The 55,171-nt window shown below is 36.3% G+C and carries 46 protein-coding genes and 1 pseudogene; 37 read left to right on the top strand and 10 right to left on the bottom strand.

The features are described 5' to 3' along the window. Positions 1–16: 16 nt before the first annotated feature. The 6 genes from JOD07_RS12610 to JOD07_RS12635 all read right to left on the bottom strand — a co-directional run bounded on the left by JOD07_RS12610 (position 17) and on the right by JOD07_RS12635 (position 4,997). Entirely contained in the window at positions 17–340 is a 324-nt protein-coding gene (locus JOD07_RS12610; RefSeq protein ID WP_334299667.1) for a recombinase family protein, read from the bottom strand. A gap of 76 nt (positions 341–416) precedes the next feature. Continuing rightward, positions 417–578, bottom strand: coding sequence for a transposon-encoded TnpW family protein (locus tag JOD07_RS12615; protein WP_204614219.1), 162 nt, complete (start codon positions 576–578; stop codon positions 417–419). A gap of 240 nt (positions 579–818) precedes the next feature. Next, entirely contained in the window at positions 819–1,766 is a 948-nt protein-coding gene (locus JOD07_RS12620; RefSeq protein ID WP_204614220.1) for a phage major capsid protein, read from the bottom strand. Between the two features lie 12 nt (positions 1,767–1,778). Next, positions 1,779–2,084: a hypothetical protein gene (locus JOD07_RS12625; RefSeq protein ID WP_204614221.1), complete on the bottom strand. Its 306-nt coding sequence runs from the start codon at positions 2,082–2,084 to the stop codon at positions 1,779–1,781. A 407-nt stretch (positions 2,085–2,491) separates the two neighbouring features. Further along, positions 2,492–4,771, bottom strand: a complete 2,280-nt coding sequence (locus JOD07_RS12630; RefSeq protein ID WP_204614222.1) for a DNA primase family protein — start codon at positions 4,769–4,771, stop codon at positions 2,492–2,494. A gap of 49 nt (positions 4,772–4,820) precedes the next feature. Further along, a complete protein-coding gene (locus tag JOD07_RS12635) occupies positions 4,821–4,997 on the bottom strand; it encodes an excisionase family DNA-binding protein (protein WP_204614223.1) in 177 nt (58 codons plus the stop codon). Positions 4,998–5,304: 307 nt separating this feature from the next. On the opposite strand from JOD07_RS12635, the gene JOD07_RS12640 reads away from it, so the two are divergent. The 5 genes from JOD07_RS12640 to JOD07_RS12660 all read left to right on the top strand — a co-directional run bounded on the left by JOD07_RS12640 (position 5,305) and on the right by JOD07_RS12660 (position 10,938). Continuing rightward, positions 5,305–6,255: a hypothetical protein gene (locus JOD07_RS12640; RefSeq protein ID WP_204614224.1), complete on the top strand. Its 951-nt coding sequence runs from the start codon at positions 5,305–5,307 to the stop codon at positions 6,253–6,255. Positions 6,256–6,387: 132 nt separating this feature from the next. Further along, positions 6,388–7,167 carry an ABC transporter ATP-binding protein gene (locus tag JOD07_RS12645; protein WP_204614226.1) on the top strand — a complete coding sequence of 260 codons (780 nt, stop codon included), beginning with the start codon at positions 6,388–6,390 and terminating at the stop codon, positions 7,165–7,167. Continuing rightward, entirely contained in the window at positions 7,157–9,238 is a 2,082-nt protein-coding gene (locus JOD07_RS12650; RefSeq protein ID WP_204614228.1) for an FtsX-like permease family protein, read from the top strand. The genes JOD07_RS12645 and JOD07_RS12650 overlap by 11 nt, the downstream gene beginning before the upstream one ends. 6 nt (positions 9,239–9,244) lie before the next feature. Then, complete coding sequence (locus JOD07_RS12655; protein WP_204614230.1) at positions 9,245–9,919, top strand: response regulator transcription factor; 675 nt, start codon at positions 9,245–9,247, stop codon at positions 9,917–9,919. 11 nt (positions 9,920–9,930) lie between these two features. Further along, entirely contained in the window at positions 9,931–10,938 is a 1,008-nt protein-coding gene (locus JOD07_RS12660) for a sensor histidine kinase (protein ID WP_207756966.1), read from the top strand. A gap of 166 nt (positions 10,939–11,104) precedes the next feature. Here JOD07_RS12660 and JOD07_RS12665 read toward each other — a convergent pair whose 3' ends face one another. From JOD07_RS12665 to JOD07_RS12675, 3 genes are read right to left on the bottom strand one after another with little or no spacing between them, the layout of a single operon-like run. Next, a complete protein-coding gene (locus JOD07_RS12665) occupies positions 11,105–11,716 on the bottom strand; it encodes an ABC-2 transporter permease (RefSeq protein ID WP_158740370.1) in 612 nt (203 codons plus the stop codon). After that, positions 11,713–12,561 carry an ABC transporter ATP-binding protein gene (locus JOD07_RS12670; RefSeq protein WP_158740371.1) on the bottom strand — a complete coding sequence of 283 codons (849 nt, stop codon included), beginning with the start codon at positions 12,559–12,561 and terminating at the stop codon, positions 11,713–11,715. The genes JOD07_RS12665 and JOD07_RS12670 overlap by 4 nt, the downstream gene beginning before the upstream one ends. Positions 12,562–12,564: 3 nt before the next feature. Next, positions 12,565–12,939, bottom strand: coding sequence for a GntR family transcriptional regulator (locus JOD07_RS12675; RefSeq protein ID WP_158740372.1), 375 nt, complete (start codon positions 12,937–12,939; stop codon positions 12,565–12,567). A gap of 95 nt (positions 12,940–13,034) precedes the next feature. On the opposite strand from JOD07_RS12675, the gene JOD07_RS12680 reads away from it, so the two are divergent. From JOD07_RS12680 to JOD07_RS12710, 7 genes are all read left to right on the top strand, one after another. Next, positions 13,035–13,403, top strand: a complete 369-nt coding sequence (locus JOD07_RS12680; RefSeq protein ID WP_204614232.1) for an NUDIX hydrolase — start codon at positions 13,035–13,037, stop codon at positions 13,401–13,403. Between the two features lie 225 nt (positions 13,404–13,628). After that, a complete protein-coding gene (locus JOD07_RS12685; RefSeq protein WP_465220797.1) occupies positions 13,629–14,321 on the top strand; it encodes a response regulator transcription factor in 693 nt (230 codons plus the stop codon). After that, positions 14,296–16,374 (top strand): HAMP domain-containing sensor histidine kinase, encoded by a 2,079-nt coding sequence (locus JOD07_RS12690; RefSeq protein ID WP_158740374.1) that lies wholly within the window; start codon positions 14,296–14,298, stop codon positions 16,372–16,374. The genes JOD07_RS12685 and JOD07_RS12690 overlap by 26 nt, the downstream gene beginning before the upstream one ends. Positions 16,375–16,845: 471 nt before the next feature. Then, positions 16,846–18,261 (top strand): ABC transporter substrate-binding protein, encoded by a 1,416-nt coding sequence (locus JOD07_RS12695; RefSeq protein ID WP_204614234.1) that lies wholly within the window; start codon positions 16,846–16,848, stop codon positions 18,259–18,261. A gap of 183 nt (positions 18,262–18,444) precedes the next feature. Continuing rightward, the gene (locus JOD07_RS12700) at positions 18,445–19,392 is read left to right on the top strand and encodes an SGNH/GDSL hydrolase family protein (RefSeq protein ID WP_158740376.1); all 948 of its coding nucleotides are present in this window, start codon (positions 18,445–18,447) and stop codon (positions 19,390–19,392) included. A gap of 43 nt (positions 19,393–19,435) precedes the next feature. Then, the gene (locus tag JOD07_RS12705) at positions 19,436–22,219 is read left to right on the top strand and encodes a glycosyl hydrolase (protein WP_204614235.1); all 2,784 of its coding nucleotides are present in this window, start codon (positions 19,436–19,438) and stop codon (positions 22,217–22,219) included. Positions 22,220–22,473: 254 nt separating this feature from the next. Continuing rightward, positions 22,474–23,502: a LacI family DNA-binding transcriptional regulator gene (locus tag JOD07_RS12710; RefSeq protein ID WP_204614236.1), complete on the top strand. Its 1,029-nt coding sequence runs from the start codon at positions 22,474–22,476 to the stop codon at positions 23,500–23,502. A gap of 47 nt (positions 23,503–23,549) precedes the next feature. On the opposite strand, the gene JOD07_RS12715 is transcribed toward JOD07_RS12710, so the two are convergent. Next, a complete protein-coding gene (locus JOD07_RS12715) occupies positions 23,550–24,476 on the bottom strand; it encodes an AraC family transcriptional regulator (protein WP_158740379.1) in 927 nt (308 codons plus the stop codon). A 370-nt stretch (positions 24,477–24,846) separates the two neighbouring features. Here JOD07_RS12715 and JOD07_RS12720 point away from each other — a divergent pair, with 370 nt between their 5' ends. The 25 genes and pseudogenes from JOD07_RS12720 to JOD07_RS12840 all read left to right on the top strand — a co-directional run bounded on the left by JOD07_RS12720 (position 24,847) and on the right by JOD07_RS12840 (position 54,988). Beyond that, positions 24,847–26,259 carry an ABC transporter substrate-binding protein gene (locus tag JOD07_RS12720; protein WP_158740380.1) on the top strand — a complete coding sequence of 471 codons (1,413 nt, stop codon included), beginning with the start codon at positions 24,847–24,849 and terminating at the stop codon, positions 26,257–26,259. A gap of 72 nt (positions 26,260–26,331) precedes the next feature. After that, positions 26,332–27,342, top strand: coding sequence for a carbohydrate ABC transporter permease (locus JOD07_RS12725; protein WP_158740381.1), 1,011 nt, complete (start codon positions 26,332–26,334; stop codon positions 27,340–27,342). Then, positions 27,339–28,184, top strand: coding sequence for a carbohydrate ABC transporter permease (locus JOD07_RS12730; RefSeq protein WP_158740382.1), 846 nt, complete (start codon positions 27,339–27,341; stop codon positions 28,182–28,184). The genes JOD07_RS12725 and JOD07_RS12730 overlap by 4 nt, the downstream gene beginning before the upstream one ends. Before the next feature lie 34 nt (positions 28,185–28,218). Then, positions 28,219–29,241, top strand: coding sequence for a glycoside hydrolase family 130 protein (locus JOD07_RS12735; RefSeq protein WP_158740383.1), 1,023 nt, complete (start codon positions 28,219–28,221; stop codon positions 29,239–29,241). A 101-nt stretch (positions 29,242–29,342) separates the two neighbouring features. Then, positions 29,343–31,532 carry an alpha-galactosidase gene (locus JOD07_RS12740; RefSeq protein ID WP_158740384.1) on the top strand — a complete coding sequence of 730 codons (2,190 nt, stop codon included), beginning with the start codon at positions 29,343–29,345 and terminating at the stop codon, positions 31,530–31,532. Between the two features lie 86 nt (positions 31,533–31,618). Beyond that, positions 31,619–33,742, top strand: a complete 2,124-nt coding sequence (locus tag JOD07_RS12745; protein WP_204614237.1) for a methyl-accepting chemotaxis protein — start codon at positions 31,619–31,621, stop codon at positions 33,740–33,742. 76 nt (positions 33,743–33,818) lie between these two features. Then, positions 33,819–34,751 carry a glycoside hydrolase family 113 gene (locus tag JOD07_RS12750; RefSeq protein ID WP_158740386.1) on the top strand — a complete coding sequence of 311 codons (933 nt, stop codon included), beginning with the start codon at positions 33,819–33,821 and terminating at the stop codon, positions 34,749–34,751. Positions 34,752–34,809: 58 nt separating this feature from the next. Then, positions 34,810–35,982, top strand: coding sequence for an AGE family epimerase/isomerase (locus tag JOD07_RS12755; RefSeq protein ID WP_201800588.1), 1,173 nt, complete (start codon positions 34,810–34,812; stop codon positions 35,980–35,982). Further along, positions 35,982–37,163, top strand: coding sequence for a glycoside hydrolase family 130 protein (locus JOD07_RS12760; protein WP_158740387.1), 1,182 nt, complete (start codon positions 35,982–35,984; stop codon positions 37,161–37,163). Before JOD07_RS12755 ends, JOD07_RS12760 begins: the two co-directional genes overlap by 1 nt. A gap of 193 nt (positions 37,164–37,356) precedes the next feature. Then, the gene (locus JOD07_RS12765) at positions 37,357–38,196 is read left to right on the top strand and encodes a VanW family protein (protein ID WP_204614239.1); all 840 of its coding nucleotides are present in this window, start codon (positions 37,357–37,359) and stop codon (positions 38,194–38,196) included. A gap of 127 nt (positions 38,197–38,323) precedes the next feature. Further along, positions 38,324–41,038, top strand: a complete 2,715-nt coding sequence (locus JOD07_RS12770; protein ID WP_204614240.1) for a GH36-type glycosyl hydrolase domain-containing protein — start codon at positions 38,324–38,326, stop codon at positions 41,036–41,038. After that, on the top strand, positions 41,029–41,430 hold the full coding sequence (locus JOD07_RS12775; protein WP_158740389.1) for a hypothetical protein: 402 nt from the start codon (positions 41,029–41,031) through the stop codon (positions 41,428–41,430). The genes JOD07_RS12770 and JOD07_RS12775 overlap by 10 nt, the downstream gene beginning before the upstream one ends. A gap of 69 nt (positions 41,431–41,499) precedes the next feature. Then, on the top strand, positions 41,500–43,287 hold the full coding sequence (locus tag JOD07_RS12780; RefSeq protein WP_204614241.1) for a sensor histidine kinase: 1,788 nt from the start codon (positions 41,500–41,502) through the stop codon (positions 43,285–43,287). Next, on the top strand, positions 43,277–44,866 hold the full coding sequence (locus tag JOD07_RS12785) for a response regulator transcription factor (protein WP_158740391.1): 1,590 nt from the start codon (positions 43,277–43,279) through the stop codon (positions 44,864–44,866). The genes JOD07_RS12780 and JOD07_RS12785 overlap by 11 nt, the downstream gene beginning before the upstream one ends. Positions 44,867–45,208: 342 nt before the next feature. Further along, complete coding sequence (locus tag JOD07_RS12790) at positions 45,209–46,555, top strand: ABC transporter substrate-binding protein (protein WP_243144583.1); 1,347 nt, start codon at positions 45,209–45,211, stop codon at positions 46,553–46,555. A 112-nt stretch (positions 46,556–46,667) separates the two neighbouring features. Beyond that, a complete protein-coding gene (locus JOD07_RS12795; protein ID WP_158740392.1) occupies positions 46,668–47,561 on the top strand; it encodes a carbohydrate ABC transporter permease in 894 nt (297 codons plus the stop codon). Positions 47,562–47,572: 11 nt separating this feature from the next. Continuing rightward, entirely contained in the window at positions 47,573–48,397 is an 825-nt protein-coding gene (locus JOD07_RS12800; RefSeq protein ID WP_158740393.1) for a carbohydrate ABC transporter permease, read from the top strand. A gap of 132 nt (positions 48,398–48,529) precedes the next feature. Next, on the top strand, positions 48,530–48,730 hold the full coding sequence (locus tag JOD07_RS12805) for a hypothetical protein (RefSeq protein ID WP_204614242.1): 201 nt from the start codon (positions 48,530–48,532) through the stop codon (positions 48,728–48,730). A gap of 68 nt (positions 48,731–48,798) precedes the next feature. Then, positions 48,799–49,131: a hypothetical protein gene (locus tag JOD07_RS12810; RefSeq protein ID WP_204614243.1), complete on the top strand. Its 333-nt coding sequence runs from the start codon at positions 48,799–48,801 to the stop codon at positions 49,129–49,131. A gap of 280 nt (positions 49,132–49,411) precedes the next feature. Then, the gene (locus tag JOD07_RS12815) at positions 49,412–51,097 is read left to right on the top strand and encodes a carbon starvation CstA family protein (RefSeq protein WP_243429330.1); all 1,686 of its coding nucleotides are present in this window, start codon (positions 49,412–49,414) and stop codon (positions 51,095–51,097) included. A gap of 213 nt (positions 51,098–51,310) precedes the next feature. Next, positions 51,311–52,057: a YdcF family protein gene (locus JOD07_RS12820; RefSeq protein WP_204614245.1), complete on the top strand. Its 747-nt coding sequence runs from the start codon at positions 51,311–51,313 to the stop codon at positions 52,055–52,057. Positions 52,058–52,068: 11 nt separating this feature from the next. Next, positions 52,069–52,446, top strand: a complete 378-nt coding sequence (locus JOD07_RS12825) for a RidA family protein (protein WP_158740398.1) — start codon at positions 52,069–52,071, stop codon at positions 52,444–52,446. Positions 52,447–52,578: 132 nt separating this feature from the next. After that, positions 52,579–53,429: pseudogene (locus JOD07_RS12830) on the top strand (IS3 family transposase). A 64-nt stretch (positions 53,430–53,493) separates the two neighbouring features. After that, positions 53,494–54,528 carry a ParA family protein gene (locus JOD07_RS12835; RefSeq protein ID WP_158740399.1) on the top strand — a complete coding sequence of 345 codons (1,035 nt, stop codon included), beginning with the start codon at positions 53,494–53,496 and terminating at the stop codon, positions 54,526–54,528. Then, a complete protein-coding gene (locus JOD07_RS12840; protein ID WP_158740400.1) occupies positions 54,515–54,988 on the top strand; it encodes a hypothetical protein in 474 nt (157 codons plus the stop codon). Before JOD07_RS12835 ends, JOD07_RS12840 begins: the two co-directional genes overlap by 14 nt. Positions 54,989–55,171: the final 183 nt, after the last annotated feature.

The following is a 55,171-nucleotide window of genomic DNA, read 5'->3' on the forward strand; positions in this document are numbered from 1 at the left end:
TCGGTTATATGACTCCTCAACAGCTTGAAGATGCTTTAAGAAAAACTGCATAAAAATTTGAGTTTTTGTGTCTACTATATTGACATAAATCCACTTCTTCCACTTGGGAGATAAGGCGCTGCCAATCCGGGCGGTCGAAGTTCGTACCACTATAGCCATCATCCACAAAGAACTCAGTGTTTGTAAAACCATTGTCATCAGCGTACTTCTGTAAAATGGTCTTCTGATTTTTAATGCTGTTAGAATCACCCTGTAGTTCGTCATCTCGTGAAAGACGGCAATACAGAGCGGTTATTTTATCGTTATTCTTCACAGCAGTATAAGACTGCCTGCTATTCATGTTTACCTCCTTTCCGACAGTCTTCAAGCGGTACTCTATGTTCCCGTACTGCCGCGAATAAGTCAAGTTATTTTGATTAAGAAGCCTTATTTAATTCAAGCTTTGCTGTGTCGTTAAGTATCATGCGTTTCAGCTTGTCATAGGCAGTTTCTTTGGCAGTGCTACTGACTGCTGATTCTATAATGTAGAGAGTATCACCGATTACCTTTTCGGTAACGCAGATGGTCTTCTCAGCCATAAGGCACTCCTCCTTTCTGACCTTGGGGGTAGGGGGTAATTAATCCTTACACCCTTTCGACCGTGCAACGGGCGTGGGGCTTCGTAGGAAAAAACGCAAATTCAAACGGGGTATTAAAGGAACAACCGGGATAAAATTCATATAATTAAAATAAATTTGGTGTGTATTTCATCTTGGGAAAGTTTATTCTTTAGAGAAAAGGCACAGCAGGATATTCCACTGTGCCTTTTCTCGTATGTTTTAACTGTTGGTCTCGGTATTCATCTGAATTACCTTCACTGCCTCCGGGCGAATAAGTTTTCCATCAACAAATTCAAAGGCAAGGTAACCCATCTGGTCGAGCAGGGCAAACTTCTCTGAGAGTGCCCTCACGCTGACAGGGCTTCTGCAGATGATCCAGTAGTAGCTAAAATCACCGAAGGCTATAGGCTTTGAATCAGACTCCATATCCGGCATAAACTCTGATATAAATACCTTTTTACTGAGGATGGTATCATCGCTGTCGCGCCAGAGGTAGTTTCCGGCTTCATCCTTCATTGTGCGAAGGGCAAGGGCTGTCTTATCGTTCATGAGCCATACAGCATTTTTGCGGTATTTCGGCTTCACAGAGAAGTACAGGCGGATTATATGATCATAGGTGATTTCATCGACGGAATAGGCAACCTCAGCACCGTTTGCATCGTTTAAGATACCTGTCGGCATATGCACACCGGTACCGTTAATAAAGGCGTTGTCCTCAGCTTTGGCAAAGTTCCTGGCAAGGCGCTTTACAAGGTAGCTTTCGATGTCGAATGCGGCATCGCGGACAAAGTCCGAATTCATTTTTACAAGAGCAGCGAGTTTATGGCTTTCAACAGTGTACTGAATGAAATCATTTAGTCCGTCAAAAACAGGGATAGTGCCGCCTTCCGGTACAAACTGCGCAAGGTCATCGTATTCTTTTGCAAGGATGTGATAGCTGCCTTCATATACGTTAAAGATTGTGCCGATTTTTCTGAACAGGCTCTCGTTTTTGATGGCTGCTTCATATTTGTTATTTGTGGCATTTGGCATGACATAAGTACCTGTATCGCTGCTGCGGCCTTCGGAAAGTCCAGAATAATCGTTTTCCTGGCCGCGCATGGCATTCCAGAAGTGCTTGCTGTATTCCGGCTGACCGGTATATACTCTGACTTCAGTATAACTCATGGCGTTCCCTCCTTAAATCTTATCGCAGAATGGACAGGCATAGAGACCGAGGTCATGGTAGCTGAGCGATCTTCCTACCTGTTTCAAGTGGTGGTGGCATTTCGGACACAGAATGTTATATTCCATAGCCCCTTCAATGGTATGAGGATGCTTTGCATGGAGGCGGTATCGCAATTTTAACTTTCCTTTATCGTCTTCGATGACAACATCGGAAAGATGCAGGTCGCACATGGCATGGGCATACTCATCGGAATAGTAAGTATGTTGCGGTCGCAATAGAGTGCCTTCCTTATTCATTTTCATAAGCGGATAATTCATGTTTTTCCCTCCTCAAAATTAAGATGTTTGAATGTGGTTGATGATATTTCCTGTAGATCTGACTGCTGAGCGCTGATCATGACGTATCACTATAGCTGTTCCTCCCTCCGGTGACAGAAGTGACAGTTCAGTGACAGTAGTTTTGATGAACTGTCACGCTGGAAAGCGGCTTGCGGCAAGGCTTTTAAAGCTTCAGTGACGAAAGTGACAGAACTTTTCATTTCATACTCGCACTGCTCATAATCTTTTCCTTGTTCTCTGTACTTTTCCAAACTTTATTTTTCCCGCCAAGAAGTTTGAAAGACTGTCACTTCTGTCACTTGTGGCTGGAAACCCTTGATATATGGGCGTTTTCGCGGTGACAGTTGCCTGTGAGAACTGTCACTCGACTGTCACTTCTGTCACTTTTAAGCAAGAAAATCCGTACTGTCATAACCATAAGCCTTCTTGTACTGCTCCTTTGCCTCAATAGTGAGGGTGAGGTTTTTATAATAGGTGCCTTTATTGGTATGAACGGTCATTTCCTTAAAGGTGCAGCCGAGATGGGATGCCAATGTCTCTCTGAACTCTTTGGCTGTCTTGGCAAAGCCGTTATTGTTGTCATGGCACCATGCCCTGTAAACATCGTAGATGCGGCTCGTTGTAGCGGAATCATTAAACTTGCCTTCTGACCGCTTGCACATACATTCCTCATAGAAGGAGATCACAGTATTGTTCTCCGACATATATTGCTCTCTTGCAAGGCTTACACTGTCCGGCTCGGAAAAGCTGTACCCGTTTGCAATGACCGTCTGCAGCGCCTTAACAGCCTTGTAGACGATGCCATCACGCTCGGCATACATTTTGTCAAGGAGTGATTTGTCCTGCTTGTCCTTTGGAATGACATTAGGGCAGCGCACCACCATAATACGGTCATAGACCCATTTGCCATCATCGCCGCCAAACTTGGGAAGTCTGTTCATGCAAAACCAGAGCAGCCCGTTGTAGGTGAACTCAAAGGCCTGCTGTCCTTTGAACTCGGCATATAGGCTGTCGCCGCCGGTAATTTTCTTAAATGTTTTCAACTCATCTACGGATAGAAAACTCATATCCGAGCTACCGGCAAGGCGTGTGCCATATATCGCGCCGGTGCCGAAACGCGCTTCAATCTCCTTAAGGTCGATTCCTATGAAGTTGCCCTTGCCGAGCAACCGTTCCACAAGGCTTTTAAGTTGCGATTTGCCGGTGTCGCCATCGCCGACAAGGAAAAGCGCTTTTTTCATTCGCCATCCCTTGATGTTGGAGATGCATACACCGATAAACTCAAGGAGCAGGTGTTCTATGGCCTTGTCTCCGTCCGTGAGGGTGTGCATATACCTGTCGAAGACCGGCGTAGGTGTTTCCCTTCCCGCCCAGTTGCACGGAATCTGAATGGTGGAGAGGATATCCGGGGAGTGTGGTACAAGAATGGCGTTATCTGCAGTGATACGGAGCAGGCCATTTCTGAAGTTGATTAAATCCTCATCGGCGTTCAATTCATCCTGGCTAACATAATTAAGGTCAGTGGTGATATGCTGTAAAGTTTCGCTGACGATGCCCATTCTCACAAGTTCCTCGTCATAATCTGCTATGTACTGCTTGATAATGCCCATCAGCATATTGTCGGCATAGAGCCGATAACAGCCGTTTTCGTAGACATATTTCAAAAGGCCCTGCTTTCCGTTATCCCTTACAAGCACATAGCGGAGATGCTCGCGTACGTACTTTGCAAGGAGCGGAACGCTGACATAAGGTTCACCAGTCTGTTCATGAAATTTGATGAAGTACGGATGCTCCATCCTGGATTTATGGAAAATGCCATGACAGGCATTGATACCGGCATTGATTGTGGCTTCTCTGTAATCGTCACGCTCCCATTTTTCGCGATAGAGGGCGGAACTGCGGAAGATTTCATCAATAGCAGCGGGATCTGGCCCGGTACGGAATGCAATCATGGCGCACAGCGCCGCGTCAGCCTCGGAGTGAGAGTTATATCCGGAGATATCTCCATCGTCATATAGTTTCTTGAACTTATCTCCGTTTTTCTGTTTGCGTAAGTTACAGACAATATCGAAATAGGTGCGGTCACCGTCACGTTTTTGGCTGTATTTTGCTTTCTTGGACTTCCTCATGTTCTTATCGAGAGTGAGCAAGATGGCTGCTGTGCTTTCTTTGAGCGGTTCATTCAGAATCATGTCACCAGTATAAGCTGCGAAGCGATTTGTAAGTCCGCCTATATAAAGCTCCAAATGATTGCTTGGATTTTTCATATAGTAAGCTTTATCTAGTCTGGGATTGCCGTTTTTGTCTGCATAAGTCGGTAGTTTCTCAAAATTACACTTACCGTAAATATGAATACCATTTCCGCTGACGGAACGCTCGGTATAGGAGTTAAAACGTTCAAGCAGTATCTGTACGAAGGGATCTGTGATAGGCCTGTGGTCGATGTCAAGGAAGAAGTAGCCTTTAGGTATTACAAAACCTAAGCCTGCAGCGCTTTGCTTAGTCAGTGAGCTAAGTGCTTCGTCGTAGGTAACCCATGTGTGCCGGTATTTTTCATTAGTGCCTGTCGCCCCACCGCCAGCAGCAAAGGGAATTTTGTTGATACGGTCGCCATCCATTTCTTTGCGCCAAAGAAACCATATCTTCATATCCATCAGTTCCTGCATTGCGTTTGCCGTTTTGTCCACCTCCTCTCTGCTGCATTTTGTGCTGCCATTATTCGTGCGCCGAGTTTATGACCAGCCACTCTTTAAAAGCTTCAACCGGAATCAGGATTCTTGTACCAACCCGTATGACTGGAAATCCCGGCTTTTTTACAAGTTCGTAGGCCTTCGGCAGACTAATGCCCATCTGCGCCGACAGTTCCTGCACACTCATGGTTGTCTTTTCCATATACTCTTTCCTCCTTATCTTGATAGTTGTTTCGGTTTCTACATCCACCGTTCGCTACCGTTCCTGAGGCAGCCACCTGCTCGTGGTCTCCCCGTATCCGATTGCAGCAGAAGCGCTCCGGCTTTCACCATCGTGGCGGTTACGCTGCAAAAGTATCTCTCGCGGGCGGACTATTCAGTTGTCAAGGAACCGGAAATTAAGTGGTTTTACAATTTGTTCTTGTTTTCAATGCCATTGTATAATACAATGTAAGTGATGTTAAATTTTCATCGCTTACAATAACGATTACATTCAAAGGATGATTGCCATGAAAAAACTGCCGGTAGAAAATCTCGGTTTCGTTGAAATTGGGGGCGTTGGCGAGATGATATATAGAGCTGTGCGATTTCCAGAGTATGTTCCGGACTATGACGATGACGGCGAAGTATTAAAGCCCGTTTTCACAGGCCTTCATGCTCCGGAAAGCGGCACTGATTATTCGCTTACCGGACAGGAGCTATTGGTTAGTCTGTGTAATCTTTACGGAAAATTAAATAACCCAGACAGCACTGAATCGATTTCAGATACCGTCTGGGATTGGTGTAGAAACAATATTCATCCATATGATATTGATAGTCTCTGCGAAATCCTCGAAAGCGAGAAGAACGCACACATCACTTACAGGGATATTATTGAGAAGGATGCTACTTTCAGCATAAAAAGGTTTATCAAGGATTTGTGCGATCTTGGTACTGTCTTCGAGTTGTATTACATCCTTGATAACTTGAAGTATGAAGGTAATGTTAATAATGCAAGAAATCTATATTACGAAGGTAGGCTTCGTGACAGCCTTTCCTTTTTAGAAAGATATAGTAAATATGAAGACGATAAGGAATACAAGGACCATGTTTTAGAAGATTACAATGATCTGATCTTCAAGGTCATTGATATATTCCCGGACTTTCGAATGCGGTTGAAGTTAGATAAGAAAACCGGCAAGGTGATGTTTGGCGCAGATGTTCAGTCTGTTTTTGATATTTGTTGGTATACCTTTTCAAGAATAGTGGCGGATGTTGCACCACCAGTTGATGAGGACCTTGACTATTTTGAATCGCAAGGCTCGATACTGTCCTGCCTTGCCTGCGGGAAGTATTTTGTAAGGTGTTCAAGTCGTCAGCTATATTGCGATACTTGGGATTGTCAAGCGGAGCGTAATCGTAGGAACAGACGTGCCAGCTATGCTCGGAAGAAGGCGGCTGAAGTAGAAAACAAAGAATAACAAATAGATATTGCTACTATTCCTGGCTATTTTTTTATTTTTAAGAAGGAGCAATACCTTACATCAACTGTAAGTGTTTATCCTTTGTGACATTTGTTATAATTAGGAGTAAGAAAGTCAGGAGGTTATAAAATGAATTCAAATAAAGTTTTACAAGTTGATAGTGTCACAAAAGTCTATGGTAAGGGCGATAATAAGACAGAAGCCCTCAGAGGAATCAGTTTTGACGTGCTTGAAGGCGAATTTCTTGGAATTATGGGGGCCAGTGGCTCTGGGAAAACAACACTGCTCAACTGCATTGCTACCATGATTAAACCCAGTTCGGGAAGGGTTTTACTTAAAAATAATGATGTTTCTTCTTTCAAAGGTGTACAGTTGGCTGACTATCGCGGTCAAGAAATCGGATACCTGTTTCAGGAATTTGAGCTTTTGGACAACTTAACGGCGAGAGAAAATATTATTCTTCCGTTATCTCTCCATGGTGTGACAGGTCATCAAGCCGAACAGGAGCTTAAGGAATTGGCAAATCGTCTTGATATTACGGATGTTCTTGACAAATTCCCATCCCAGATGTCCGGCGGACAGAAGCAGCGCGTGGCGGCTGCCAGGGCTCTTATCTCAAAACCGAGCATTGTGCTGGCAGATGAGCCGACAGGCGCACTTGATAGTAAAAATTCCAAGGTTCTCATGGATAAGCTTTCTGCTATCAACAAGGAGCAGAAGAAAACAATTGTCATGGTTACGCATAATGCAAATGCCGCCAGTTATTGCTCTCGTATCCTTTTTATCCAAGACGGCCGCCTGTTCCATGAGCTTAGAAAGAACATTGAAACGGAAAACTCCGACAGTTTTTACGAGCGTATTGTGACAGTCATGGCACAACTGGGAGGAGGAAGCGCAAATGTTCTTTAAACATGTTCGACGGAACGCCGCAAAATATCGAAAGAACAATGGCTTATTCTTCAGTTCCTTGGTGGTTGCAATTGTCGCATTTTATACATTGTTATCTTTGGGTGACCAGGATGTCATGCGTTTTTTGAAAACGATAGAGAGCGATGCTGTTAGCAAACTTATGCTATTGGTTCCAGTCGTCTATATGATTTCGCTTTTCTTTGTTTTTTTTCTGGTTTATTTCGCTTACCGTTATCAGTTAGACAATCGCAAAAAAGAATTCGGGTTGTATCTGATGCTTGGTATGAAACGAAGCACGCTTTTTGCTATGCTGATGAGTGAAACCATTTGGAACAGCTTAATATCCATTCTGATTGGCTTGCCGATTTCGTTACTCCTCACGGAGGGGATTAGTCTTGCAACGGCAAAGCTGGTCGGACTTGGTATAATCGGGCATAGAATTTCGTTTTCCATATCGGCTGTGCTTGGAACAGTTGTCGGGTTTATAGCAGTTCAAATGATAGCTATGTTGTTTTTGAGCGCTTCATTCAGTCGCAAAGAGCCAATGGAACTGCTACGCTCGGATTCCCCCGAAAAGCAAGTGCCACTATCAGCAAAAACGGGATGGCTCTGCTTTGGTGTTGGTCTGATGTTCCTGATTTTAGCATATGTGGTTGGAGTTACGATGCTAAGAAGCTTTGATTTTAACATTGTCATGCTGATTATTATCCTTGGTGGGGGTGGAACCTTTATTCTGTATCGGGGTATGGGCGTATTCATTGGTCATAACATCCAACAGAAAAGCCCAATGCGTTCAGGATTGTTTACCTTTACAGGCCGACAGATTCAGGAGAATGTAATTCATCAGTACAAAGCACTGGCAATTTCGTCCTTGCTTTTAGTAATGGCGTTAGCATGCGTATCCTTTGGTATAGGTGTTGCTTCAGGCCGAGGATCGACGGAAGTTAGAACAGTGGATTTTTCTATTGATGGAAGCGAACAGGAAGTGCGCAGGGTTTTAGATTCGGAAGCAAGTAAATCAATGATTGCTGTATATTATCCTATGTTTTTAAGTCGTATGAATACAAACCTGTATGATAATACCGGTGTAGTACTGAGAAGCGAGCCAAATGCCCGTGATTTTTCTTGGACCGGGCTCAATGCTGCCCTCGAAAAACTGCCCGAAACGAATCTGAGAAATAATATGATTGAAAACTTTTCTGACCGATCAGGCCCGTATTTAATTTCAGAAACCAGCTACAACGAACTCTTACAGGCGATCGGTAAAGAGCAGATTCAACTGAAGATGAATCAAGTTGCGCTGTACACTTCCATGAAGGACAGCGGTGACTTTATGAACATTCTGAATGGCGCACTGGAACTTGGAGCTTATATCGAAGTTGACGGTCAAAAATACGAACTATTATCCAGCGTTTACTATGATAATGTGGTTGCTGACCGCAAAATCACACTCAGCAGCGCCTTAATCGTTTCTGATGAAGACTACCGAAATTGGGTTTCTGATGCCAGCACCCCTTTCTGCTGGAATGTTGTGCTGAATCATAAGGTCGTAAATGAAAAGGGCTTAATGCAGGCAATTCAATTGATGGAACAAAACATCATGGGAACAGGCTTGGAATATGAAAGCTATATAAGCGGCATTGGCAGAAATCTCTTTTATACCGTAGCCGCAAGTTACCTGACCATCTATCTTGGTGTATTGTTCATGGTAATTGCAAACACAGTAATCGGATTGAAATATTTGATGCAACAACGGGCAAATAAGCACCGTTACATTACCCTGCTTATGCTTGGAGCCAATGTAAACGAGCTTCGCAAATCGGCAAGATCGCAAATCAGACTGTTTTTTGCTTTGACGCTTAGCGTAGCGGTATGCAGTTCCATCTTCGCAATCTGGTCGATGTTTACAAGCTTTCTAAAATTGCCAGTAGGAACATCGATGTCAAAAGTTGTTGTAATTGCAGGAATTTCCGCTATTCTGTTTGTTGTGATAGAATGCATTTATATTCACATTGTGGAACACGCCAGCAGTCGTGAAATACAAGCATTACGGGTAACAGATCGGGGGTGATGCGTTTTGAATAAGATCATAGTCATCGAAGATGATATTTACTTGCGAGAAGAACTTGTCAATACCTTCGTAAAGAAGGGGTACTCAGTATCGAGTATCTCTTCTTTTGACGCACCCGAAAAAGAAATACTGAACAATAACCCCGACTTGGCAGTATTAGACATAAACCTTCCGGGTAAATCTGGATTTGAGTTATGTAAGTGGCTTAAAGCGAGAGCTTCTTTCCCAATTCTTATTTTAACAGCGCGCGATACCCTATCAGATGAATTGTACGCATTGGGGCTTGGTGCAGATGATTTTCTTACAAAACCATGCCACCCTGACCGGCTCATAGCACGTGCTGAGCGATTGCTTCAAACATACGGGAAAGTGAGAAACCTGATACAAGCAGGAGACATTGTATTAGATATTGACACATATAAAGTGATTTGGAAAAATGCTCATGTTGTCTTATCAGATACGGAAGGAAGAATTCTAAAAGTTCTGCTTGAATGTTATCCATCCGTTGTTTCAAAACAGAAATTGCTTATAGAGCTTTGGGGTAGCGAAGAGTACGTTGACGAAAACATTCTTCAAGTAAATATGACCCGGCTGAGAAAGAGCTTGGATTCTATCGGCCTTAGAGATATGATACAAACTGTTCGCGGCCAAGGTTACCGACTGGAGGTGAGCAAGCCGTGAAGCGACAGAAAATGAGTTTGAAAGCGGAAAGGCATTGGTTTATCTTATTACTTTTAACGGACCTGTTTTTTATTTTTCTAACATGGCTGATAGGCCCAGACACCATCGGAAGTATTATTTTTATTATCTTGCTTTTTACCGCCATTATTTTTTCTACAGGTTACTGGATTGCCCGAATAAAACAAAAAAAACAGATAGGGATACTGCAACTTTTTCTGAACAGCCTGGATGAAGAAACGGAACAACGCTTATTGGCAACAGTGGATGAATCTTGGCATCCCGCAATATGGATAGCTTCAGGGCAGTTGAGAGAGCAATCCCAAACGATAAAAGACAAACAACTGGAACTGCAAAACTATCAGGAGTTTATCGAGGCATGGACGCACGAAATCAAAACACCTCTGTCTCTTGCAACATTGGTTTTAGCCAACCATAGGGAAGAAATGTCAGCATATGTTTATAATCGGATGGAGTATGTACGCTGTACTATTAACAACGATGTTGATCGAATATTATACTATGCTCGGCTTCAGGCTGACCATGTGGATTATAGATTTGTGAAATTGGATTTAAGCGACTGCGTACAGGAGTGCCTTGAAGATTTTCGCGCAATATCTGATGAAAAGAAAATTGATGTACAGCTAAATCTATCACATTTGCAGATTATAAGCGACAAAAAAGTCCTTACCTTCATGCTCTCGCAGCTTTTCAGCAATGCCTTTAAGTATACAGCGTCTGTCAACGGCACTATACACGTCGTAAGTTGGTCGGACACTCAGGATGATGGTAAAATACATCTTGCCGTCCGAGATAATGGCAAAGGTGTTCCACTGGAAGATCTCCCATTCTTATTTGACAAAGGGTTTACCGGAAGCCATCCGGATCGACAGAACGCAACAGGTATGGGCTTATACCTCGTAAAAAAGTATGCCGAAGCATTATCGGTTGAGGTAAATATTGAATCAATATCGACATCGGGACAAGGATTTGGCATCGAGCTGATGTTTCCTATTATTTAAAGATGAAAAGATACAGCAGATAAAAAAGTATAAAAGAAAGACTGCACTAAAGGTTTTATCCTTCGGTGCAGTCTTTGCTTTCGAGTCTCCGCTTGAAGAGAGTCGGTCAATAATTCACTTGTTTTCGTAAATCCCTAAGTTGAACTCCCTTTGGCCCGGCTTTTTATTAAAATTCTTTTTTATTGTATATGGAAATTGAAACGAATATGGATAGTATAAAAATAATGATAATGGCAACAGGTGAGAAATATAAAAGAGGTTTTAATGCTTCTTCATCTGGTAATTTTATTCCTAAATTTGAAAGAAATACTAGAAGCATGGTTGGAGCGAATAATATAATTATCATTAAAGTACGGCCTTTTTCAATTCCGAATTTAAAAAGTACTGGAAAAACAAAAGCTATTAATAGTAGTACAGAACTTAGAATGCTTATATCCGCTATAATACTTTCCATTAACAATTCTTTATTGAATAATAAACTGGATACGATGGAGATTATAAAAGCTATTAAGGCAAATATTAGACCGAGTATATATCTGCTGAGTACTAAATCTTTTCTGGATAATGGCATCGTCAGGGCATACCTGTCCCAATTATTTTTTTCATCATAAGCCATTGCAGTGATGGGAAGCATAACTGCTAGTATGGAGAGCATTGAACCGAACATAGTAGCATTGCCATTGGCTCTACTCAGGAAAAAGTAAAATATTAAAAGAATAACATATACCTTGGAATGCCTTTTTAAATTATAAATATCTTTTAATATAAGACCTGTCATACCATCTGCTCCTTTATATAAAATATCATAATATCTTCAATATCCGCCTTGTCTATAACATAGTTTCCCTTTAGCTCATTCTTTAAAACTAATGCTTCTATTCCAAATTTATTTTTCCTTACTCCTTTAATGACAGCAGGATTGACTTGCTCAAATTCTTCTTCTGTACATTTTAATATTCCATAGCGCTCTAATAATTCATCTTTAGGCTCTGAAAGTACAATCTTGCCTTTATGGATAAAGGTGATATAATCGCAGATTTTTTCTAAATCGCTGATAATATGAGAAGAAACAAAGATCGAATGGGATTCATCCTGAATAAATTCTAAAAATATATCTAGAATCTCTTCTCTTACAATGGGGTCCAGACCGCTGGTTGCTTCATCTAAAATGAGTATTTTAGAATCATGGGATAGGGCAACGGCTATGGCTAGTTTCATTTTCATGCCTCTTGAATATTCCTTGATTAATTTACTTTCAGCGATTGAGAATTTCTGAATAAAGCTGTGGAACTGATCCTCATCCCAGGTTTTATATACTTTTTTCATGATTTTATTAATTTCTCTTGCATTTAAGTTTTCAGGAAAACATAATTCGTTCATGACAACACCTATGTTTTCTTTGATGGAATTTAATTCGGTCTTGTTATCTTTTCCTAAAATCGTAATTTTTCCTTCATCCCGCTTCACTAGATCCATAATCAGTTTGATTGTAGTGCTTTTCCCAGCTCCGTTTTCTCCTATAAAGCCCATGATACAGCCTTTGGGCAAATAAACGTTGATATGATCCAATTTAAAATCTTTATACTCTTTAGTTACATTTTCTAAAGTCAATGCGTATTCCATACATTACTCTCCTTTATACATCAGTGTCAGCATTTCAATTAATTCTTCCAAGCTGATTCCGTAGAGATTAGCCAAATCAATAATTTCCTGCATATGATTTTCAATTTCTTTCAGTTGCTGTTCCTTAATCAACTCCAGATTTTTGGAAGCAACAAAGCTTCCTTTGCCTGTAATAGAAACAATAAAACCTTCTTTTTCTAATTCCTCATAAGCTCGTTTTGTTGTAATTACACTGATTCTGAGTTCTTTAGCCAGAAGCCTCATGGATGGAAGAGCATCACCTTCATTGAGTTCACCCGAAATAATCAGTGCTTTGATCTGAGATACAATTTGCTCATAAATAGGTTGATTGCTTGAGTTGCTTATAATTATGTTCATCGTTATCACCATCGTTATATTGTATATACTCATTATATACAATATAACAACTTTGTCAATAACATTTGGAAAAGTTATTCCTATCTTTTTTGTGTATGTTTTTGAGGTTCAAATATTCAATAAATGAAAACAGTATGAAGGTAGATGTCAATGAATCCATTAAATCTAATACGGAAAAAGAAGTGAAAGAAGAAGCAGGGTTGGATGTTATTGCCGATCGTGTTATTGCAATTCAGGATCGCAATAAGCATAATGTACCAATCTATGCTTATGGCATCTGTAAAGTCTTTGTATTGTGTAAACTTGTTGGAGGAAGTTTTGCTAAGAATTCCGAAACCTTGGAAAGTGGATATTTTTCTCTGGATGAATTGCCTAAGCTGGCGGAAGAAAAAAATACCAGAGAGCAAATTGCGATGTGTTTTCGGGCAGCCATGGATCCACAATGGAAAGTTTTATTCGATTAAAGGAGCAAACTGTAGAAAATATTTTTTAATTATTTATAAGATGAGCTCGTAACCCTTTTAGAGGTAAGGCAGATGATCCTTTATACTCTAAAAGGGTTTTTATTTAATCAATGTTAAGAAAATCTTAAGATTTGCATATGGGCGTTGTTAAGATTTAATTGATATTATTCTTTTAGCACAAATTGAAGGGGTGATATAATATGAGAAAATACATATGCAGGAGTGATTGTATTGAATATATTGATCTGTGATGATGACAAGGCTATTGTAGATGGAATAGCTATTTATTTAGAAAATGAAGGATATAAAATATTCAAAGCATATAACGGATTGGAAGCTATACAAATAGTCAGAGACAAGCCAATTCATCTTATTATTATGGACATTATGATGCCTAAGATGGATGGCATACGGGCTACGATAAAAATCAGAGAGGAGAAAAATATACCTCTGATCATGCTTTCTGCCAAATCGGAAGATACAGATAAAATACTTGGACTCAATATGGGAGCGGATGATTATGTCACAAAGCCTTTTAATCCTTTGGAGATTATTGCCAGAGTTAAATCTCAGCTGAGAAGATATACAAGCCTGGGAAGCCTTGAAACCAAGACCAATGTATATAAAACAGGGGGATTGGTAGTCGATGACGAAAGCAAAACCGTAACCGTAGACGGAGAGGAAATTCGTCTTACTCCGGTGCAATACAGGATATTAAGACTTTTAACAGCTAATGCCGGAAGAGTGTTTTCCATAGAGGAAATTTATGAAAAAGCATGGAATGAACCAGCGATTAACCCGGAAAATACAGTGGCAGTTCATATAAGAAAAATAAGAGAAAAAATAGAAATTAATCCAAAAGAACCAAAATATTTGAAGGTGGTGTGGGGAATTGGATACAAAGTGGAGAAATTATAGTCATTCCATCGTAACGAAAATAATTACATTTGTGATGGTGATTACATGTTTTACGGGTGTTATTACATCTTTATTGAATATAGCGTTATTAGAAAATAATGACATTAAAATGGCTTTTCAAGAAAGTTATTTTCATAGTGTCAGCTATATGTCAGAAACCAATACGATTTTAAAAGATTTAAAAATGCTTACAGAGCAATATAAAAGTGAAGAACATATTTTAAACGGTGGAAGCATTTCAGAAGATGAAATGAGAAATACAGAAATAGAATTATTTTATGATTTTCAAAACAACTCAAAAGACTATAATCCTAATTTAAGTGAAGAGGAAAATTATGTTTTGTTTAAAGAGGTATACGCAGATAAGATTATTAAGGCAAAGGAAAAAATGATTAAAGAGGAGTTAAGGCAGTATCATTTGCTCCTCAAACGGATAGAAAATTATGAAGGAGTTTTATACTATATTAACGATGGTACAAATATCTATAAGAATACAACCAATATATCAAAAGAATATTTTAAATCCCATCCTTCTTATATGATTTTTGAAAATTATGAACAAGAAGTTTATCCATTAGAAATTTATAATAACAGATATTATTATTGGATTGCATCAACGATTGATCAGGCAGGTATAGATGATCACGTGATGTATATTGCTTTTACAGAAGACTTTATAAATCCTAGAATAGAACAATGGAAGTCCGATAAAGTAATAGCTGCCAATAGTTTATATCGACTGGCAGGATTCTTATTGGGATTGATCGTGTCATTTTTATATTTAGCATGGATTATTGGAAGAAAGTCCTTTAGAGATCAGGAAGTACATTTGAATGTTGTTGATAACCTATATACTGATATCAATTCGGTATTGTGCCTAGGACTTATAATGTTGTGGTTTTTACTATTAGACGGTTGGGATATTCGAAACTATTCAATGGTAATCATTCCTATAACTGTACCTATCGCTACAGTGGGTTTAATATTAGTTCTGTCCTTGATCAAGCATTTTAAAAATAGAACTTTTATAAAGCATACCTTAGTTTTTCGAATTTTATATAGTGTCTACCAATTTATAAAGAAAGTATACGATAGCGGAAACCTTGGAGTAAAAGTTATATTATTAGTAATTGGCTATCCTATTCTAGTGGCTATAACCATCTTTATATTTCCAGTGACGATAGGTGCAGCGGCTTGGTTTGCACTAAAAAAGATAAGAGAATTTTATGCCATTAAAGAAGGAGTAGAAATCATTAAAAACGGGGATATTCAACATACTATAGAGATTGATAGTAAGGGAGAGTTTAAAAGTCTTGCAGACAATATAAACAGTATTACCGATGGTTTAAAAAATGCTGTAGAAAACGAACTTAAAAGTGAACGGTTAAAAACGGAACTCATTACCAATGTGTCTCATGATATTAGAACACCTTTAACGGGCATTATCACCTACGTTGGTTTATTAAAGAAGGAAACGGATCCGTCAAAAGTACAAGAATATATTGAAGTACTGGATCAAAAGGCCCAAAGGCTAAAGATTTTAACCGATGATTTGTTTGAAGCAGCCAAGGCTTCCAGTGGAAACATTCCAACCCATTTAGAGAAAATAAATATTGTTTCTTTGCTCACTCAGGGCTTAGGAGAGATGAATGATAAGATTGAAGCCAGTCAGCTGGATTTTAAGATGAGCCATCCCAAGGAAGCGATATATATAAAGGCTGACGGACGGCTTTTTTGGAGATCGGTCGAAAATTTATTATCTAACATATTTAAATACGCGCTTCAAGGTTCGAGGGTATATATAGACATTGAGGATTTAGGTGACGAAGTACTCCTTGCTTTAAAAAATATTTCAGCCTATGAGCTTAATATTTCTGCCGATGAATTAATGGAGCGTTTTACAAGGGGAGATGAGTCCAGAAGCAGTGAAGGCAGTGGATTAGGTCTGTCCATTGCTAAAAGCTTGATAGAAATTCAAAAAGGAAGATTTGATATACAAGTTGACGGTGATTTGTTTAAGGTAATGATTTATATGCCAAAGTATTATGAGTAAAATCAAGTGATCTTATAATGTCATAATCCTATTTACCATTATTTTTACTTTTTAATTCAAGAGCCAAAAAGGCTCTTTTTTTATAAGCAATTTTTTATTTGTTGAAAAATTATAAAAAGAATGCCCGTGAAACAGGAAGGGAAAATAACGTTTTCGTTTATATTTTAATTCAATATTGAGAAGAAATGAGTTAATTTAGCTTAGATTCGTTAATACAAAAGAATTGATTTGTGTAAAAAGGAGTTGTTAGATTAGATAGATTTAGGGAAAATTAATACAAATAATTATGTTTAAATCATTTATATTAAGGAATATACACAAAAGCGATATGCAATAAAAGAAAAAGGTTATCAAAAATATATAAATCAGGCAATATAATACAATAATTTGCAAGATAATTTAATGAAAATATTTAAGTGATGATATATACTAATTTAAGTAACAATTTACTTAAATTAAGGAGGTAAAACTATGAAATGGAAAAGGTTATTAAGTTTATTTCTTGTAACCGGAATGGTAATTTCAGCAACTGCTTGCAGTGGTAGTAAGCAAAGTATGACTACAGGAGATCTCGGACAACCAAAAGTGGCAGAAGGAGAAAAAGGAAAAAGCGGTGAATTAGAAGTTCCAGCTATTTATGACATCAAGTTAGGAGAGGATTTTAAAGACCTTAAAGCAGATATTCATATTTTAACACATAGAACAGATATTGTAGATACTGTTTATGCAGGCTATGCAGAAGAATTTAGGAAACTATATCCCAATATTAATATTGAATATGAAGCTATAACGGATTATGCAGAAACAGCTACACTTCGTTTAACAACTGGAGATTGGGGAGATATTTGCTTTATACCAACATCAGTAGATAAAAGTGAATTACCAAACTATTTTATACCTTTTGGAGATGCAGATAAAATTTCTGAGATTTATAATTTCACTAATAATTATCGTTACAGTGGACAAATATATGGGATTCCATATATTGGAGTTGTTCAGGGAATTGTATATAACAAAAAAGTCTTTGAAAAAGCAGGTATTACAGAGTTACCAAAGACTCCAGAAGAATTTTTGAATGCATTACAAAAGATTAAAGATAATACAGATGCTATACCAATGTATTCCAATTTCGCAGCAAAATGGACAATGGGGGCCTGGGATGCATATATTGGAGGAACAGCTACAGGTGATCCAGATTTTATGAATAAGCTTCCACATCTAAGAAATCCATTTTCTAAAAGAGAAAATATGACAGGTCCATATGCAGTTTATTATATTTTATATGAAGCAACAAAAAGAGGTCTTATTGAGGCGGATCCATCCACAACTGATTGGGAAAGCAGTAAGGGTATGATGAACAGAGGTGAAATTGGAACGATGGTTCTTGGTTCATGGGCTGTAAAGCAAATGCAAGAAGCAGACGATCATCCAGATGATGTAGGGTATATGCCATTCCCCATTACAGTTAATGGGAAGCAATATGCTACTGCAGGAGGAGACTATGCATATGGTATAAATAAGGATATTTCTAAAGAAGAACAGATCGCTTCTCTCCTTTATGTTAAATGGCTGCTTGAAGAATCACCTATATTTGAAGATGAAAAAAGTGTTCCAGTACTTAAGAATGCACCAATGCCAAGTATACTCGACTCTTTTGCAGGGGTGGAATTTGTAATTGATAATCCGTCAAAAGAAGGAGAAGAAACATTGTTTGATGATATTAATAATGAATCTGAAGTTGGAATCAACAACAATGACTATAAAGTTTGTCAAATTCTAGAACATGCTTTATATGGTACAAAAGCCTTTGATGATATTATGAATGAATGGAATGAAAAATGGTCTAAGGCTCAGGAAAAATTGAATATTGAAATTTACGAGAAATAGATTTTACGAGAGAATGTATTATATAAATCAGGGCTAACTTCTATTTCATATTTGTAGATTCTTTATCACAGTTGGGGTGGGATTTGGTCAGATCCACTCTATTATTGATTTTGAACTCATTTAATATGCGGATAAGACTCTGCCTATTTGCAGCTTACTATTTTTATACGGGGTGAAATTTCGATGAAAGAAATAAATGAACAATTGAAGAAGATTTACTATGGAGCATATCGCATTTGCGAAACTGAGGATAGATATTTACAAACATTTCAATATACTCAGCAGCAGATGGAGTATTTTAAGCAAATTTCGGAAGAATGGTATGCCAGATCTAAGGCTTCTAATGCAAAAACCCTTGAGTTTACTACAAGTGCAACACAATTTTCTTTTGAGTACAAATTTATATGGATTGAATCAGAGGATTCTATTGAACTTGCAATTGACGGATTGATCACAAAAATATATTACGTAAAAGATTTAGAGAAAGAGGGAAAATTATCTTTTGAAATGCCTGCCGGAGAAAAGAAAGTCGTAGTCTATTTGCCTGTTGATGCCACCATTCTGATACGCAATTTTGAGATCAATGGAGATGTGCTTCCTGTGGAAAAAAAGGAGAAAGTTCTGTGGATGGGAGATTCTATAACACAAGGTTGTGGTCCATTACGTTCCGGGCAGACCTATGTCAGTGTGGCTAATCGTTTGCTTAACTATGATATTATTAATCAGGGGATAGGTGGATACGTATATGATAAAAATATACTTGTTCCTATGGAAGGATATTCTCCTGATAAAATTATTGTTGCATTGGGAACAAATCAATACAGAACAGAAAGTATGGAGGCTATAGAAGAATATTATGAAAGATTATCAGAAGTTTATGGGAATACGCCAGTACTTTGCATCACACCAATTTGGAGAGGGGACTTGCCAGATGCAGAGGAGGTACTTGCAGAGTTTTGTCAAAAGATTAAAGAGATCTGTGCCAAGTATTCCAATATTACTGTAATTGAAGGTTTTAGCCTTGTACCCCATGCATCCGAATATTTCGTAGACAATCTCCATCCTAATGCACTTGGTTCAGAGGTCTATGGAAGAAACCTTGTATTGGCAATGCAGGAAGTAAGATTTTAAGATTTAATAAATCTGCAAATTAATGTATAGGGGAGGGGAAAATATGTTTGCAAAAAAAATAAAAAGGTTTTATGCAGTTTTATTAATTTGTGTCATGATAGGAACGTTATTGCCTGTAAAATGGACTTTTGCTTTAGATAAGGAGCTTTTAAAATTTGAATTTAGCTCTCCTGATGACATTATTTCATGGACTAATGGAGGATCTTGGGAATATTCCGGGAGATTAGATATTGGCTATGATGATGTCCTAAAGGCAATGAAGGTTGATTTGGATTATTCCAACAATGCAAATGCCTCATGGAGCGAAGCCAAAATAGCCTGTAGTTTTCCGTCAGAACAAGATTTGTCAGGATATAATCAAGCATCATTTGATTTCATTTATGATCCTGCTCAGATGACAAAAGGATCTTTTGCAATTAAGTTAGTAGCAGGAAATAAAGATGCAATAAGTTCTGTTGAACTGGTCAATGCTCAAGATTATGGAAACGGACTTAAAAAGGTTACAGTGGTTTTAGAATTTAAAAATGATGAAAATAGGGTGTCAGATTTAATCCTTGGCATAGTAGGTCAGAATACAGATTATAAAGGTGCAGTATATATAGACAATATCACATTTGCATATAAAGAAGTAGAAGATATGTATGTTGTAGCAACAAAAAGTATAATTGAACAAACGCCAATTGCTGTAAATAAAGATTCAATCGTTGCCAATGGAATTACTCAAAAGACACCGGATAAAGTAAAACTTGTAGATGATAAGGCAATTAAGGCAACAGCGCAGTTATACGCATATCTTGAAGCGATTGGAAAAACAGATTCAGTACTGTTTGGCCATCAAAATGATATTAATCACAAAGCTGGCAGTGTTAGCGGAGGAACTGAATCGGATGTTAAGGATATAACAGGTTCTATAGCAGCGGTATATGGTGTGGATAGTCTTTCTCTTACAGGAGCTGATTTTGATTCGATTAGTTGGGAAACACCGTTGGCAGAACGTGTAGCTGCTGTAGCAGAAGGTACAAAGAAGGCGGTTGAACAAGGAGCAATTGTCGCACTTACTTCGCATATGCCTAATTTTGAAATAATCGCTAAAAGAGTAGAGAATCAGAAGCCAGGGGATCATACATCGGACACAGTAGGAATATTGGAAGATGGAAGTTACAACTTTTCTGGTTATTCTTCACCAGTATTGACTGGAGATATTGTAACCAGAATTATGCCTGGACAAGATTTAAACAAATATTATACGGCATATTTAGACATGATTGCCGCTTATGCAAAAGCGCTTGAAAAGGACAATATCAGTGTATTGTTCAGGCCTTTTCATGAAAATACAGGAAGCTGGTTCTGGTGGGGCAAAGCTTTTTGTGATGCAGAAGCATATAAAAATTTATACAGATATACTGTAGAATATCTGAGGGATGAAAAAGATGTACACAACTTTATTTATGTTTATGGACCTGGCAGCGAAGCGAACAGTGTTGAAGACTATGAAGAACGTTATCCCGGGGATGAATATGTAGATATGGTTGGATTTGATATGTATCATTCACAGCCTGCAGAAGGGGACTTATTTATTAAAAATCTAAAAGATCAAATTAACATTGTTGGCACATTTGCAAAACAGCATAATAAATTATTTGCAGTGACAGAAACAGGAGTAGCCAATGGTAATCTGGCACTTCTTAAAACAGGGAATGAAAGAAAAGATTGGTTCAATGAAGTGTTAGAAGCTGTGGCTCCATCCGAAGCTTGTTATTTTTTAGTTTGGGCGAACTGGGGAGAAGATGGTGCCTTCTATACGCCATATGTAACAAGTAAAGCAGGTAATACAATTAAAGGGCATGAAATGTTGGATTATTTTATTGATTTTTATAATGACGGGCGTTCTGTCTTTGCCAAAGAAATGGGGGATTTTTCAGAAATAGAAGTTACTGTTGATTCAAATGATAAGGTATATGGTTATTTTAGATCACCTGTTTCCGGCAGCTATGCGCTGGATACAATGGATGTTGAAGCAAGTGTATTTAATATTGATGATGAAAGTAATACAGATGTGAAATTTGTTGCAAAAAATAAAGCTGGTGACTTGATACAAGAAGTTCCGGCAATAAAAAAATCGGATAACAGATATTCTGCACAATTAACGAAAGAGCAAATTGCACAGCTTGGAGAAACGTCCGGGACCCTTGCTTTGGTTGTTAATGATGAAGTGATAAGTAAGATTAATCTTAAATATAATATGCAGAAACCAGTTGTTGATCCTTTTGTCATTGGCAGTTTCGAAGATTACTATGGTGAAGATTTGATTTTAAGATCCGTTTGGAATACAGGAAATGGTACAGGGTGTACAGTTGAACCTTCGTTGTCAGAGACGAATAAATATGCGGGACAATATGGTTTGGAATTCAAGTATAAACTTATTGCAGGCGGATATGCTGGAGTAGTTAAAACTATAGAAACGGACTGGTCCAGCAAGAATGCATTGCAGTTATGGATATTGCCTGATGGCAAGAAGCAAAAAGTCGTTATCCAGGTTCAATCTGCAGGAGAGGCTTTTGAAGTATACCTTAATGAATATCCTGAATTTAATGGTTCAACAGAACCTATGCTTGTGACGATTCCGTTTTCAAGTTTTGCAGGAAGAGACAATAAAAATGCTATTTTTGATCCGAGTAATATTCAAAGTTTTGGGTTATGGTGTAATGCTATTTTGCCTGAAGGGGCAGATAGTCAGATATTTGTGCTGGAATCTGTGATATATTATGATGAGATTAAAGCAGTTACTTCTGATGTAGCAAAAGTTACCTTTACTCCAATAAATTAAAATATTTACGTATATGAAGAAATAGTTCCTTGTCTAAAATGATAGACAAGGAATTATTTTGTTTAATTGATAAATAAATTAAATTTAGCTTGATTCAATTGCTAAATTAGCTTGATTTAATGATTAGAGTAAGTTAGAATATAGTAAAACAGGATTCTTATTCGAAATTTTAAGTAAGAATTATTTTGGATTGTTTTATAAAAAATGTATTCTTATTTTAGATTCTATGGATTATGCAATAAAGGAGATAATGTATGGCTAAATCAGTGAGATTAATAGATATCGCCAAGAAATTAGGAGTTAGCAATGTAACGGTTTCTAAAGCTTTAGCAGATAAAGACGGCGTAAGTGAAGAAATGCGGCAGAAAATTAAGGCCTTGGCGGCAGAGATGGGATATAAACCAGCATCTGTGTCAAAACCTAAAACAGGCACTGGAAACATAGGAGTCCTTATTCCTTCTCGGTTTATTGAGAAAGCTGGGTCATTTTATTGGACTATGTATGAGGAAGTTATTACGAAATTGAGTGCCAATGGCTATTATGGCATTATAGAAAAATTAACTCAGGAAGACGAGGATTCCAAAAAACTTCCTAAGATGATACAGGATCATAAAGTGGATGGAGTAATTATTATTGGTCAGACAAAGGATAGGTATTTGGATTTTCTCTGGAATTCAGGGACTGTTCCAATTATGTGTATGGATCATTATAATACCCACATGGAGTATGATACAGTGATTTCAGATGGTTACTATGGAATGTACGTTTTGACGAATTACTTAATAAAAATGGGTCACAAAGATATTGCTTTTGTAGGAACTCCTCTTGCGACGAGCAGTATTACAGACAGATATTTTGGTTATCAAAAAGCTTTGCTTGAAAATGGAATAAAGTTGAGAGAGGAATGGATTATACCGGATAGAGTCAGAGAAACGAATATATGCTTTGAAATAACTTTACCAGAAAAGATGCCTACTGCTTTTGCCTGTAATTCTGATTTTACTGCCAGTATGCTCATTAAAAAATTAGTGGAAAAAGGATTATCAGTTCCCAAAGATGTATCTGTAGTTGGATTTGATGATTATCTCTTCCCTAATGTGACGGATTTAAAGATAACATCCTATGCTGTGGACATGGATAAAATGGCAGGTTTATGTGTGAAGACATTACTTAAAAAAATAAAAGGAAAAGATTATGTTAAAGGCGTTCAGATTGTAACGGGTCATATGGTTATAAAAGAAAGTGTAAAAAACTTGAATGCAAGAAATAGCAGAGAAAGTTAATCCTAACGTTCTCTGCTATTTTTTTGTTTGTCTGTATAACATGGATTTTATTCTTCCAGGTACTGTATTGCATTTGAACGGCAAAGTTTTCGGTAATGCATAGGAGTAACGCCTGTGGATTTTTTGAAAAGATTGATAAAGTGATTAATATTTTCTATGCCAACTTTTAATGCAATTTCATTAATAGTATCATCAGTATTTCTAAGAAAAGATTTTGCAGCTGAAATTCTCTGCAGAATTAAATAGTTGATCGGAGAATGATTTAAAAATTTTGTAAAATCACGAATAAGTTTATATTTACTGATGTGATATTGTTTCGCAAGTTCTTCTAAATTGTACTGCTCTCTGTATTTTTCATCGAATAATTTTTTTATTTCTAAAATATAGGCTGGTATTTTATTTAAACGGTCCAAATCCTTTTCTTTTGAAACAATTAATTGTGTGAGTAAATCAGTTATCAGTTTGGAAGCGATCATCTCCTGGGTCTCTGTAATAGATGTATAGCATTCAAATATTTTTTTAACGATAGAAATGAGACTGATATCTGAAATATTAGGGCATACAACGTAATCATCCTGATGATACAGCTTGTAATAGGCCAAGAGACTTGGACCATTAATAAACAGAGCTTTGAAATGCCAATGCTTTAATTTTTGTGCACTTAATACAGAGTAATTATTACAGTCAAAGAAGGCAAAGGAATCAGGATTTAAAATATATGTTTTCTCTTTATAGTTTAATTGCCCCTGACCTTCTACAGTATGCAATAAGCAATACATATCGAGAGGCTGCAACGCCAGATAAAATGGAAATGTAACGAAAGTATTTATTAATAATTTGGCAAAATACCAATGCTTTTCTGCAAAAGGAGAAACATCGATTAATTGCAAAAGATTTTGATCTATGGTGTGAGAGGTTAAATTTGAATGTTCTTTGAGGTAATTGATTAAGTTTTGAAAATAATCTTCAAACATATTGACTCCTCTTTCAGATTTATAGTGTTGATTATATTATATTTTTTTATTGAGCATCAATCAAGTTAATTTAACTTAATTATCATAAATTAAATTTGTTAAATAAAGATAAGTATATATATCAAAAAAGGGAAAACAAGACATAGGTAGATTGAATAGACACAAAAAAATTAATTAAACTTGCTGTTTTTAAACTATTAATCCTAAGGGATATACACAAACACAATAGTGAATAAAAGAGAAAAGTTGGTCAAAATATATAAAGTGTGCAATATAGTATGATAATTTGCAATATAATAGGATGTATTTTTTTAAGTAATGTTTTATACTAATTAAGTAATAATTAAGTTAAAAACGGGAGGTAAAAATTATGAAGCTGAAAAAATTTTTAAGTTTGCTTCTGGTGACAGGAATGGTTATCTCAACAGTTGCATGCAGCGGAAATGGACAAAATACAACATCAGATACGGCTGAACAATCAAAAGTGACAGAAGATGGTAAGCAACAGAGTGGAGAATCAGAAGTTCCAGCGATTTATGACATCAAATTAGGCGAAGATTTTAAAGATTTAAAAGCAGATATTCATGTTTTAACGGACAGGACAGATATTGCAGACACTGTTTATGCAGGTTATGCAGAAGAATTTAAAAAGTTATATCCCAACATTAATGTTGAATATGAGGCTATAACAGACTACGCAGAAGCCGTTACGCTTCGTTTAACAACAGGAGACTGGGGAGATATTTGCTTTGTTCCGACATCAGTAGATAAAGATGAGTTCCCCAATTATTTTATTTCTTTTGGTGATGCGGACAAAATTTCTGAGCTTTATAATTTCGCAAGTAGATATCGTTATGACGGACAGATTTATGCAATTCCAAATGGCGGAAATGCTCAGGGGATAGTGTATAACAAAAAAGTTTTTGAAAAAGCAGGGATTACAGAGATGCCAAAAACACCGGATGAATTCTTGGATGCCTTGCAAAAAATTAAAGACAATACGGACGCTGTTCCAATGTATTCAAATTTCGCAGCAAAATGGACAATGGGAGCCTGGGATGCTTATATCGGAGGATCTGCTACAGGAGATCCGGACTTTATGAATAAACTTCCACATCTAAGAAACCCATTTTCAAAAAGAGAAGATATGACAGGTCCATATGCCGTTTATTATGTTTTATATGAAGCAACAAAAAGAGGGCTTATTGAAGATGACCCATCTACAAGTGACTGGGAAAGCAGTAAGGGTATGATGAACAGAGGTGAAATCGGAACAATGGTTCTTGGCTCCTGGGCTGTAAAACAAATGCAGGAAGCAGGAGACAATCCCGATGATGTAGGCTATATGCCATTCCCTATTACGGTTAACGGAAAGCAGTACGCTACTGCAGGAGGAAATTATGCATATGGCATCAATAAAGACATTTCTAAAGAAAGACAAATTGCTTCTCTGATTTATGTCAAATGGTTGCTTGAAATGTCACCCATATTTGAAGATGAAGGAAGTATTCCGGCACTTAAGAATGCACCTATGCCAAGTGTGCTTGACTCTTTTAAAGGAGTAGAATTTGTAATTGATAACCCACCAAAAGAAGGAGAAGAAACATTGTTTGATGATGTGAACAATGAATCCGAAATTGGAATCAACAATAACGACTACAAAGTTTGCCAAATTCTGGAACATGCTTTGTATGGCACCAAATCTTTTGATGACATTATGAATGAATGGAACGAAAAATGGTCCAAGGCTCAGGAAAAACTGAATGTTGAAGTTTACCAATAACAGACTTCAGGAGAGGACAAATACATGAGTCAGAGGCTGCTTCTGACTCATGTTTATAATAGGAGGGGCATTATGGAGCAAAAAGACGTGAGTGAATTGGTTGTAAAAAAAACATTTAGTTTTAAAAAGTGGATCAAGAGTATGGAAGCACAACGTATATTGGTCATCGTAACTTTTATGTTTGTGCCATTGCTGCTTCTCATTGTTTTTACTTATCTTCCTTTTTTTAAAATGGTCCAATTCAGCTTTTATGACATGAAATATATTGGTGCAAGAAAATGGGTAGGTCTGCAAAATTATATAGATGTTTTTAAACGGGACGATTGCTTTAAAGCATTGAGCTTAAGCCTTTATTATATAGGAGGAGCTTTTGTTCAGTTAGTTTTGGCCTTATATTTTGCGACAATTTTAAGTTTTAAAACCAGAGGAGCGTCTTTCTTTAAAGGAGCAATGTTTTTTCCGTATTTGGTTTGTGGTATAGCTGTTGGTTTTATTTTTAGATTCTTTTATACAAGAGGATATGTATTGGACACCATTCTGACATGGATTGGATTTGATTTGGAAAGTTTACCGTATTGGTTAAAAGACACACGGATTAATAATATATCCCTGGTAGCTACATCTGTCTGGAGATATTTAGGACAGAATATGGTTCTTTTCCATGGTGCGATCATGTCTGTGGATAAAGAAATGTACGAAGCAGCAGATCTGGATGGAGCTAATAAATGGCAAAGATTCAGATACATTATTTTACCAAGTATTAAGACCATTGTTGTATTAAATATGATTCTCTCCATTAGCGGATCATTGAGTGCATTTGAGCCGCCTTATGTTATTACCAATGGTACCATGGGAACAGGTACGTATTTCGTAATTATGCACAGAATTGCCCATGAAAATCAGAAAGTAGGTTTGGCTTCTGCTATGGCGGTTGTGCTTTTCGGAATTATTATTTTATGTACTATAGTGCAAAAGCTCGTTATTAATTGGCTATTTACCGACGGAGATGAAGATGAAAGCAAGGCAGCCAAAAAACAGAAAAAGTTCAGTTTTCTAGAGGTGCAAAAAGGGGTAGAGAGATGAGTGCTATGAAAAAATTTGAAAAATATTTATTGGGATTTTTAAAATATGCCTCTTTGTGCTTGGGTGTATTTTTCACGACGATTCCTGTAATTGTTTGTATTTTCACTGCTTTTAAAACGGAAAAAGAGTATGCATCGACGAATGTTATGACGTTTCCAAAGAGTTGGACTAACTTTGAAAATTTTATTGTTGCATGGAAAAAAGCCAATATGTTGGTAGCGTTCAGGAATACATTCATCGTATTAATTGTTGTACTTACAGGGTCTGTTTTGATTGGAGCCATGCTTGCATATATATTAAGCCGATTTAAATTTCGTGGAAATGGATTGATAAGAAATCTGTTTTTGTTTGCAACATTAATTCCAGGAATCGCAACGCAGGTTACTGTATATGAAATTATGTACGGCTTAGGACTGATCAATAAATTATATGGATACATTATTGTTATGTTAGGAACAGATGTTATTTCCATATATATATTCATCCAATTTTTTGAGAACATCCCTAAGTCTTTGGATGAATCTGCCATTGTAGACGGATGCAGTTATTTTGGAATATTTTTTAAAATTTTATTTCCTCTTTTAAGACCTGCTATTGTTACAGTTATGATTTTAAAAGGAGTAGGTGTTTACAATGAATATTATATGGCTAATTTATACCTGCATTCCAAAGAACTTGTAACCGTATCCACTTCCCTATATATATTTACCGGACCTTATGGAAACCAATATAACTACATTACTGCAGGTGTACTGATTACAATGTTACCGGCACTTATTATATTTATTCTGTGTCAGAAACAAATTTACAGTGGATTAACGATGGGTGCTGTAAAAGGATAAAATGATTATGTTTGAAAAGGAGAGCTAAGAAAATATGAATGACGTGAAATTAATCTGCCCACAGGTAAAAAATATGCCATGGCAAGATCCCCCTGAGAAAATCCTTAATGCTCCGTTTTGGAGATATAAAAGTAATCCTATTATAGGAAGAAATCCAGTAAAAAATGTAGCCAGAATCTTTAATAGTGCAGTAATACCCTATGAAGATGCATTTATTGGTGTTTTTCGTGGTGAACAAGTAAATGGAATTCCACACATTTACTTGGGAAGAAGCAAAGATGGAATACATTGGGAATTTGAAGAAGAAAAAATTCTGTTTGAAGATGAAGATGGAAATCCATTTATGCCAAGATACGCCTATGATCCACGACTGGTTAAAGTAGAAGATACTTATTATCTGATTTGGTGTCAGGATTTTTATGGTGCAGCGATTGGTATGGCAAAAACAAAAGACTTTAAAAAATTTGTAAGAATTGAAAATCCATTTCTTCCTTTTAATCGTAATGCGGTATTATTCCCACGAAAAATCAACGGTAATTTTGTAATGCTCAGCCGACCCAGTGACAGTGGCCATACACCCTTTGGTGATATTTTTGTGAGTGAAAGTCCTGATATGGTTTATTGGGGCAAACACCGTCATGTTATGTCAAAAGGAGAAGAATGGTGGCAGTCTCTAAAGATTGGAGGTGGGGCGGCTCCTATTGAAACGACTGAAGGATGGTTATTATTCTACCATGGAGTTACTGGTACTTGTAACGGCTATGTGTACAGCATGGGTGGTGCAATATTAGATATTAACCAGCCTTCTGTTGTAAAATACAGATGTGAAAATTTCTTGCTGACCCCGGAAGAGTGGTATGAAGAGCAGGGTTTTGTACCGAATGTTGTTTTTCCTTGTGCAACGATTTGTGATGGAGAGACAGGAAGAATTGCCATTTACTACGGAGCAGCAGACAGTTATGTTGGTTTAGCATTTACTACAGCAGACCAAATTGTCAAATATATTAAAGAACATAGCGTTTTAAGAAAAACGGATACAGAAATCGGCAGAAGATAGAGAAGAAAGATGGAATAAAACCATATGATTCGTTTCAAGGTGAAACGAATCATATTTATATTTACGTAAAAAAGGATTGAACTGGAAAAGGAGATGGATATATGGGTATAACGTATTATGAAAAAGACAGAGTGTTTAAATTAGACACCCCATCCACCACTTATTTAATAGGAATTGTAGATGATGAAAATTTTGTAGGACATATGTACTACGGCAAAAGAATTGAAGATCACAGGCTTTATCATTTAATGCGTATTGATGAACCCCCTTATGTACCTTCTAAAAACAACAGGGACAGAGTTTCTTTTTTGGACAGTTTTCCAATGGAATATCCAACCCATGGTCTTGGAGATTTTAGAGAAGATTGTTTGCAGGTGCGTACAAAAGAAGGGCATACTGCGGTTTCCCTTTCTTATGTTTCCCATAACATTTATAAAGGAAAAACCAAATTAGAGAAATTGCCAGCTACCTTTGGGAATGCAGATCAATGTACAACACTGGAATTAGTTTGCAGAGATTTTGTTTTAAATCTGGAAGTTGTGCTAATCTACACAACCTTTGAAGATGTGGATGCCATAACAAGAAGCGTAAAAATTAGAAATTGCAATAAGGAGGATATCTTTCTTACCAAAGTACTTTCTTCCTGTGTGGATTTCGACAATATGGATTTTGATATGATTACACTTCATGGTTCCTGGGCAAGGGAACGACACGTGCAAAGAAAAAAGATTGGGTATGGGAAGCAAAGTACTTCTTCCGTTCGAGGGGAATCCAGCCACCAAGATCATCCGTTTATTGCACTGGCAACTCCAAATACCACAGAAGATACAGGAGAAGTGTATGGATTCCATTTTGTATACTCCGGGAATTTTATTGCACAGGCAGAATTGACTCAATTTGATACAGTACGGACAGTTATAGGAATACATCCAATGGATTTTTCCTGGAGATTAAGAGAAGGGGAAGTTTTCACAGCCCCTGAAGTTGTTCTGGTATATTCTGATACCGGTATTGGAGGGATGACAAGAACTTTCCATGACTTATACCGCAATCATCTGATTCGTGGAAAATTCAAAGACAAAAAACGTCCAGTCTTAATCAATAATTGGGAAGCCACCTATTTTGATTTTGATACAGAAAAACTCCTTAGCATTGCAAGAGAAGCTTCAAAGCTGGGAATAGAGATGTTGGTAATGGATGATGGATGGTTTGGCAACAGAAACAGCGATAACTCTTCATTGGGAGACTGGGTAGTTAATGAAAATAAGATTAAGGGTGGAATTAAATATTTAGTGGATGAAGTCAATAAATTAGGCATGGAATTCGGCATTTGGTTTGAACCAGAAATGATTTCACCAGATTCAGATTTATATCGATCACATCCCGACTGGGCTATCCAAATTCCAGGGCGGACAGGAAGTCTGTGCCGTAATCAGTATGTCCTGGATTTATCCAGAGAAGAAGTGCGAGATTACGTATATGAAAGTCTCCGAAAGATATTAAAAAGTGCAAACATCACTTATGTAAAATGGGATATGAATCGTCAGCTTACTGATATGGGAAGTTTTAAATTAGATGCAGAATCCCAGGGAGAACTATATCATCGATATGTATTGGGGGTATATGAATTACAGGAAAGGCTCATAACTGAATTTCCTCATGTATTGTTAGAGAATTGCTCAGGAGGCGGAGCAAGATTTGATCCCGGAATGCTTTATTATAGTCCCCAGATTTGGGCTTCAGATGATACAGATGCTATTGAAAGACTAAAAATCCAGCAAGGAACAGCTATGCTTTATCCCCTTTCTGCCATAGGTGCTCATGTAAGTGATTGTCCGAATCATATTGTAGGAAGAAATACACCTTTTCAAACCAGAGGTTATGTTGCTTTGGCCGGAACATTCGGGTATGAATTAGATATTACTAAGATTTCTCAAGAAGACAGAGAGATGATTCCAAAACAAATTGAAATGTATCATAAATACAATGATTTAATAAGAACTGGAGATTACTATAGAATCGCAAATTATGCAGAAAATCATCAGTATGATTGCTGGCAGGTGGTGTCAAAAGATAAAAATGAGACGTTAATAACTTATATTCAAGTTTTAGCAAGACCCAACCATCATAGCAGAAGAATTCGTCTTAAAGGACTGGATAAAAAGAAAATGTACAGAATCGAAGGAACCAATGAGATATATTCAGGTGCGGCTCTTATGTATGCAGGTATTAATATAGAAGGGTTAAGAGGAGATTATCAAGGAAAACTGATACATCTCGTTGCACAATAAGGAGTATGTATACGAAGGATATATTTAGGATACCGTAATACCTTTAATATGATATTGGATTTAATCCAGAGAAGAGGGATATATCAATGAACAAGATAAAAGCTTTTTTTAAGCGATATCCTTTCAATTTCACAAAGAAAAATATCACATCAAGATCAAATGCTCCTGAACCTAAAAAAATGAAAAACAGTTTAATCAGACAGATGACATTGATGCTGTTAAGTGTCGTACTCATTCCAGTGATGGTTGCTACTTATATTGCATCAGAGACAGCAACCAATGCACTTGTCAGTGAAGCCAAAGCCCAGTTGGCAGAATCCAATATAAAAACAACTCAGTATTTTGAATTGATTTTAAGGCAAATAGAGAATTCCAGAGCACAAATCCTTGTAGAATCAGAAATTAAAGAATTTTTGAAAACCTTGAAAGAACAATCAACAGAAGAAGCTAAAAAGAATATTTACAGAATTTGGGACAATCTAAAAAGAGTAGGCAATACCAATGAATACATCGATGGGATATATATTGTTTCTGAGACTGGTCATCTTGTAGGATATCCCCAAATATTTGGTACAGTGGATATAAAAAAACTGGAGGCAGTAGAATGGTACCAAAAGGTCAAAAAAAGCAATAAACCTGTTTGGATCGATGATCATGAAGAAGGGATCGGCAAAAATTCCAACAGCAGTGCTGTTAAATATATTACTTCTTATGGAAGCTTTATTAAAGATGGCAGATTGGAATATGCATTTTTAATGGATGTAAATGAAGTTCAGTTAAAAAAAGCTTTGGAAACTGTACATAGAAGCGATAATATTTACCGTACTTATGTCATTACCCCTACTGGGAAAGTGGTATCCCATGATAAAGAAGCAGTGGGAGAAATGCAAATATTTGAGGAAATTAAAGAACGGGCAGAAGAAAAAGCACAAGATGTTTTTGTTGGGACGGACAACGAAGAAAGATTTGTTATATCCTATACAAAAGCGCAGGACAGCTGGATTATTGTGAACACGGTAAATGAAGAGGATGTAATTTCCTCTGTAGGTTCCATGGAAAAAGATCTTTTGCTTTTAGGTTTTGTATTTGCTGTTATCGCCGTGGGTATTGGGATGCTTTTCACTTTTAAGATTACCAATACAATGAAAATGATTATGATTAAAATGAAACAGGCTGCAAAAGGTGATTTAACTGTCAAAGCTCATGTCAATCGAAATGATGAACTTAAAATCCTTTCTGAAACTTTTAATGAAATGGTAAAGCAAATTCGTGAATTGGTTTGCCAAAGTTCAAAAGTGGCTTATGAAGTTAATACTTCTTCCAGTAATATTTCATGTCGTGTAAGAGAATCAACAAAGATTGCTTCTGATATCGAAAATGCTATTCATGAAATGGCAGAAGGGGCATGTAATCAGTCAGAACAAGTTGAAAAAATCGTTCATTTGGTTGAATCCTTGTCTCAAAAAACTGATCTTGTAGTAAAGTGTATTGAAGACGTTAACAGAACTTCTGAAAATGTGCAGATGATTACCAATAAGGGTATTGATACGACTCAAGTTTTAATACATAAAAATGAGGACGTCAATGAAGCGACTAAAGAAGTTGTGAAAGCCATGAATTACTTGGGGAATGATATGCAGGATATAAAACAAATTGTGCTTATTTTAAAAGAGATTTCAAAAAAGATACATTTACTGTCCTTAAATGCGTCTATTGAAGCAGTCAGGGCAGGAGAAGCAGGCAAAGGATTTTCAGTGGTTGCGAATGAAGTAAACAAGTTGGCAGATCAATCAGCCCAATCTACAAAAGAAATTGAAAACATTATAGAACGCATTCTGGTACAAACTCAAAAATCCATGGATGTGGTAAAAAGAGCAGAAGGTATCAACAGAAATCAACATGATGCAGTAAAAAGTACAGTGAATGAATTTGCTGAGATTAAGAATATCTCCTGTCAGTTGAACGGACAGATTGGAGATATACTCCATGAAGTAAAAGAAATGAATGATTTTAAAGAAAAAGTTGAAGAAGCCATACATATGATTTCCAGTGTGTCCCAAATGACAGCGGCATCCACAGAAGAAATAACTGCTTCCGTTGCAGACCAGAATGGATTTTTAGAAAAGATTCTGACAGATATAGAAATACTTGCATCTAAGGCAGATGAATTAGCAGCCAGCTTAAAAGATTTTACAGTTGAAGACATATAATTTATTTTTGCTCAGCCAAGATGGCAAACAATAAAGTATATTGCCTAGAATTTTGCAACGAAAAAGGAGTCAGAAAATGGAGTACATTAAAGGATTTACATTTGGATGGGGCAATAAGAAAGGGGATTTTTTGAGTTGTCAAGCGAAGGAGTCCCTTCGTCAGCTAAAGGAAAGAACTAATAGCAATTATGTCATTTTTGCCTTAGGGGCGCTTCAGGATACTCCTCATACAACAGAGATTGATTATACAGGAGATCATATGGTGAGTGATGAAGAACTCATTCATATGATTGAATATGCAAGAGAACTGGATTTAAAAGTGATTTTAAAACCAACGGTGAATGTCAGAAATGGTACATGGAGAGCGCATATTAATTTTTTTGACCATGATGTACCTTGTGAACCTAAATGGAAAGACTGGTTTTTAAGTTATACAAAATACCAGTGCCATTATGCAGAGATTGCTCAAAAAAGTAATTGCGAAATGATGATTGTAGGTTGTGAAATGGTTCAATCAGAACGCAGAGAAAATGAATGGAGACAGCTAATTAGAGAAGTTAAAAAAATCTATCATGGTCTGATATCCTACAATACGGACAAATACCAGGAAAACTATGTAAAATGGTGGGATGCCGTTGATGTGATTTCATCCAGCGGATATTATCCCATTGATTGCTGGAATGAGCAATTAGAGCGAATTGAGAAGGTGGTAAAAAAATATAACAAGCCATTTTTCTTTGCAGAAGCCGGATGCCCAAGCCGAACAGGCTCTGGGCATATCCCTAATAATTGGGAGCATGTAGGCGAGACAAATCTACAAGAACAAGCAGAGTACTACAAAGTAATGTTTGAAAAAACAAGAGATAAAGAGTGGCTTAAAGGGTTTGGATTGTGGGACTGGAGTACTTATTTGTACCCGGAAAATAAAGCGATTTACGATAATGGATACGATGTTTTTGGAAAACCCGCTGAAAAAATTATTTACGGTTTTTACTCAAACATTGTATAACTTAAAAGAATATTGCCAGATAGTACTGGAGTACCATAAGATGTAGGGAGGAGATTGAGTGGGACAACTCAAGCAGGAAATAGAGAAGCAATTGACAGATAAAATTTTGCCTTTCTGGATGAAATTAAAAGATGAAGAGAATGGCGGTTTTTATGGAGAAGTAGATTATGATTTAACTATAAATAAGGAAGGTCCCAAGGGTGGCATTGCAGCAGCAAGATTTTTATGGTCTTTTTCAGCTGCTTATAGAGTTACAATGAAAGAAGAATATCTTTCTTATGCACATCATGCCTATAGATTTTTAAGTCAAAAAGCAATAGATCCTGTACATAAAGGTTTATACTGGATGTTAGACCATAAAGGAAATCCAATAGATACAAGAAAACATATCTATACACAGGCCTTTGGTATATATGCTTTAAGTGAATTCTATAGAGCCTTTAAACATCCTGAAGCTTTAAAATTGGCCCGGGAGCTTTATGAACTCATTGAAACCAAAGGCTATGATGAACACACTAAAGCGTATAAAGAAGAGTTTAATCGGGAATGGATTGAGAGATCCAATGAAATGCTTAGTGAACATGGACTAGTATCAGACATTACAACTAATACCCATCTTCATGTATTGGAGGCGTACACAAATTTGTACAGAGTTTGGCCTTCACAGCAACTAAAAGAAAAATTAACAAATCTGGTTTATACTTTTTATCAAAAAATATACGATCATGAAACCAAGTTTCAAAAAGTGTTTTTTGATAAAAAGTGGCAGGAACTTATGGATTTAAAATCCTATGGGCATGATATAGAAGCGAGCTGGTTGCTGGACGAAGCCGTAAAAGTATTGGATTTAAAGGATGAGAACATTTCAAAAATGATTATAGATATTGCTTATAATATCGCAGAGCATGGGGTACTAGAAGATGGTTCCGTTGCCAATGAAGAAAAAGAAGGTAAAGTGGATTGTACCCGTGTTTGGTGGGTTCAGGCAGAATCCATGGTAGGATTTTATAATGCCTATGAAAGAACAGGGGACAAAAAATTTCTGAATTTAGTCGATAATTTATGGAAATACACCAAAGAAAATCTTATTGATTCAAGGGATGAAGGAGAATGGTTCTGGTCTGTAGAACCTGATGGGAAGCCAACTAAGAGGCCTGTAGCGGAGCCTTGGAAAACCCCATATCACAATTCAAGATTTTGCCTAGAGATGATTGAAAGGATGAGCAGATGATGATTCATGAAAAATATTACGAACTGCTTGAGCAACAAGAAAAGTTACTTACAAGAAAAAATGAAAAAAATGAAATTTTCTATAATGGAGTTTATGACCGGTATAAATACCCTGTAATCACACGTCATCATATTCCTATAGAATGGAGATTTGATTTAAGCAAAGAAGACAATCCATACTTTATGGAAAGGTTAGGGGTTAATGCTGCATTTAATCCCGGTGCTATTTATCTTGATGGAAAGTATTATTTGGTTGTACGGGTGGAAGGTTTGGACAGAAAATCTTTTTTTGCCATTGCAGAAAGTGATAATGGTATTGATAATTTCCGTTTTATTGGAGAACCGATTATTTGGGAAGATATTGATAAGGAAGAAACCAATATCTACGATATGCGTCTGGTAAAACATGAGGATGGATGGATTTACGGCATTTATTGCTCAGAAAGTAAAGATCCTGATGCCCCCGCTCATGATACTTCCAGTGCAGTTGCACAGGCAGGACTTGTGAGAACGAAAGACCTGAAAAACTGGGAAAGACTTCCCAATATCAAAACCACGTCACCACAACAGAGAAATGTAGTGCTTCATCCGGAGTTTGTAGACGGTAAATACGCATTTTATACAAGACCTCAGGATGGATTTATTTCTACTGGAACCGGAGGAGGAATATGTTTTGGCTTATGCGATGATATTCTAAATCCTGTTATCCAAAAAGAAACGATTATTCATGAGAAAAAATATCATACTGTATATGAAGTAAAAAACGGAGAGGGTCCAGCACCCATTAAAACGCCAAAAGGATGGATTCACATTGCCCATGGGGTTCGAAATACAGCGGCAGGATTAAGATATGTACTGTATACCTTTGCAACGGATTTGAATGATCCGACAAAGGTCATTGCACAGCCTGGAGGACATTTTATTGCACCTTATGATGATGAAAGAATTGGAGATGTGTCCAACGTGGTTTTCTGCAATGGTGCTGTCGTAAATGAAAAAAATGAAATATTTATTTATTATGCATCCAGCGATACCAGAGTTTTTGTAGCAACAACGACTGTTGAAAAGTTGGTGGATTATACCTTCAATACTCCGGAAGATCCTTACCGTTCATTGGAATGTGCAAAACAGCGTATAAACCTTATCGAAAAGAATCGCAAATTATTAGAACAAAAAAATTAAAACAGAGATTATAATATCCCTCCATTATATCTCTCTATTTTTTTAACCGGGTTTTAACCCGGTTATTTTTATGTCATACAATTTAAAACAAATGCCTTTCTTTTTTAATAGATATTTAAAAGTAGCATGGTACTATAAAAAATAAGACAAGTACATTTACTAGGAAGTCAACTATTAACTGAGGAGGAGTAACATGGCCAGAAGGCTGTTTTGCGAAATAAGCCCTTTAACGTATAAGATATCTGTAACTAAAAATATATGGATAAGAAAAATGGAATGGTATCTTCATAGAAAAAAATATGCTGAAACATTTAGTCAGGAAAGACTTCCTGTTACGATTTATAAGCATAAATCATTAATAAGAAGAAAATTAGGTAATGTAGATATGAGACTGCAGGACAATAAAGCTGTTAATTTAAGTCTGGCTGCTCCTAAAATCAATGGCATTATCATCAAGCCTCAGGAAGTTTTTTCTTTTTGGAAATTGGTCGGAGAGTGTACAGAAGCTAAAGGATACAAAGAGGGGCTGGTGATTAAATCGGGAAAGGTGGACAAGGGTATAGGGGGTGGCATGTGCCAGTTTTCAAATCTCATTCACTGGATGATCCTGCACAGTCCAATGACTATTATTGAGCATCATCATCATAATCAGATTGATATGTTTCCGGATTACGGCAGGCAAATACCATTTGGAACGGGAACATCTATAATGTATAACTATCTTGACTATCAATTCATAAACAATACACAACAGGAATTTCAATTGATCGTATATACGACCGATGAATATCTTTGTGGAGAATTAAGAAGCAATAAACCAATTGATTATGCTTATCATATCAGAGAAGAAAATAGCTATTATGAAAAAAAGGAAGATGGATATTACAGAAATAACGAAATTTATAGAATTATAGTGGACAAAAAAACAGGCAATGAAGTTAAAAAAGAACTTATTACAAAAAATAACGCTAAAGTATTATATGATGAACAATACATACCGCCTGAAAGAATAAAAATGGCTCATGTGAGTTAATGGTATTGAGATATATTTTAAAAATAAAAATAGTAAAAATAACAACTTATTTAGGAAAATTATTGAGTGTTATAAAAATCTCCTATCTGATATAATGCAAAAAAATATTAGGATAGGAGATTTTAATATGGAGAAATTTTGCTTTTTTGATGATGGAAGTTTTTACTTAAATCAACCGGACCAAGTAAGTTATCTTTATTTCCCTTTGGCAAATGTGGAAGGAGTTATGAGCAGTGTTACTCCGGAGCTTTCGGGAGACAGTAAAACCAGTCAGAATACCTTTTTGCTGTCACCTGTAAGCAGTGAAGATTTGCATAACAATAAGAGCAGTCGTAATTTTTGGTGTAAAATCAATGGTACATCTATTTGGTCAGTAACGGGAAGATCTGCCTGGCAACAGGCACAAAAGTTCTCCAGGGACAGAGAAGAAACCCGACTGGAGGCAGGATTTTTATGGCATAAGATAACCCGAATATCCAAAGCACTTGGTTTAAAAGGGATTATTACTTCCTTCGTGCCGGCAAATCATGATCAAGTTGAACTGATGAAGGTAGAACTTACCAATATTGGGGCCGAAGCGATTACTTTGGAGCCTGCAGCAGCTATACCTCTTTATTGCCGTTCAGCAGATAATATCAGGGATCATCGACATGTTACTTCCCTGTTGCATCGTATAGAAGTTTTGGAACGGGGAATTATCGTGAATCCGACCCTGACATTTGATGAAAGAGGACATAAAATCAATGAAATTGTTTATGGAGTATTAGGCGGCAATGGTGATATTTTACCGTCGAAATTTTATCCAACAGTGGATTCCTTTATAGGAGAAGGAGGCAGTTTTGAAAATCCGAGAGCCCTTCAGGATGACTGCTTAAAGCCAATGAAAGCAGGAGACAGAATCGATGGCTACGAAGCTTTTGGAGGCCTTGGTTTTGAGGAAATTTTGTTACAGCCTGGAGAATCAAAAGCATATATTATTGTTTTAGGATATGGCAGATCTAAGGAAGATTTCATTGCCTACGGAGAAAAATATTTATCAGAAGAAGCTTATGATCAGGCTTTTGAAGAAATGAAAGTATACTGGAAGCGTCAGCTCAATGTAAGATTCGAAACAGGGGATGATAACTTTAATCATTGGATGCATTGGGTAACCATTCAGCCAATTTTGCGCAGAATCTACGGATGTTCTTTCTTGCCTCACCATGATTATGGGAGAGGTGGCAGAGGATGGAGAGACTTATGGCAGGATTGTCTGGCGCTTTTATTGATGGATCCGAGAGAAGTCAGAACGATGCTTAAAGAAAATTTCCAGGGGGTAAGGATGGACGGTACCAATGCTACCATTATTGGTAAAAACCGAGGAGAGTTTATTGCTGATCGCAATAATATTACAAGAGTATGGATGGATCATGGGGTATGGCCGCTTATAACCACTCATTTATACATACAGCAAAGTGGAGACATAGAATTTCTATTGGAAAAAGTTCCTTATTTTAAAGATATGCAGGCAGTACGGGGAGAACAAAAAGATACCCTCTGGACAGAAGAGCAGGGAAAGACTTGCTTAACCCAAGACAATAAGCCATACCTGGGTACCATACTAGAACATTTATTGATGCAGCATTTAACTGCCTTTTATGATGTAGGAGAACATAACCATATCAGGCTTCGAGGAGCAGATTGGAATGATGCTCTTGATATGGCAAGAGATAAAGGGGAGAGTGTGCCTTTTACAGCATTATATGCCAGCAACTTGGAAACATTAGCAGAGCTTATAGAAATTTTAGAAGCTAAAGGCTTTACTACAATAGAACTGGCAAAAGAAATGGAAGTTTTGCTTGCTAATGAGGATTCGTATGGAGACTATAAGAAAAGACAATCTATCCTTATGGAATTTTGCATGTCAACCAAACATAAGGTATCGGGAGAGACAATTTCCATATCTGCAAAGACTTTAAGCAATATTTTAAGAGGTATGGGACAGTTTATAAAAGATTATATCCGAAACACGGAATGGATTAGTGACGGTAAAGATGCTTTTTGGTTTAACGGATATTATGATAATTTGGGACAAAGAGTGGAAGGTGTCCACCCTTCAGGTGTTCGTATGATGCTTCCCAGTCAGGTATTTACAATCATGTCGGGAACGGCTACAGATGAACAGGTTAAGTTAATCACGAAAGCAGCGGATCAATATTTGTATACCAGGGAAATAGGTGGATACCGACTGAACACAGATTTTAAAGAAGTGAATTTAAACCTGGGAAGAATGTTTGGTTTTGCCTATGGCCATAAGGAAAATGGTGCAGTCTTTTGCCATATGGCAGTGATGTATGCTTATGCGCTTTACTCACGGGGTTTTGTAAAGGAAGGTTTTAAGGTAATAGACACTCTGTATTCCCACAGCATGGATTTTGAGAAGAGCAAAATTTATCCCGGCATCCCGGAGTATTTTGATGAAAAAGGCAGAGGTATGTATCATTATTTGACCGGTGCAGCCAGCTGGCTTATGTTTACTCTGATCCAACAAGTTTTTGGAATTGTAGGCAAAATGGGAGATTTAACTTTTGAGCCCAAACTTCTTAAGTGTCAATTTAATGAAGACAATAGAGCAGGTATTGCCTTTGATTTTGCAAAACGTCATTTTTATGTGGAATATGTTAACGAAGAAGGTTTGGATTATGGAGAATACCAAGTAAAGAAGATAGCAGGAAACTTGGGTGAACATTTCACAGAAAATAGTTCTGTGATCAAAAGAGAGGTTATTGAAAATCTGCAAAGTGATCAGGTGTATAAAATAACAGTGACTTTAGGGCGCAAGGGGGAAAATGAATGGATATAGAAATCAGTGAATTTAAAGGGGAAGGCTATAAGCCAATGGTAGATTATATGGAATGGCGAGTAGCCTTGTTAAGGTACTGCGAAGAATTGGAAATTGATCGCATTGAAACGATGCAAAAACATACCGAGACTGATGAAGTCTTTGTGCTGCTGGAAGGAGACTGTACCCTTTTTACCGCGGGTGCTGGAGAAGAAATTGGGGAGATTAAAGCCTGGCCTATGGAGCCTTTAAAAATTTATAATGTAAAAAAGGGGGTATGGCATACGCATACCCTTTCTCCCAATACCAGTGTATTGATTGTAGAAAATAGGATGACTAATGATGAGAATTCTCCGATAATAAAATTAAGTAACAAAGATAAGAAAATACTGACAAAGGGTCGAAATTTGTAGTATAATTAAGGATAGAAACCATATATTTGACAACGAATACGTAAGTATTTAAGAATAGTGGTGATATCCTTGGAGCAAATAATCAATTATATTAAATGTTTAAAAATTCGAACTAAGGTAATCGTTATTTATATTACTTTGTTATTGCTTTCTTTTGTTATAGGGATTTCTACTATTTATGCCATATTTGAAGAAAATACGGAGCGAGAAGTTGGAGAAGCTGGTTTACAGACCATCAATGCTATAAAGGGAAATTTAGATGTGATTTTTGATAATATTACCCAGTCCTCCAATATGATTTATTTTGATAATGATGTTCAGCAGGCGCTTTCATCTCTTAACAATAAAAGTATTACTCCTTCCACATTATCAACGATACAAAACAGCTTGATGAACATGATTTTATCTGGGCAATATATTTCAAGTGTTATACTGATTGATTCCTACGATAATTATTATAAATCTTACAAAATAGGACCTATTTCTATATATAACAAAGACTATCGCAGCACGAACTGGTATAATCAGATGTCAAAATCCAAGGGAGATGGCTTTTTTATTCATAAAAGCGAAAACATTATCCAGTATCCCAGCAGACCATATCTTAATTACATTACTTATGTAAGAGAAATACCGGATAAGAATAATTACAAACATCTGGCGACTTTATTGCTGGTGATTGATGAATCTGTTTTTCAAAGGTATTTTCATGAAGTGACTAAAAATGATCAGTCTACTTTCTGTATTGTAGACTCCAGGGGGAATTATGTCATTCCTCCTTTGGATAACCAGGAAGAGATTGAAGACCTTCTAAAAGGAAGGATCACCACGACACCCAGCTACCAGTCAGTAAAATTTCTGGGAACAGATGCTATGTTGGTGCAGAGAGATTTGGGTATTCAGGATTGGAATTTAGTAGGTATTTTAAATATGAATAGCAAGAAAGAGTTGAGTAACGCTTACAAATCTGTTCTGGCCGCATTTGTAGGTCTTAATGTAGTTATTATCATGGCTTGTTTTATTGTACTGACAAAACTGATTTTCTCACCTCTTACAAAGATCCAGAACCATATGCAAATGGTTGAGAAAGGTGAATTTGTTCCCATGGCTATTGAAGAGGGGTACCAAAATGAAATCATATCATTAAAGCAGGTATTTAATCATATGATTTATTCTTTGCGGGAATTGATTGATCGAATTAAGAAGGAAGAGAAAATTATTATGAAAAATGAGTTGGATATTATCTATGCTCAACTCAACCCTCATTTTCTTTATAATACCTTAGATGCAGCATCAGCTCTCGCTTTAGTAAACGATAATAAAAATTGCTTTAAGCTGATTCAGGCTTTGGGAAATTTCTATCGTAACACCTTAAGCAGTGGAAAGGATATAGTAACTGTAGCGGATGAAATAACTTGCATTAAAAACTATATCACCATATTAAATATTCGTTATGATAATCGCATTAAAATCCATTATGATATTGAAGAAAGAATTTTGCCTCTTCCCATGTTAAAATTAATCCTTCAGCCGGTAGTAGAAAATGCAGTTTATCATGGCATAAAAGAAAGGGAAGGGGAAGGTAATATTTATCTTAAGGGCTATCTGGATGAAGATGAAATAATCTTTATTATTTCTGATGATGGAATGGGCATGAGTGAAGAAAGAATCAAAGAAGTATTGGAGGGGAAAACCAGAACGAAAAAATCCGGATTTGGGCTTTACAGTCTGATACAAAGAATTTCATTATACTATAATATAGAATCTCCAGTCACCGTTACCAGTGAAATCGGTTCCGGTACAGAAATAACAATAAGACTTAAAGTAATAGAAGGAGACGAGTATTGTGGCAATTAAGGTTCTTATATTGGATGATGAAAAATTAGAAAGGGTTCTGATCAGAAAAGGATATGACTGGGAAAAAAACGGCTTTGAGATCATCTGTGAAGCAAGTTCGGGACAAGAAGCTCTGGAGAGTATGAGGATACGTACCCCCGATATCGTATTAACAGATATTAATATGCCCAATATGAATGGGCTTCAATTCGTCGCCAAAGCTCTGGAAGAATTCAAAGACAAAAATATTAAGTTTGTTATTATTACAGGATATCGTGATTTTGAATATGCCAGACAAGCAGTTAAGCTTGGAGTAGAAGATTTTTTGCTTAAGCCTATAGACATTGAAAATTTAGAGAATACAGTTACCAAATTAAAAGAAGAAATCCTGAAATCCGAGGAAGAAAAGCGGGAAGTCAGTCAGTTAAAAGAATCTTTAGACAGGAATATGAATATAGTGAAAGAAAGTTTTTTGCAACGGCTGGTAGAGAATAGGGTATCAGAACAGGAAGCAGTCAATAAGCTGAATATGTACGGCTATCAGAGCCTGATGGATCAAAGTGTATGCTGTAATATACATTTGGAATACCGTCAGGAAACGAATGAAGAAAAGAAATTAAAACTCAGTAATGACGTGATTTCCTTGATTGAAGAAATTGAATTGAAGCCAGTTGTTTCTTTTATTCATTATTTAGGAAATGTAATAGTGTATTTTTCTAATGTAGATTATGATTCGCTTCTAAGAGATATGGAGTTGTTAAAAAGTGAAATTAATTCTTTGTTGCTGATGCCGGTGAATATAGGGATCAGTGGTGTACATACCGGATTTGAAGGCATTCATAGAGCTTTTATAGAATCGGAAAAGGCACTGAATGCAAGGATCATTATGGGTCAAAACCGCTGTATCCGTTATGAAGATTACTTAAAATACAAGAAGACTGTTAATTTGTCTGATGTGGATTGGGAAGATTTTATCTTTTCTGTTCAAAATTGTCTTGAATCAAAAGTAGAAGAATATGTAGAACTTTATATGCAACACATTCGTGAATCTGGAAATATGGATTTACAGTGGCTAAAATTTATGACAGTATATATTTTAACAAAAGGGGAACTGACGCTCCACAAGCATGGGAAAACTCTTACAAATTTGGAGAGTTTAAAGAATTTTTCTGAGTTGATTGACAGTATTGATTCCATTGAACATATGAAAGAGATTATTATTAATTCTTTGCAGGCAATTATGGATTTTCACAGAAAAACTCGTCCGAAAAAAGGAAAACAAGTCATTGAACAGGCACTTGAAGTGATTAATCAGTATTTGTATGATCCTGAATTGAGTTTGTCTTTTGTAGCTTCTAAAATATATACCAGTGATTCTTATTTAAGCCGTGTTTTTAAACAGGAAATGAAGGAATCTCTGATTAGTTATATTACCAAAAAAAGAATGGAAGAAAGTATTCGTCTTCTTAATACAACGGATTTAAAAGTCTATGAAATAGCAGAAAGAGTGGGGATAAAAGACCCTCATTACTTTAGTATTTGTTTTAAAAAATATGTGGGTGTAACCATAAAAGAATATAGAAACCCAAAAGAATCTTAAAAAGCATTTATAGATAGCTATAAATGCTTTTTCTATTATGTAGGAAATTCCTTTGAATTTCTTATGACAAAAAACTTCCAGTCAAGGTGGAAACTTGAGCGCATTGAATTTGGCCGGTTTTGCCGACCGTGCTTTGCGCGGGAGTATTGCTTGAGAAACTCATTCTTGGTTAAAATGTAATACTCTTTAAATATGTAAAAAAAATTACCTTTTACCTCAAAATATTAAATTGAGCCCAAAGCTTTCCTATTTTATACTTGAATTAACAACGGAAGCATGCTTCGTTTGAAAAAGTTTTTAATTATTATTTAATTTTAATATTTTTTAGAAGGGGAGAGGGAAATGAAATTAAAAAGAATGATGTCATTTTTATTAACAGCAGTTATGGTATTTAGTTTGTTTGGCTGCGGAAGTAAGCCAGAAACAGCAACACCATCGTCATCAGAGTCAAATACTGAAGCTAGTTCAGGAACAACGAATGAGCAACCTGCTCAAGAGCAAATCACTTTGAATGTATGGCATCAATGGTCTAATGATGTTAATGAACTGAAAAAAGTTTATGAAGAAGCAGTAGCAGAATATGAAGCAGCTCATCCAAATATAAAAATTAATACAGAGACTTTAGATACAGAAGCTTATAAGACCAAGATTTCTGCAGAGTTTGCAGGAACAGCCAGTGGAATTGATGTATTCTACTACTGGGGTGCAGGTGCAATCAAGAAAATTGTTGATGCAGGTAAATTATTACCAATAGATGACTATTTAACAGATGATATAAAAAATAAAGTTCTTCCAGGATCTACAGCATCTTTCGAGTTTGATGGAAAAACTTATTCTCTTCCTACATTCTCATGGTACATGGCTTTATTCTGCAATAAAGAATTATTTGATCAGGCAGGAGCTAAAATCCCAACAACTTATGATGAATTATTAGATGCATGTAAGAAATTATCTCAATTAGAAGGAATTACTCCAATTGCTGCCGGTGCAAAAGATGGATGGTGTGCAGCATTTGTTTACCAGGCAATGGCATTAAGAGAAGTTGGCGGAGAAAATATCAATGCTATGCTCAGTGGAAAAGTGCCTTTCTCAGCTGAAGGTTACAAAGAAGCAGCAGATAGAGTAGTAGAACTCTATAATGCAGGCGCATTCGGCAAGAATCCATTGGAAGTTGGAAATGACGATGCAAATACTGCATTTATTACCGGTAAAGCTGCTATGAGACTTAACGGTAGTTGGTTTGCTAACCAGGTTTATACTGATGCTACTGCAACTGTGGATCCTTCCAAAGTTGTAGCTGTTAAGATTCCTATGATTCCAGGAAAAGGCAAAGAAACCGATTATTGCGGTGGATTCGTAGAATCTTTCTGGGTAAACAAAGAAACCAAATATCCTAAAGAAGCAATAGACTTTGCAATATTCATTAATGAAAAAGTTGGTAAAGGCGCATATGAAATTGGTGCAGGTTTCTCAGGCTGGAATGGTGAGTTTGATGAAAGTAAATTAAATCCATTATTTGTACAAATTAAAGATTTATTGAATGAAGGAACCACAGGAGTGCTTGCTTGGGATACTTCTTTAGAAAGCGAACCAGCAACCATACATAATGAACAAGCTCAGACATTATTTGCACCAGGTGCAGACACAAATGCATTTGTCGAAGAACATATTGCTGTGCTTAATAAGTAAAAAGTAAAGAAATGAATTAAGCGAAGGTAATTGTTGGGGATTATCGCTTTTTGACAGTGATAATCCCCACTTTAAAATCAGGTTGAAATGACATATCAAAGGGGGTTACAGCATGGACAGAATACTTGGTAAAAAATCCTATATAGCTGTATTTGTTTTGCCGACTTTGCTGATCTTTTTAGGCTTTGTAGTTGTACCATTAATTACAACGGGTATTTACAGTCTGTTCGAATATAATGGTGTCGGAAAGATGAATTTTTTGGGACTTAGTAATTATATTAAATTATTCACGGAAGACCGATATTTTCCCAATGCTTTAAAAAATTCTTTTATTCTTGCAGGAGCATCTATTTTTATCCAGCTTCCTATATCCTTTATTCTTGCATTGATCCTTTCCAGAGGAGTAAAAGGAGAAAAATACTTTCGTACAATTTACTTTATACCTGTAGTTATTTCCAGTATGGTAATTGGGCAGTTATGGATGAGAATTTTTAGAAGTGATTACGGACTGTTAAATATTTTTATCCGAGCTTTAGGGCCAAAAGATTTTGAATTTTCATGGCTATCCGAGCCCAAAACAGCTTTCTTATCAACAGTAGTGCCTGCAGTTTGGCAATACATAGGTTATCACATGCTGATCTACTATGCCGGAATCAAATCCATTTCTCCAGATTATTATGAAGCAGCACAAATTGACGGAGCTTCTAAATTAATGACGACTTTTAAAATTACGATTCCATTATTAGCACCAGTTATTAAAACCAGTTTAATATTCTCTTTGACAGGTTCGTTAAGATCTTTTGACTTAATATATGTCATGACCGGAGGAGGACCCAATCATGCCAGCGAGGTTCCTGCTACCTTAATGTATAATAATCTGTTTAGAAAAAGTTTGTATGGTTACGGTAGTGCCCAAGCTTTCTTTATCGTTCTGGAATGTTTAATATTCAGTCTTATTATTGGCAGATTGTTTAAACGGGCAGAAGAAAATGTGTCGGTAGTGTAGGAGGGGCGGCTATGAAAAAATTAAATAAGAAAATTCTTTTTGCAATCTTACTTATTATCGCATTCTGTCAGTTATTCCCGTTATACTGGCTTATCACTTTTTCCTTAAAAAGCAATGCCGAAATATTTGGCGAAAATGTATTGGGACTTCCTAGATACTGGCTTTGGGAAAACTACGCAACTGCCCTCAATGATGGAGGAATTCTGCGTTACTTTATAAATTCCATAATTTATACTGGTTTAACAGTTATTATTGTAGGAGTTCTTACTTCTATGTCAGCTTATGCGATTGCCAGAATGAAATGGAAATCAAAAGATCTTGTTTTTTCTATATTTACCTTAGGGATCATGATTCCTACGCAAGCAGCTTTGCTTCCATTATTCCAGGTAATCGACAAGCTTGGGTTAAAGGGTGGTTATCTCGGGTTGTTAATACCCTATGTTGCTTTTGGTATTCCTATGAGCGTTATGATCCTTACAGGATTTTATAAGGGTATTCCCAGAGAGATGGAAGAAGCTGCTTATATTGACGGTTGTGGAGTTTTTAAGTGTTTTGTTACTATTATGCTTCCAATGATTAGGCCAGCCTTGGCTACAGCTTCAATCTTTACCTTCTTGGGGGCATGGAATGAGTTGATGTTTGCCAATACCCTGATTGATAGCGATCTTTATCGTACTTTGCCTGTTGGAATCATGTCTTTTGCTGGACAGTATACGACCAATTGGGGATTAATTGGTGCAGGAATGGTTATTGCAACTCTACCAACAATTCTCATATACTTTATGTTGAGTAATCAGGTACAACAAAGCTTAATAGCAGGTGCTGTAAAGGGTTAAAATTGAAAAGCGGCGAAAGATAACAAGTCGTTATTGCAAAAGTTTTCAGATTAAAAATTACATAAAAATTATTTTGTATTAAAACGGGAAATTGCCAATCCGATTTTTGATGCTTATTGCTGTCAAACCTGTATGGATAATGTATTTCGGGGTGGATTTCCGATTCAATTAGAACAAGATAAGATGTTTTACATATATTCCAGAAAATATGGGGATTTAGAGCGGGAATATAACTATTTCTGCATGGAAGCGGATATTATTCTCAAGGAAACGGAAATTACAGAGATATTAATCAAAATAGACGCTGTGATGTTTTCTTTACTCCTTATGTAAAAGATTTAAATATAAGAATGTTCTACAATTAGATTCAATTAGATGGCTATAATCCTCTTATTATCAACATGAAAATTTATCAAGTGTCCAAGAAAAAGAATGCAGCCATTGCCCTTGCCCAACCTATTTCTATTATGAGATGGACCAGTATGAGATTAAAGAAGACCGGATCAGCCCTCTTAACTTCACGCTTAAAAATACTAAAATTGCCCCTTAGTAATGAAGATAAAAAAAGTATATATACCTATATCAAACAAACTCGTCTGTATGATGAGAAGCTATCCATATATAAACTTAATGCGCCCCTTATGGATACTTCTTTTGAAATAGGAAGGGCAAGGGCTTTTATTCCAGAAAGGCTGGAAGATCAGATCATTATAAGATCATTGCTTCAGGGGTAGGTTGCCCTGGATATTCGTAATGGTTTAGTAAATCAAATTGATGTGATGGTTGATACTTCTTGTTTATAAATGTGTTAAAAAGTATGTATAAAAAGCATTCGATTTTTTTGTCTTGTGGATGATCGGGTGCTTTTTTATAATATATACGGCAAATTATAAATGCATAAAAAAACAAAAAAAATTATAAAAATGCAATTGATTAAATATTATAAAAATGGTAGAATGCAATTGGAAAAATTAATTAATTATGTTAGGGGGAAGTAAAGTGAACGGTATAGTAATGATGTTGATTGCAATTGCAGTTTTAGGAGGCGCTTATCTCATTTATGGCAGATGGCTTGCCAAGACATGGGGCATTGATCCTAAAGCGAAGACGCCAGCTTATGAAATGCAGGACGGAGTAGACTATGTACCCGCATCACCTGGAGTAATTTTTGGTCATCAGTTTGCATCCATTGCAGGGGCAGGTCCAATTAATGGCCCGATTATTGCAGCCATGTTTGGCTGGGTTCCCGTATTATTATGGATTTTGATCGGAGGCGTTTTCTTTGGCGCTGTTCAGGATTTTGCATCTATGTATGCGTCTGTAAAAAATAAAGGCCGCAGTATAGGTTATATTATTGAGCTTTATATTGGCAAAGCAGGTAAAAGACTCTTTTTACTGTTTGTATGGCTTTTTTCTATTTTAGTAATTGCAGCATTTGCAGATATAGTGGCTGGAACTTTTAATGGCTTTAATGCAGATGGAACCTTCAATTCAGCCAATGGTTCCACAGCGGCCACTTCTTTGCTGTTTATAGCAGCCGCAGTTATTTTTGGTATATTTACATATTATAAAAAACCATCATCTCTAGTTGCTTTTGCTGCAGGACTTGTTCTGGTAGTAATCTGTATTGGGTTAGGATTGGCTTTCCCAATCCATGTTCCTAAAACAGCATGGCTTTATTTTGTGTTTGCATATGTATTTGTTGCATCTATTACCCCTGTATGGGCGCTGTTACAACCAAGGGATTATCTGAATTCGTTTTTATTGGTTACTATGATGTTTTTTGCAGTTATAGGTATATTTGTGGCAAATCCTTCTATTGAACTGCCTGCTTTCACAGGATTTAATGTAAATGGGCAGATGTTATTCCCTGTATTATTTGTAACAATTGCTTGCGGTGCTGTTTCAGGCTTCCATGCTTTAGTTGCTTCAGGAACCAGTTCTAAGCAGATCAGAAATGAAAAAGATATGCTTCCCATTTCCTTTGGAGCAATGCTTTTGGAATGTCTTTTAGCAGTTATTTCCCTGGTTACTGTAGGTGCATTGGCAGTAGGAGGCAAAATGCCAGAAGGGACTCCTCCAGTGATTTTTGCCCAAGGAATTTCAAACTTTATTGGGATACTGGGTATTTCACAAAACGCAGCATTTACGATTATTACTCTTTCAGTGTCTGCTTTTGCTTTAACATCTCTGGATTCAGTGGCGAGAGTAGGCCGCCTTTCTTTCCAGGAATTATTTATAGATGATGAAGTTGATGAAAAAAATATATCATCATTGCGTAAACTCTGCACCAACAAATATTTTGCTACGATTATTACTTTGATTTTAGGATATTTACTTGCAGTAGGTGGATATCAGAATATCTGGCCTTTATTTGGTTCTGCCAACCAGTTACTTTCTGCCCTTGCACTGATTGCTTTGGCAGTATTCTTAAAAAAGACAAACCGCAAAGGTTTTATGCTGTGGGCACCAATGGTTATTATGCTTACAGTAACATTTACAGCCCTTGCCCAGAGTATAATCAAGATTTTAAATAAACTCTTGATTACACACGATTTTGTAATATATAGTGACGGCTTACAGCTTATATTTGCAGTGCTTCTTATGGCCCTTGGATTTTTAGTTGCAATTTCTGGATTCAGAAAGATTGTTGAAAAGGAATCCATAAATACAGTAGAAGCTGCTGCACTTAATGAATAATAGGATATTTGACGATAATTGGGGTGGGATTGATTCTAATCTCACTCCATTATTGCTTTTGAGACTGTTTTAATATAATCCAATCAGGATAAAAAAACTTGAAATTGAATAAAAGTTGTATTATTCTTTGCATCAATACAGAAGGAGGTATTAATTTTAAAAACTATATAAAAGTTGTACGAATGCGTAAAGGGTAAAGAAAGAGTGGTGGATATGATCTATTTATTTCGATTCTTGGTATTGTTTGGAGTTTTTAATCTTGTAAATCTTTATCTCTTGAATTCAGGTGCAGGTATGGTGCCAGTGTGGCTTGGTATTACTATAGGATCTTTAATGCTGTCTGTCCGCCCATGGTATCATTTTTTCTTTTCTCGTCCATGGTTTAAAGGACTAGCGATATTTGGTCTTGTTGCTTTTGTTATTATTGAATGCTTTATTATGATCAGTGGCTTCAAGACAAATATTGATGCTAAATGTGATTATATTATTGTGCTTGGGGCAAGAGTGCGTGGAAGAGTACTTTCTTTAACTTTAAAAAATCGATTGGACAAGGCATACGAATATCTCGTAAAACATCCGGAAACGGTGGCTATATTATCCGGTGGACAAGGCCATGGAGAGGATCTTTCTGAAGGAGAAGCCATGAGAAATTATTTGCTGGAGAAAGGAATAGAAAAAGAACGGCTTATTGTAGAAAATCAGTCCACCAATACAGAAGAAAACATAGGTTATTCATTTCAAATCATTGACCAGAATAAAAAAGATGCCAAGGTGATTGTAATAACCAGCCGCTTTCATATTCTAAGAAGCAAAATGATTGCTCGAGGTATTGGAAAAAGAGTAGAAGGTATTGGAGTGAATACAATACCTTACTTGGTTCCAACTTATTATTTAAGAGAATTTTTTGCAGTGATCAAAGAATGTGGTAAAATATTGGCAAAGATTATTTTTAGTTCATAGGAGGAGATTGCATGATTGAAAAAATCAACACAACAAAAGCGCCTGCGGCGATTGGACCTTATAGTCAGGCGGTGGTGGTGAATGGAATACTTTATACATCAGGACAGATACCTCTTGATCCTGTAACTGGTGCTGTGGTTGAAGGAGGAATAAAAGAGCAGACCCTCCAAGTCATGAAGAATATACAAGCGATTTTGGAAGAAGCCGGTACAACTTTTGAAAATGTGTTTAAAACCACTTGTTTTTTGTCGGATATGGCCAATTTCGCTGAATTTAATGAAGTGTATGCCCAATATTTTATTTCAAAACCAGTCCGCTCTTGTGTAGCAGTAAAGGAACTTCCGAAGGGGGTTATGGTTGAGGTTGAAGTAATTGCTTTAATTAAGTGATTAAGCATGTGAAATGTGTTTATCTTTAGTTGTAGAGAAACTTTAATATATTATTCTGGATCGGTTATATTTAACTGGACAGAATTTTTAAGGGCATGTAAGATAAATATATTAAAAAAGGATGGTGCCCTTATGTCACGAAATAATAAATCCAAAACACGCCGTACATTTACACCCGAATTTAAGCAACAAATAGTTGATCTCTATCTTAGCGGTAAGAGAAAGTGCGATATTATACGTGAGTATGGTATTGCCTTCTCCCTTCTGGATAAATGGATTGCTCAAGCTACAAACACTGGGTCCTTCAAAGAAAAAGATAATCGCTCTTCTGAAGATGCGGAATTGCTTCGACTCAGGAAAGAAAACCAACAACTTAAGATGGAGAACGACATTTTAGAACAAGCAGCCCTAATCTTAGGACGAAAGTAAATGTGATTAAAGCGAATACTCACAAATAACCATTTAGGAATGTAATCGTAAGTGATTTAACATATGTCAGAGTCGGCATGAGCTGGAACTGTATATGTGTTCTTATTGATCTCTTTAATAGGGAAATCATCGGTTATAGTGCCGGACCTAATAAAACAGCATTACTAATAAAACAAGCCTTTCAGACTGTTAATGGTAATCTGAAAGATATACAGATTTTTCACAGAGATCCTTAAAAAGAATTCGAAAAATAGATAATTGAAGAAAAACTCAAAGCATTTGATATAAGTCAATCACTGATCCATAAAGGATTTCCATATAATAATGCTGTTGCTGAAACGACTTTTAAAATCATAAAAACTGAGTTTGATTGTAATCAAACATTTTCAAATCTACATGAGTTAAAATATAAACTAGCTGATTATGTTAATTGGTATAACAATCATCGAATTCATTCATCTCTGGGATATTTAACTCCACGGGAATACCGGATGATTACCCTTAAAAAAGTTGTCTGGAAAATTGTTGACAATTCCACTATTAGGTCGCTTTAATTTTAATTAATAATTCGATATTGTTTAACTTATACGGAAGATTAATATGTAAGGGGGAGAGAATATGGCTAAAAAGATTTTTGTTGGTAACTATAAGGGTGGAGTAGGAAAAACAACTAGCGTTTATCAAATAGGTGGTTGGATGGCACAAGAGGGGAAACGAGTGTTACTTGTTGACTTAGATCCTCAAGCCTCTTTAAGTAGAATTTGCACAAGAAATGATGTTAAAGGACTTGAGAAGTTAAACTATAATGAAACACTAAATTATGCGATAGAATTATATAGTGCATATGTAGAGACTAAACTTGATCGATTGAAATTATTAAAAAAAGATTTTGAAAATATGAGGGAATATGTAAAGGATATAATAAAAGAGGTTAAAGTCTTTAAAATAAAAGAGTCAGCTAAATTTGATTATATCCCTTCTACTATTAATTTTAAAAATTCAAGGCTTAACGATTTAGCACGAAAAATGACAGCAAATTTATATAATATATTTTCAATAAGATTTATATTAAATGATTTAGATTGTGATGAAAACTATGATTATATTATATTTGATTGTCCACCAACAAGTAATATGATAACACATAGTGTTTTTCTTTTATCTGACTACTATATTATACCTACAATATGTGATGATATAAGTGCTGATGGTGTGCCTGATTATATTATAGAAATTGAAAGTATTTATGCAAAATATAGTTTTAATGATGAGGTAGGAGGATTACTATTAGATATTATAGTTGGAAATAAACCTAAATTAGTAGGTGTGTTTGAGACAATTTATAAAAACCGACCAGGAACAAAAAATTGGAGTAAAATTGAGCAAATCGATAAGGCTATTTCTCAAACAGGAGTACCAGCACTAATAAGTAAAGAAAGAAATGCGAAATATAGATATAGCTCTGGCGATCCTGAGTCCATTAATACAACTTACATATTTAAAGAAAAGATTAGACATCTTGATAATAGATCAAATGATTGTGGTATACCTGCTAAGACAGAGTCAGGTTCGCTACATGATGAATATAGAAATATTTCAAAAGCAATAATGGATATTTTAGAAGATGACGAGGTGAACTATGACAAAAAATAATAATCTTGATTGTCTAATTGATTATCTTGTAGAAAAATATTCTGAGATTTATAAAGATAAGTATTTAGTAGAAAAGTATAAACTTACCATTCAACCCGAAGAAATTATTGAACAGATAGATTTATTTAAAAATATTAAGAATCAAAAAAGTAAAAATAAAAGAAATAAATCAAACGAAAATAAAAAAAAGAAAGAGATTCGAGATTTTATTAAAACTATTGATTCTGAAGAAAAACTCTATGAATATTACAGATTGCATTTATTAAAGTATTATGATAAATCTCGAGATAAGCAAGAATCTACAGCAGTACTTAATGAATATTCAAAAGAAGAACTTAAATATTTATATAGTATTATTTTTAAAGTTCCTTTAAAAAAAAGTACGAAAAAAGCAGATATACTGTGGGCAATAAAAAGTTATTTTGATAATAAAGCGAGAGTTGATTCTATGAGACTATAACAAAGTTACTGGTGTTAATATATAATAGAATTGGACACGAAAGTTTACCCTATATAATAAGCAAAAGAAAGGTGGGTTAACAATGTCTCGTATTGTCCCCCTTATTTTGGACAAAAACTCACTAATGCTTAATATATCTTAGAATTTCATATTAATTTTTCTTCACCCTAATTTGATTCTACA

Source organism: Defluviitalea raffinosedens, from assembly GCF_016908775.1.
Lineage (GTDB): Bacteria > Bacillota > Clostridia > Lachnospirales > Defluviitaleaceae > Defluviitalea > Defluviitalea raffinosedens.

Coding starts and splice junctions, on each gene's coding strand:
- JOD07_RS12770 (WP_204614240.1), top strand. CDS start 38,324: ATGGAGAAATTTTGCTTTTTTGATGATGGAAGTTTTTACTTAAATCAA.
- JOD07_RS12650 (WP_204614228.1), top strand. CDS start 7,157: ATGTTCTTTAAACATGTTCGACGGAACGCCGCAAAATATCGAAAGAAC.
- JOD07_RS12665 (WP_158740370.1), bottom strand. CDS start 11,716: ATGACAGGTCTTATATTAAAAGATATTTATAATTTAAAAAGGCATTCC.
- JOD07_RS12710 (WP_204614236.1), top strand. CDS start 22,474: ATGGCTAAATCAGTGAGATTAATAGATATCGCCAAGAAATTAGGAGTT.
- JOD07_RS12670 (WP_158740371.1), bottom strand. CDS start 12,561: ATGGAATACGCATTGACTTTAGAAAATGTAACTAAAGAGTATAAAGAT.
- JOD07_RS12630 (WP_204614222.1), bottom strand. CDS start 4,771: ATGCAGGAACTGATGGATATGAAGATATGGTTTCTTTGGCGCAAAGAA.
- JOD07_RS12635 (WP_204614223.1), bottom strand. CDS start 4,997: ATGGAAAAGACAACCATGAGTGTGCAGGAACTGTCGGCGCAGATGGGC.
- JOD07_RS12840 (WP_158740400.1), top strand. CDS start 54,515: ATGACAAAAAATAATAATCTTGATTGTCTAATTGATTATCTTGTAGAA.
- JOD07_RS12645 (WP_204614226.1), top strand. CDS start 6,388: ATGAATTCAAATAAAGTTTTACAAGTTGATAGTGTCACAAAAGTCTAT.
- JOD07_RS12620 (WP_204614220.1), bottom strand. CDS start 1,766: ATGAGTTATACTGAAGTCAGAGTATATACCGGTCAGCCGGAATACAGC.
- JOD07_RS12750 (WP_158740386.1), top strand. CDS start 33,819: ATGGAGTACATTAAAGGATTTACATTTGGATGGGGCAATAAGAAAGGG.
- JOD07_RS12625 (WP_204614221.1), bottom strand. CDS start 2,084: ATGAATTATCCGCTTATGAAAATGAATAAGGAAGGCACTCTATTGCGA.
- JOD07_RS12835 (WP_158740399.1), top strand. CDS start 53,494: ATGGCTAAAAAGATTTTTGTTGGTAACTATAAGGGTGGAGTAGGAAAA.
- JOD07_RS12730 (WP_158740382.1), top strand. CDS start 27,339: ATGAGTGCTATGAAAAAATTTGAAAAATATTTATTGGGATTTTTAAAA.
- JOD07_RS12675 (WP_158740372.1), bottom strand. CDS start 12,939: ATGAACATAATTATAAGCAACTCAAGCAATCAACCTATTTATGAGCAA.
- JOD07_RS12695 (WP_204614234.1), top strand. CDS start 16,846: ATGAAATGGAAAAGGTTATTAAGTTTATTTCTTGTAACCGGAATGGTA.
- JOD07_RS12610 (WP_334299667.1), bottom strand. CDS start 340: ATGAATAGCAGGCAGTCTTATACTGCTGTGAAGAATAACGATAAAATA.
- JOD07_RS12805 (WP_204614242.1), top strand. CDS start 48,530: ATGGATAATGTATTTCGGGGTGGATTTCCGATTCAATTAGAACAAGAT.
- JOD07_RS12705 (WP_204614235.1), top strand. CDS start 19,436: ATGTTTGCAAAAAAAATAAAAAGGTTTTATGCAGTTTTATTAATTTGT.
- JOD07_RS12825 (WP_158740398.1), top strand. CDS start 52,069: ATGATTGAAAAAATCAACACAACAAAAGCGCCTGCGGCGATTGGACCT.
- JOD07_RS12820 (WP_204614245.1), top strand. CDS start 51,311: ATGATCTATTTATTTCGATTCTTGGTATTGTTTGGAGTTTTTAATCTT.
- JOD07_RS12795 (WP_158740392.1), top strand. CDS start 46,668: ATGGACAGAATACTTGGTAAAAAATCCTATATAGCTGTATTTGTTTTG.
- JOD07_RS12810 (WP_204614243.1), top strand. CDS start 48,799: ATGAAAATTTATCAAGTGTCCAAGAAAAAGAATGCAGCCATTGCCCTT.
- JOD07_RS12615 (WP_204614219.1), bottom strand. CDS start 578: ATGGCTGAGAAGACCATCTGCGTTACCGAAAAGGTAATCGGTGATACT.
- JOD07_RS12745 (WP_204614237.1), top strand. CDS start 31,619: ATGAACAAGATAAAAGCTTTTTTTAAGCGATATCCTTTCAATTTCACA.
- JOD07_RS12815 (WP_243429330.1), top strand. CDS start 49,412: ATGATGTTGATTGCAATTGCAGTTTTAGGAGGCGCTTATCTCATTTAT.
- JOD07_RS12715 (WP_158740379.1), bottom strand. CDS start 24,476: ATGTTTGAAGATTATTTTCAAAACTTAATCAATTACCTCAAAGAACAT.
- JOD07_RS12640 (WP_204614224.1), top strand. CDS start 5,305: ATGAAAAAACTGCCGGTAGAAAATCTCGGTTTCGTTGAAATTGGGGGC.
- JOD07_RS12765 (WP_204614239.1), top strand. CDS start 37,357: ATGGCCAGAAGGCTGTTTTGCGAAATAAGCCCTTTAACGTATAAGATA.
- JOD07_RS12760 (WP_158740387.1), top strand. CDS start 35,982: ATGATTCATGAAAAATATTACGAACTGCTTGAGCAACAAGAAAAGTTA.
- JOD07_RS12775 (WP_158740389.1), top strand. CDS start 41,029: ATGGATATAGAAATCAGTGAATTTAAAGGGGAAGGCTATAAGCCAATG.
- JOD07_RS12700 (WP_158740376.1), top strand. CDS start 18,445: ATGAAAGAAATAAATGAACAATTGAAGAAGATTTACTATGGAGCATAT.
- JOD07_RS12735 (WP_158740383.1), top strand. CDS start 28,219: ATGAATGACGTGAAATTAATCTGCCCACAGGTAAAAAATATGCCATGG.
- JOD07_RS12720 (WP_158740380.1), top strand. CDS start 24,847: ATGAAGCTGAAAAAATTTTTAAGTTTGCTTCTGGTGACAGGAATGGTT.
- JOD07_RS12800 (WP_158740393.1), top strand. CDS start 47,573: ATGAAAAAATTAAATAAGAAAATTCTTTTTGCAATCTTACTTATTATC.
- JOD07_RS12740 (WP_158740384.1), top strand. CDS start 29,343: ATGGGTATAACGTATTATGAAAAAGACAGAGTGTTTAAATTAGACACC.
- JOD07_RS12680 (WP_204614232.1), top strand. CDS start 13,035: ATGTTTTTGAGGTTCAAATATTCAATAAATGAAAACAGTATGAAGGTA.
- JOD07_RS12660 (WP_207756966.1), top strand. CDS start 9,931: ATGAGTTTGAAAGCGGAAAGGCATTGGTTTATCTTATTACTTTTAACG.
- JOD07_RS12725 (WP_158740381.1), top strand. CDS start 26,332: ATGGAGCAAAAAGACGTGAGTGAATTGGTTGTAAAAAAAACATTTAGT.
- JOD07_RS12790 (WP_243144583.1), top strand. CDS start 45,209: ATGAAATTAAAAAGAATGATGTCATTTTTATTAACAGCAGTTATGGTA.